48 protein-coding genes and 1 tRNA gene are annotated in these 43,123 nt (G+C 62.9%); 26 read left to right on the top strand and 23 right to left on the bottom strand.

Going from position 1 to position 43,123, the window contains the following annotated elements; genetic code table 11:
• Nucleotides 1–68: 68 nt before the first annotated feature.
• From B3605_RS21345 to phnG, 4 genes are read right to left on the bottom strand one after another with little or no spacing between them, the layout of a single operon-like run.
• Nucleotides 69–950, bottom strand: a complete 882-nt coding sequence (locus B3605_RS21345; RefSeq protein WP_018899231.1) for an alpha-D-ribose 1-methylphosphonate 5-phosphate C-P-lyase PhnJ — start codon at nt 948–950, stop codon at nt 69–71.
• Nucleotides 947–2,056: a carbon-phosphorus lyase complex subunit PhnI gene (locus B3605_RS21340; protein ID WP_112945184.1), complete on the bottom strand. Its 1,110-nt coding sequence runs from the start codon at nt 2,054–2,056 to the stop codon at nt 947–949. The genes B3605_RS21345 and B3605_RS21340 overlap by 4 nt, the downstream gene beginning before the upstream one ends.
• 3 nt (nt 2,057–2,059) lie before the next feature.
• On the bottom strand, nt 2,060–2,683 hold the full coding sequence (gene phnH, locus B3605_RS21335) for a phosphonate C-P lyase system protein PhnH (RefSeq protein ID WP_112945183.1): 624 nt from the start codon (nt 2,681–2,683) through the stop codon (nt 2,060–2,062).
• Complete coding sequence (phnG, locus tag B3605_RS21330) at nt 2,683–3,168, bottom strand: phosphonate C-P lyase system protein PhnG (RefSeq protein ID WP_112945182.1); 486 nt, start codon at nt 3,166–3,168, stop codon at nt 2,683–2,685. Before phnG ends, phnH begins: the two co-directional genes overlap by 1 nt.
• A gap of 116 nt (nt 3,169–3,284) precedes the next feature.
• On the opposite strand from phnG, the gene phnF reads away from it, so the two are divergent.
• Nucleotides 3,285–4,016, top strand: a complete 732-nt coding sequence (gene phnF / locus B3605_RS21325; protein WP_112945181.1) for a phosphonate metabolism transcriptional regulator PhnF — start codon at nt 3,285–3,287, stop codon at nt 4,014–4,016.
• A gap of 8 nt (nt 4,017–4,024) precedes the next feature.
• Here phnF and B3605_RS21320 read toward each other — a convergent pair whose 3' ends face one another.
• The 3 genes from B3605_RS21320 to B3605_RS21310 form a co-directional block, all read right to left on the bottom strand.
• Nucleotides 4,025–4,360, bottom strand: coding sequence for a type II toxin-antitoxin system RelE/ParE family toxin (locus B3605_RS21320; protein WP_296435937.1), 336 nt, complete (start codon nt 4,358–4,360; stop codon nt 4,025–4,027).
• Nucleotides 4,326–4,598: a CopG family ribbon-helix-helix protein gene (locus tag B3605_RS21315; RefSeq protein ID WP_296435935.1), complete on the bottom strand. Its 273-nt coding sequence runs from the start codon at nt 4,596–4,598 to the stop codon at nt 4,326–4,328. Before B3605_RS21315 ends, B3605_RS21320 begins: the two co-directional genes overlap by 35 nt.
• Before the next feature lie 122 nt (nt 4,599–4,720).
• Entirely contained in the window at nt 4,721–5,587 is an 867-nt protein-coding gene (locus B3605_RS21310; protein WP_112945179.1) for an oxidoreductase, read from the bottom strand.
• A gap of 87 nt (nt 5,588–5,674) precedes the next feature.
• Here B3605_RS21310 and B3605_RS21305 point away from each other — a divergent pair, with 87 nt between their 5' ends.
• Nucleotides 5,675–6,088 carry a winged helix-turn-helix transcriptional regulator gene (locus B3605_RS21305; protein WP_112945178.1) on the top strand — a complete coding sequence of 138 codons (414 nt, stop codon included), beginning with the start codon at nt 5,675–5,677 and terminating at the stop codon, nt 6,086–6,088.
• A 61-nt stretch (nt 6,089–6,149) separates the two neighbouring features.
• On the opposite strand, the gene B3605_RS21300 is transcribed toward B3605_RS21305, so the two are convergent.
• From B3605_RS21300 to B3605_RS21270, 7 genes are all read right to left on the bottom strand, one after another.
• Entirely contained in the window at nt 6,150–6,785 is a 636-nt protein-coding gene (locus B3605_RS21300) for a 2,3-bisphosphoglycerate-dependent phosphoglycerate mutase (RefSeq protein ID WP_018899221.1), read from the bottom strand.
• A 21-nt stretch (nt 6,786–6,806) separates the two neighbouring features.
• On the bottom strand, nt 6,807–7,631 hold the full coding sequence (gene dapB / locus B3605_RS21295; RefSeq protein WP_047506729.1) for a 4-hydroxy-tetrahydrodipicolinate reductase: 825 nt from the start codon (nt 7,629–7,631) through the stop codon (nt 6,807–6,809).
• A 23-nt stretch (nt 7,632–7,654) separates the two neighbouring features.
• Nucleotides 7,655–9,442, bottom strand: a complete 1,788-nt coding sequence (locus tag B3605_RS21290; RefSeq protein ID WP_112945177.1) for an ABC transporter ATP-binding protein — start codon at nt 9,440–9,442, stop codon at nt 7,655–7,657.
• 117 nt (nt 9,443–9,559) lie between these two features.
• Nucleotides 9,560–10,591: a glucokinase gene (locus B3605_RS21285; protein WP_018899218.1), complete on the bottom strand. Its 1,032-nt coding sequence runs from the start codon at nt 10,589–10,591 to the stop codon at nt 9,560–9,562.
• A 33-nt stretch (nt 10,592–10,624) separates the two neighbouring features.
• Nucleotides 10,625–11,008: a methylglyoxal synthase gene (locus B3605_RS21280; RefSeq protein ID WP_047506724.1), complete on the bottom strand. Its 384-nt coding sequence runs from the start codon at nt 11,006–11,008 to the stop codon at nt 10,625–10,627.
• 105 nt (nt 11,009–11,113) lie between these two features.
• The gene (mepA, locus tag B3605_RS21275) at nt 11,114–12,187 is read right to left on the bottom strand and encodes a penicillin-insensitive murein endopeptidase (RefSeq protein WP_112945175.1); all 1,074 of its coding nucleotides are present in this window, start codon (nt 12,185–12,187) and stop codon (nt 11,114–11,116) included.
• Nucleotides 12,188–12,316: 129 nt separating this feature from the next.
• On the bottom strand, nt 12,317–12,889 hold the full coding sequence (locus B3605_RS21270; protein WP_112945202.1) for a hydrolase: 573 nt from the start codon (nt 12,887–12,889) through the stop codon (nt 12,317–12,319).
• 51 nt (nt 12,890–12,940) lie between these two features.
• Here B3605_RS21270 and B3605_RS21265 point away from each other — a divergent pair, with 51 nt between their 5' ends.
• The 10 genes from B3605_RS21265 (at nt 12,941) to pncB (ending at nt 23,185) form a co-directional block, all read left to right on the top strand.
• On the top strand, nt 12,941–13,555 hold the full coding sequence (locus B3605_RS21265) for a TetR/AcrR family transcriptional regulator (protein WP_112945174.1): 615 nt from the start codon (nt 12,941–12,943) through the stop codon (nt 13,553–13,555).
• Between the two features lie 114 nt (nt 13,556–13,669).
• Nucleotides 13,670–15,508, top strand: a complete 1,839-nt coding sequence (locus tag B3605_RS21260) for an extracellular solute-binding protein (protein WP_112945173.1) — start codon at nt 13,670–13,672, stop codon at nt 15,506–15,508.
• Between the two features lie 158 nt (nt 15,509–15,666).
• Nucleotides 15,667–16,758, top strand: coding sequence for a microcin C ABC transporter permease YejB (locus B3605_RS21255; RefSeq protein ID WP_111563118.1), 1,092 nt, complete (start codon nt 15,667–15,669; stop codon nt 16,756–16,758).
• Nucleotides 16,758–17,906: an ABC transporter permease gene (locus B3605_RS21250; protein ID WP_112945172.1), complete on the top strand. Its 1,149-nt coding sequence runs from the start codon at nt 16,758–16,760 to the stop codon at nt 17,904–17,906. The genes B3605_RS21255 and B3605_RS21250 overlap by 1 nt, the downstream gene beginning before the upstream one ends.
• Nucleotides 17,907–17,967: 61 nt before the next feature.
• A complete protein-coding gene (locus B3605_RS21245; RefSeq protein ID WP_296435925.1) occupies nt 17,968–18,255 on the top strand; it encodes a hypothetical protein in 288 nt (95 codons plus the stop codon).
• Nucleotides 18,255–18,725, top strand: a complete 471-nt coding sequence (locus tag B3605_RS21240; RefSeq protein WP_112945170.1) for a type II toxin-antitoxin system VapC family toxin — start codon at nt 18,255–18,257, stop codon at nt 18,723–18,725. The genes B3605_RS21245 and B3605_RS21240 overlap by 1 nt, the downstream gene beginning before the upstream one ends.
• Nucleotides 18,725–20,353 carry an ABC transporter ATP-binding protein gene (locus B3605_RS21235; RefSeq protein WP_018899208.1) on the top strand — a complete coding sequence of 543 codons (1,629 nt, stop codon included), beginning with the start codon at nt 18,725–18,727 and terminating at the stop codon, nt 20,351–20,353. The genes B3605_RS21240 and B3605_RS21235 overlap by 1 nt, the downstream gene beginning before the upstream one ends.
• 22 nt (nt 20,354–20,375) lie before the next feature.
• Entirely contained in the window at nt 20,376–21,341 is a 966-nt protein-coding gene (locus B3605_RS21230; protein ID WP_112945169.1) for a 2-hydroxyacid dehydrogenase, read from the top strand.
• Nucleotides 21,342–21,426: 85 nt separating this feature from the next.
• Nucleotides 21,427–21,729, top strand: a complete 303-nt coding sequence (locus tag B3605_RS21225) for a hypothetical protein (protein ID WP_112945168.1) — start codon at nt 21,427–21,429, stop codon at nt 21,727–21,729.
• Nucleotides 21,730–21,880: 151 nt separating this feature from the next.
• The gene (gene pncB / locus B3605_RS21220; protein ID WP_112945167.1) at nt 21,881–23,185 is read left to right on the top strand and encodes a nicotinate phosphoribosyltransferase; all 1,305 of its coding nucleotides are present in this window, start codon (nt 21,881–21,883) and stop codon (nt 23,183–23,185) included.
• Nucleotides 23,186–23,416: 231 nt separating this feature from the next.
• Here the strand turns inward: pncB and B3605_RS21215 are convergent, their stop codons facing one another.
• The gene (locus B3605_RS21215; RefSeq protein WP_296435921.1) at nt 23,417–24,136 is read right to left on the bottom strand and encodes a L,D-transpeptidase; all 720 of its coding nucleotides are present in this window, start codon (nt 24,134–24,136) and stop codon (nt 23,417–23,419) included.
• A 237-nt stretch (nt 24,137–24,373) separates the two neighbouring features.
• Nucleotides 24,374–24,463, bottom strand: a tRNA-Ser gene (locus B3605_RS21210).
• 227 nt (nt 24,464–24,690) lie between these two features.
• Between B3605_RS21210 and B3605_RS21205 the strand changes: the two genes are divergently transcribed.
• The 9 genes from B3605_RS21205 (at nt 24,691) to deoA (ending at nt 33,328) form a co-directional block, all read left to right on the top strand.
• Nucleotides 24,691–25,008: a hypothetical protein gene (locus B3605_RS21205; protein ID WP_112945165.1), complete on the top strand. Its 318-nt coding sequence runs from the start codon at nt 24,691–24,693 to the stop codon at nt 25,006–25,008.
• A 371-nt stretch (nt 25,009–25,379) separates the two neighbouring features.
• On the top strand, nt 25,380–26,372 hold the full coding sequence (locus B3605_RS21200) for a BMP family lipoprotein (RefSeq protein WP_018899202.1): 993 nt from the start codon (nt 25,380–25,382) through the stop codon (nt 26,370–26,372).
• Between the two features lie 71 nt (nt 26,373–26,443).
• Nucleotides 26,444–27,955, top strand: coding sequence for an ABC transporter ATP-binding protein (locus tag B3605_RS21195; RefSeq protein WP_018899201.1), 1,512 nt, complete (start codon nt 26,444–26,446; stop codon nt 27,953–27,955).
• A 7-nt stretch (nt 27,956–27,962) separates the two neighbouring features.
• A complete protein-coding gene (locus B3605_RS21190) occupies nt 27,963–29,066 on the top strand; it encodes an ABC transporter permease (protein WP_112945164.1) in 1,104 nt (367 codons plus the stop codon).
• Nucleotides 29,067–29,077: 11 nt separating this feature from the next.
• A complete protein-coding gene (locus B3605_RS21185; protein WP_018899199.1) occupies nt 29,078–30,049 on the top strand; it encodes an ABC transporter permease in 972 nt (323 codons plus the stop codon).
• Between the two features lie 4 nt (nt 30,050–30,053).
• Nucleotides 30,054–30,440, top strand: coding sequence for a cytidine deaminase (locus B3605_RS21180; RefSeq protein WP_112945163.1), 387 nt, complete (start codon nt 30,054–30,056; stop codon nt 30,438–30,440).
• A complete protein-coding gene (locus B3605_RS21175) occupies nt 30,440–31,246 on the top strand; it encodes a purine-nucleoside phosphorylase (RefSeq protein ID WP_112945162.1) in 807 nt (268 codons plus the stop codon). Before B3605_RS21180 ends, B3605_RS21175 begins: the two co-directional genes overlap by 1 nt.
• Entirely contained in the window at nt 31,243–32,019 is a 777-nt protein-coding gene (gene deoC, locus B3605_RS21170; protein WP_112945161.1) for a deoxyribose-phosphate aldolase, read from the top strand. The genes B3605_RS21175 and deoC overlap by 4 nt, the downstream gene beginning before the upstream one ends.
• Before the next feature lies 1 nt (nt 32,020).
• Nucleotides 32,021–33,328, top strand: a complete 1,308-nt coding sequence (deoA, locus tag B3605_RS21165) for a thymidine phosphorylase (protein ID WP_112945160.1) — start codon at nt 32,021–32,023, stop codon at nt 33,326–33,328.
• Here deoA and B3605_RS21160 read toward each other — a convergent pair whose 3' ends face one another.
• From B3605_RS21160 to B3605_RS21130, 7 genes are all read right to left on the bottom strand, one after another.
• Nucleotides 33,329–33,862: a TIGR02281 family clan AA aspartic protease gene (locus B3605_RS21160; RefSeq protein ID WP_112973172.1), complete on the bottom strand. Its 534-nt coding sequence runs from the start codon at nt 33,860–33,862 to the stop codon at nt 33,329–33,331.
• Nucleotides 33,863–34,023: 161 nt separating this feature from the next.
• Nucleotides 34,024–34,653 carry a uracil phosphoribosyltransferase gene (upp, locus tag B3605_RS21155; RefSeq protein ID WP_047506686.1) on the bottom strand — a complete coding sequence of 210 codons (630 nt, stop codon included), beginning with the start codon at nt 34,651–34,653 and terminating at the stop codon, nt 34,024–34,026.
• A 133-nt stretch (nt 34,654–34,786) separates the two neighbouring features.
• A complete protein-coding gene (locus tag B3605_RS21150; protein WP_112945158.1) occupies nt 34,787–35,755 on the bottom strand; it encodes an adenosine deaminase in 969 nt (322 codons plus the stop codon).
• Nucleotides 35,752–36,972, bottom strand: a complete 1,221-nt coding sequence (locus tag B3605_RS21145) for a phosphopentomutase (RefSeq protein WP_112945157.1) — start codon at nt 36,970–36,972, stop codon at nt 35,752–35,754. Before B3605_RS21145 ends, B3605_RS21150 begins: the two co-directional genes overlap by 4 nt.
• Before the next feature lie 107 nt (nt 36,973–37,079).
• On the bottom strand, nt 37,080–37,658 hold the full coding sequence (locus B3605_RS21140; RefSeq protein ID WP_112945156.1) for a TadE/TadG family type IV pilus assembly protein: 579 nt from the start codon (nt 37,656–37,658) through the stop codon (nt 37,080–37,082).
• Nucleotides 37,658–38,275: a TadE/TadG family type IV pilus assembly protein gene (locus B3605_RS21135; RefSeq protein ID WP_112945201.1), complete on the bottom strand. Its 618-nt coding sequence runs from the start codon at nt 38,273–38,275 to the stop codon at nt 37,658–37,660. The genes B3605_RS21140 and B3605_RS21135 overlap by 1 nt, the downstream gene beginning before the upstream one ends.
• A 103-nt stretch (nt 38,276–38,378) precedes the next feature.
• On the bottom strand, nt 38,379–38,816 hold the full coding sequence (locus tag B3605_RS21130; protein ID WP_112945155.1) for a pilus assembly protein N-terminal domain-containing protein: 438 nt from the start codon (nt 38,814–38,816) through the stop codon (nt 38,379–38,381).
• A gap of 401 nt (nt 38,817–39,217) precedes the next feature.
• On the opposite strand from B3605_RS21130, the gene B3605_RS21125 reads away from it, so the two are divergent.
• The 5 genes from B3605_RS21125 to B3605_RS21105 all read left to right on the top strand — a co-directional run.
• Nucleotides 39,218–39,397, top strand: coding sequence for a Flp family type IVb pilin (locus B3605_RS21125; protein ID WP_112945154.1), 180 nt, complete (start codon nt 39,218–39,220; stop codon nt 39,395–39,397).
• Nucleotides 39,398–39,504: 107 nt separating this feature from the next.
• A complete protein-coding gene (locus B3605_RS21120; RefSeq protein ID WP_112945153.1) occupies nt 39,505–40,017 on the top strand; it encodes an A24 family peptidase in 513 nt (170 codons plus the stop codon).
• Between the two features lie 110 nt (nt 40,018–40,127).
• Nucleotides 40,128–40,940, top strand: coding sequence for a Flp pilus assembly protein CpaB (gene cpaB, locus B3605_RS21115; RefSeq protein ID WP_112945152.1), 813 nt, complete (start codon nt 40,128–40,130; stop codon nt 40,938–40,940).
• Between the two features lie 11 nt (nt 40,941–40,951).
• The gene (locus B3605_RS21110; protein WP_112945151.1) at nt 40,952–42,457 is read left to right on the top strand and encodes a type II and III secretion system protein family protein; all 1,506 of its coding nucleotides are present in this window, start codon (nt 40,952–40,954) and stop codon (nt 42,455–42,457) included.
• Between the two features lie 17 nt (nt 42,458–42,474).
• On the top strand, nt 42,475–43,123 hold a 649-nt coding region (locus B3605_RS21105; protein WP_296435911.1), incomplete at its 3' end, for a CpaD family pilus assembly protein.

Genomic DNA, 43,123 nt, shown 5'->3' with positions numbered 1-43,123 from the left:
CCTGTGGGGGAGATGCCCGGCAGGGCAGAGGGGGGTATCCCCGGCAGAACGCCGAACTTGAAGCGCCCTCATTCCGCCGCCTCCCGACCCTGCGCCAGCATCTCGCCGACATGGCCGTGCTCGCGGCGGTCCTCACAGTGATCCGTATCCGAGCAGACGAACATGCGGCCGCCCTTGTCGTCCAGGATCACCTCGTCGAGATAGACGTCTTCCGCGCCGCAGAGCGCGCAAGGCTTGCCGAAGCGCTGGATTTCGAAGGGGTGATCCTCGAAATCGAGGCTGACGACTTCGGTATAGGGCGGGACGGCGTAGATGCGTTTTTCGCGGCCGGCGCCGAAGAGCTGCAGGGCGTCCGACATGTGCATTTTCGGATTGTCGAATTTCGGCGTCGGCGACGGGTCCATGACGTAGCGGCCGGCGACCTTGACCGGGTAGGCGTAGGTCTTGGAGATGCGGCCGTTATGGGCGATGTCCTCGTAGAGCTTGACGTGCATGAGGCCGTATTCCTCGAGCGCGTGCATCTTGCGGGTCTCGGTCTCGCGCGGCTCGAGGAAGCGCAGCGGCTCGGGGATCGGCACCTGGTAGACCAGAACCTGGCCCGCCCCGAGTTTTTCTTCCGGGATGCGGTGGCGGGTCTGGATGATGGTGGCATCCTTGGTGTGGGTGGTGACCGCGACATTGGCGACCTTCTGGAAGAAGGCGCGGATGGAGACGGCATTCGTCGTGTCGTCGGCGCCCTGGTCGATGACCTTCAACACGTCATCGGGGCCGATGATCGAGGCTGTGACCTGCACGCCGCCGGTGCCCCAGCCATAGGGCATCGGCATTTCGCGCGAGGCGAAGGGCACCTGATAGCCGGGGATGGCGATCGCCTTCAGGATGGCGCGGCGGATCATCCGCTTGGTCTGTTCGTCGAGATAGGCGAAGTTGTACGTGGCGAGATCGCTCATTCGGCTGCCTCCTTGAGATCGTCATCGCCGCCGGTGCGGGCGGCGTCGAAGTCGTTGCGCATGCGGCGGACGAGATCGAGCTCGGCCTGGAAATCGACGTAGTGCGGCAGCTTCAGATGCTCGACGAAGCCGGTCGACTGGACGTTATCGGCATGCGAGATGACGAATTCCTCATCCTGCGCGGGCGCGGTGACATCCTCGCCGAGTTCGCCGGCGCGCAACGCACGATCGACCAGCGACATGGACATCGCCTTGCGCTCGCTCTGGCCGAAGACCAGCCCGTAACCACGGGTGAACTGCGGCGGCGCCTTGGACGAGCCCTTGAACTGGTTGACCATCTGGCATTCCGTAACCTGGATGGAACCGAGCGAGACCGCGAAGCCGAGCTCGGGCACATCGAACTCCACCTCGACTTCGCCGATGCGGATTTCGCCGGTGAAAGGGTGGTTGCGGCCATAGCCGCGCTGGGTGGAATAGCCGAGCGCAAGCAAGAAGCCCTCGTCGCCACGGGCGAGCGCCTGCAGGCGCAGATCGCGGCTCATCGGGAATTCCATCGGCTCGCGGGTGAGATCGCCGATCTCGTGATCCTCGGGCATTTCGCCATCGCCCTCGATCAGGCCTTCATGGGCGAGGATCTCGGAGACGCGCATGACGCGGCCGGTTTCGGCCTCGCGCAGCACCGGCTCCTCGACGGCGCCATCCTCGAGCAGCGAGGGGTCGAGCAGACGATGCGTATAGTCGAAAGTCGGGCCGAGCAGCTGGCCGCCGGGCAGATCCTTGTAGGTGGCGGACACACGGCGCTCGATCTTCATTTGAGCCGTGTCGATCGGCTGCGAATAGCCGAAGCGCGGCAGGGTCGTGCGGTAGGCGCGCAACAGGAAGATCGCCTCGATCATATCACCGCGCGACTGGCGCACGGCGAGTGCCGCCAGCGTGCGGTCGTAAAGCGAGGCTTCGGCCATGACGCGGTCGACGGCGAGCGTCAGCTGCGCGACGATCTGCTCGATGCCGATGGCGGGAAGCGCGCGATCACCGCGGCGGCGATCGGCGAGCAGACGGTGGGCATTCGAAATGGCGGCCTCGCCACCTTTGACGGCAACATACATGGGTCACATCTCCGTTGCGGTGATCTTGGTGGTGCGCGGCAGGCAGACGAAACGGCTGCCGGAGGTGAGCACGATGTCGACGCCGCGCGGGAAGAGCACGCGATTTTCCGTCCACAGATGCAGGAAGCGCTCGGGGAGCCCAAGCGGCGCGACGTCGGTGACGGTCTTGATGCCGGGGCCCATCAGCGCGAGGCGACGACCGCCTTCGAGATCGGGCAACTCGATGACGAGCGTCGTCGAACGATCGGGATATTCCTGGGTGCCGGAGGCAAACAAGCCGAAGGAGGAGAGCGTGGCGCCTTCATCGACAAAGGCGAAACGGGCTTCGGCCTTTTCCGGCGTCACCGGCGCACCGGTGTGGAAGCCGAGCCATTGCGGCGTGGCGGACTTGGCCAAGGCCGGCGAGAGCCAGACGGGGGTGTCGTGATCGCACAGCGTCAGCGCGATGGCACCGGCGGCGATGCCGAGCGGCGCCGGCGGCTCGGCATCGGGCGACACGGTCTGGATGGTGCCGGGGCGGGCCATGGCATCCATCATCAGCTTGAAGACGCTCTGGGCGTGGAACACCGGCTCGGCGAAACCGCCGGAGAGAGCATCAGCGTTATGCGTTTCGGTCTTGATTGGCATCAGTCGTCTCCGCGAACCATGGTGAAGAAGTCGACCCGGGTGGCCGCGGTCTCGTCGGCCTTCTTGTTATCGGCATCGGCGACGCGGGCGGTCATCGGCGCAAGCAGGGTGGTTTCGATGGTGTCGCGGGTGGCCGGCTCCTGCCAGAGCGCATCGAAGATCGCCGAGAGGCGGGCCTTTTCGCGATCGGTGCCGAGCGCCTGGGCGTGGCCAATGGTGCCGGAAGCGAGGCGGATGGTGGCGCGGGTGACGGTGACCTCGCCGAGATTGAAGGCGGCACCGCCACCGCCCATGCGGCCGCGCACCATGACGAGGCCGGTTTCGGGGCCGCGCACGGCTTGCGCCACCGGCTTTTCCACCAATGCCTGCCAGGCCGCTTCCAGCTCCTGCCGCTCGGCGCGGGCGAGGAGATCGACGGTGCGCTTGCGCGCCCGGTCGCCCTCACTCAGCTCGGTCTTGCCTACCTTCTTTTCCGCTAAGGTCATCGCCACATCCTTTAAATGTCTATTGATATAGACAACCATACAAGCTATACCTAGACCTAAATCGCCGAGGTGACAAGCGTGTGACATTTCGGGGGCGCATAAGATAAAGGGCTAAAATGGCTGGGCAGGTTCAGAGACAGACGGGCGTGGCGCTGTGGCGGCAGATCGCCGACCGGATTCGCCAGGCGATCAGCGCCGGCGCATACGACGAGACGGGCATGGTACCGCCGGAGATGACGCTGGCCACGCAGTTCGGCGTCAACCGGCACACGGTGCGCAGCGCGCTGGCGGCTCTGGCGCAGGAAGGGATCGTGCGCGCCGTGCAGGGTCGCGGTACGCTGATCGAGCGCAAGGAACGGCTGAACTTTCCGATCAGCAAGCGGACGCGCTTCAACAGCGGCATCGGCGAGCAGGCGCGCGAGACCCGCGGGCTGCTGCTCGGCCATGGCGAGGAAGCGGCCAGCGACGAGGTGGCGCGCTGGCTGAAGCTTGCGCCCGGTACAAACGTGATCCGGCTGGAGACGGTGCGCAAGGCGGATGGGCGGCCGGTCTCGAGCGCGACCTCGTGGTTTCCGGCGGCGCGCTTCGCGGGCATGCGAGATGCCTACGAGACGACGGAATCGATCACCCGCGCCTTCGCCGCACTCGGCCTATCCGACTATATCCGCGCCACCACCGAAATCACCGCCGCCCACGCCGAAGCCGCCGACCTCTCGGCGCTGGAGCTGACGCCGGGCGCGATCGTGCTGATCACCAAGGCGATGAACACCGATCTCGATGGCGTGCCGGTGCAATATTCGGTGACGCGCTTTGCCGCCGACAGGGTGCAGTTTACGATTGAGAATTGAGGGGAGGCTCACCGGCCAGAGGCGGAGGGCCATTGCTGCGCGGCGTGTAAGATACGGAGGATGCGGACGGTTTCGCCGCTGATGCTATAGATCAGGAGATAGTGCCGATGCACGACGAACTCCCGCATTCCCTTCACGCGCCCGGGCCGCCCCATCGACGGAAACAGTTCCAGCCGCACCGCGGCGCGGGAAAACACATGGTCCAGTGCAATTGCCGCATTGATATCGGCTGCCCCGACAAACTCAAAGATGGATTGTCGGTCGATCGTCGCCTGGCGCGTCCAATGAACGGCCACGATTGCTAACGCATCAGTTTTGGCGCGCCGCATAACGACGCCGGGCAAATTCCGCTTCCACCTCATCGTTGGATATCAGATCGCCGGCATTGGCGGCGTCCAGTCCGATTTGAACCTCGCGCCGGAACCACCGGTCATATTCGGCATCGTTCTGCTGGCTCTCCACATACTCACGCATCAACCCCAGAAGCAGTTGCTCCGCGCTCTGATCCTGCGCTCTGGCGGCCTCGCCAAACGCTGTTTTGAGATCTTCATCGATACGAAAGGTAAATACGGCGTCCGGCACGACGTGCTCCATCTGTCACAGAGACGATGCAGCGTAGCACACGGACATTTCGAACGCCAAATGCCGTCTTCGGATCGTTAAGCGCGGGATTGGAGATCCGGGCAAGATGAAGGGCAATCCCCTCACCTCGCCTCCCAGGGAAAGTGCCCTGCCCCGTTGCCGGCGTCGAAGTCGGTGGAGAGGCTGAGGTCGCGCCAGGTGGCGTGTTCGGTGGCTCTTCGCGCGTCGTTTTGCTCGATGGCGCGGATGGCGTCGCTGCCAAGCGGAAGGCGTAGCGGCGGGTTGTCGAGGCTGGCGAGGTGGAGGATGGCGGCGGCGGCTTTTGCTGGGTCGCCGGGCTGCCTGCCGTCGTAGTCGCGCTGGTAGCGGGCCATCTTGCCGACGGTTTCGTCATATTCGGGGCGGCCTTCGCGGAGCGTGGTGGAGGCGCCGGCGAAATCGGTGCGGAAACCGCCGGGCTCGACGATGCTGACCTTGACGCCGAGCGGGCCGACTTCACGGCTCAAGGCCTCGGAGAAGCCCTCGACGCCCCATTTGGCCGCCGCGTAGGGCGCGCGTCCGGCCGGGCCGATGCGGCCGCCGACGGAGGAGACCTGGATGATGTGGCCGGCGCCCTGTCCGCGCATCAGAGGCAATGCCGCCTTGGTGACGATGATGGTGCCGAAGAGATTGGTTTCGATCTGGGCGCGGAAATCTGTGAGGCTGGTATCCTCGACCGATCCGACATCGCCATAGCCGGCATTGTTGACGAGGACATCGAGGCGGCCGAAGCGTTCGACGGCGGCCTTGACGGCCTGCTCCGCCGATTGCTCGTCGGTCACATCAAGCGAAATCGTCAAGACACTGGCGGGATAGCGCTGCTTGATATCGTCGAGCTGGGCGGGGTTGCGCGCGGTGGCGACCAGATTGTGCCCCTCAGCTAAAACCGCTTCCGCAAGCGCCCTGCCGAGGCCGCGCGAACTGCCTGTAATCAACCAAACCTGTGACATCCGAAATCTCCTTGATCCGTCGAAAGACCATATAGGCCTGACGGTATCTTCTTGAAAGAAGGTACCGGATGGATCTATACATACCTTATGGTAACTGAACTAAACGATGGTACATTCGACTTCTGCGAGACGCTGACGGATGCCGAGGACGCGCTTGCCCGCGAGATGCTGGAGCGCGCCAGCGCCAAGTGGCCGCTGCGCGTCATGCATATCCTTGCCGAGGCCAAGGGGCCGCTGCGCTTCTCACGGGTTCTGGAACGGGTGGAGGGCATCAGCCAGAAGGTGCTGACGCAGACATTGCGGACGCTGGAGGCCGATGGTCTCGTGACGCGCACGCTCTACCCGCAGGTGCCGCCGCGCGTGGAATACGAGCTGACGCCGCTGGGCGGCGAGCTGCTTGTGGAAGTGGTCGGGCTCTGGCAATGGATCGCCAACCGGCTGCCGGATTTCGAGGCGGCGCGGAAGCCGAAGGGTCAGACGGAAAACGGACCCGAGAACTAAGTAACTTCCGGTCTATCCGGAGAGGCGCCGCGCATCGGAGAGACGCGCGGCGCGATGATATTTAGTGCGCGCCGGACATGTCGCCGAGGACTTCCTTGGAAGCGACGGTCGAATCGGCGTTGAGCTTGTAGACCATGGGAACACCGGTCGCGAGGTTGACGCCGAGGATCTGTTCCTTGGTGAGCTTGTCGAGCACCATGACCAGCGAGCGCAGCGAGTTGCCGTGAGCGGCGACCAGAACGGTTTCGCCGCGCAGCACGCGGGGCAGGATTTCCGTCAGGTAATAGGGCCAGACGCGGGCGCCGGTGTCACGCAGGCTTTCGCCACCCGGAGGGGGAACGTCGTAGGAGCGGCGCCAGATGTGGACCTGCTCTTCGCCCCACTTGGCGCGGGCATCGTCCTTGTTGAGGCCGGAGAGATCGCCGTAGTCGCGCTCGTTCAGCGCCTGATCCTTGATCGTCTCGAGGCCGGTCTGGCCGACGTTTTCAAGGATGATCTTCAGCGTGTCCTGGGCGCGCTTCAGGTCGGAGGTGAAGGCGATGTCGAACTTGATGCCGGTTTCGGCAAGCGCCTTGCCGCCGGTGTTGGCTTCCTGAACGCCGAGCTCTGTGAGCTCCGGGTTCTTCCAGCCGGTGAAAAGGTTCTTCAGGTTCCAGTCGCTCTGGCCGTGGCGAACGAGGACGAGGGTACCGCTCATTATAAATTCCTCCTGATGAGATCAGTGTTGGGAGAGCCCGAGAACATCGAGCATGGAATAGAGACCCGGCTTCTTGTCGCGCGCCCAGAGGGCCGCCTTGACGGCGCCGCGCGCGAAGATGGAGCGGTCGCCGGCGCTGTGGGCCATGGAGACACGCTCGCCCTCGCCGGCGAAGATGACGGAATGTTCGCCGATGACGGAGCCGCCGCGAAGCGTGGCAAAGCCGATCGTGCCCGCTTCGCGCGCGCCGGTGTGGCCATCGCGGACGCGCACGGAATGGGTGGCAAGATCGATGCCGCGGCCCTTGGCGGCGGCTTCGCCCAGCAGCAGCGCGGTGCCCGAGGGGGCGTCGACCTTGCGCTTGTGGTGCATTTCGAGGACTTCGATGTCCCAATCGGCGGGATCGAGCGCGCGCGCCGCCTGCTCGACCAGCACGCTCAAGAGATTGACGCCGAGGCCCATATTGCCGGACTTGACGATGCGGGCATGGCGGCTGGCGGCCGAGATCTTCTGTTCGTCCTCGACCGAGCAGCCCGTGGTGCCGATGATGTGGACGATGCGGGCCTGGGCGGCAAGTGCGGCGAATTCATTGGTGGTCGCGGGCGTGGTGAAATCGAGCACGCCATCGGCGTGCAGGAAGGCGGCCAGCGGATCGTCGGTGATCGCGACGCCGTTGGGGCCGAGACCCGCGATCTCGCCGGCATCCTTGCCGATGAAGGGCGAGCCCGGGCGGCCGACGGCTGCGTGCAGCACGACGCCTTCGATCTCGTGCACCATGCGGATGAGCGCCTGTCCCATGCGGCCCGCTGCACCAACCACCACCAGTTTCATCGCAGCATCGCTCATGTCAGGCGTCCATCATTCACGTATCAGAAAGTCTCGGAGGCCGCTGGCCTCTGAAGGTTGTTGAGGCGAGCGTAAAGACCGTCGCTGCGCTTCGCAAGCGTCTCGTGATTGCCCTCTTCGACGACGCGGCCCTGCTGCATGACGACGATCTTGTCGGCGCGCACGACCGTCGAGAGACGGTGGGCGATGACGACGACGGTGCGGCCGGTCATGGCCTCGTCGAGCGCCTTCTGGACAGCGGCTTCCGATTCTGTGTCGAGCGCGGAGGTCGCTTCGTCGAGCAGCAGGATCGGAGCATTGCGCACCAGCGCGCGTGCGATCGACAGGCGCTGGCGCTGGCCGCCCGAGAGCGTCACGCCGTTTTCACCGACCGGCGTGTCGTAGCCTTCCGGCTGGGCGAGAATGAAGTCGTGGGCGTAAGCGAGACGCGCTGCTTCCTCGACCTCGGCATCGCTGGCGTCGGGGCGACCATAGCGGATGTTGTCGCGGATCGAGCCTTCGAAGAGATAGGGCTGCTGCGAGACATAGGCCAGCTGCTCGCGCAGCGACTTCTTGGTCACATGGGCGATGTCCTGGCCGTCGATCAGGATCTCGCCGGCCTTCGGATCGTAGAAGCGCGGGATGAGATTGATGATGGTCGACTTGCCGGCGCCGGAGGGGCCGACGAGCGCGGTGGTCTTGCCACCTTCGGCAACCATGTTGACGCCATCGAGCACATTGTCGTTGCCATAGGCGAAGGCCACGTCCTTGAGTTCGATACGTGCTTCGGTGACGATCAGCGGTTTCGCATCCGGCAGGTCGCGCTGGCGCGGCTCCATGTCGAGCAGCTCGTAGATCATCCGCGCGTTGACGGCGGCGCGTTCCATCTGCACCTGCAGCTTGGCAAGGCGGCGGGCCGGATCATAGGCAAGCAAAAGCGCGGTGACGAAGGAGAAGAAGGCGCCGGGCGGCACGTTCTGATAGATCGAGCGGTAGGCGGCGTAGGCAAGAACGCTGGCGACGGCGAAACCGGCGAAGCTTTCGGTCATCGGCGCATTGCGCTCGGACAGCTTGGCGATCTTGTTGCCGCGCTCTTCGGCGGCGACGATGATCTTGTTGATCTTCTGCTCGAGCTGCCGCTCCATCGTGAACGCCTTGACGATGGAGATGCCCTGAATGGTCTCCTGCATGGCGCCGAGCACGTGGCTGTTGAGATCGATGGCTTCCTTGGTGGCCTGTCGCAGGCGCTTGGAGAGATAGCGCAGCGCCAGAAGCAGCGGCGGCGCGAGAATGAGGACAGCGACGCTCAAGAGCGGGTCCTGATAGACCATGACGCCGAGCAGGGCGACGAAGGTCAGCAGGTCGCGCGCGGTGGAGGTGATCGTCAGGTTGAGGACATCGCGGATGCCACCGACATTCTGGCTGACCTGGGCGGCGATGCGGGCCGAACGCGCCTCGTTGAAATAGCCGACCGACAGCGTCATCAGATGCACGTAAAGGCGGCTCTGGTAGCGGGCGACGATGTTGTTGCCGATCTTCGACAGCGCCACCGCCTGGCCGTAGCTCGCGAAACCGCGAATGACGAAGGCGATGAAGATGGAGAGGCAGATGACCCAGACGACATCGGCGCGCCGGTTGGCGAAGGCCTCGTCGATGATCGAGCGCATGATCCAGGCCGTGAAGGCCGTCGATAGCGCGACGAGGACAAGACAGCTGATGGCGACGACGTAGCCCCAGATGTGCTCGCGGCCGTTTTCAGCGATGATGCGCTTCAAGACGGCGGTGACCGTGCCGCTGTCGACGGGGCGCTGCTGGGGATCGGATGAACGCAATAAAGACTTCCTGTCTCGTGACCATGCGAGCCGCTGCTGCGGCCCGCGCTCGAGCGGCTCTATAAAGAGTTGGCGCCCGTTTGGCTAGGTCTGTCCGGGCGCCGGACGCTGGGGGGGCTATCGACCCCAGCGGCGGCCATCGGTCGACACGCCGAAGGTGTCGGGCCGGCGGGCGTAGGACGAGAGGCCGGAGAGTGCGGCCAGCGGGTGGGTGACGACATAGGTCGGGATGGTCGAGAGCAGTGCCGTGTGCGGCGCCTTGTCCTCGAAACCGGCGCGAAACTCGGGCTTGCGCAGAGCGGCCAGGATCTTCTGGCTGATGCCGCCGGAGAGGAACACGCCGCCGCGGGCCATGAAGATCATCGCCATGTCGCCGGCGACGCGGCCGAGATAGGTCGAAAACAGCGAGATGGTCTCGACCGCGACCGGGTCGCTTTCGGCCAGCGCATGCGAGGTGATGTCGGCCGGGTCGCTGTACTTGGGCGCGATGCCATCGGCGGTGCAGATGGCGCGGTAGAGATTGACGATGCCGCGGCCGGAGAGGATCTGCTCGGCCGAGACGCGGCCCTCGATGGTTTCGACATAGGGGAAGATTTCAAGATCGCGCTTGCTGCGCGGCCCGAGATCGACGTGGCCGCCTTCGCCCGGAACCGGGATCCAGACGCCGCGCGCATGCACGAGGCCGCCGACGCCGAGGCCGGTGCCCGGTCCGAGCACGACGCGGGAAGCGACCATGTCCTCATGGGCGTCTGCATTGCCGAGGCGTTCGCGGTGTTCCGGCGCCAGATCGGAGATTGCAAGCGCCTGGGCTTCGAAGTCATTAACGACCAAGACATCCTCGATGCCCAGATTTTCGATCATCGACTTTGGACGCACAACCCAATCGCAATTGGTCAGCGGGATTTCGTCGTCGCTGATCGGGCCGGCGACCGCGAGGATGGCGGAACGCGGCTTGATCGCGCTCTTTTCCAGGATGGTGGCGCGGATGGCGTCGTCGATGGTCTTGAAATCGGCGGTGCGCACGTTCGGGAAATTCACCTGTTCGGCGTCGGCCGTCTCGATGATGGCGAAACGGGCATTGGTTCCGCCGATATCGCCGATCAGGATCGGGAAGGGCATGGAGGCGTCGCTGGTATCGAGCTGGTGCATGGCAGGTTCCATTGTTGCGCGTTCGCGCGCCGCTTATGCGTGAAGATTGGCGATCAGCCTGTCGGCCGTGGCCTCGTTGAGTGCCATTGGGATATCATAGACGATCGCAAGGCGCATCAAGGCCTTGACGTCGACGTCGTGGGGCATGGGGGTCAGCGGATCGACGAAGAAGATCAGGGCATCGACCTCGCCGGTGGCAATCAGCGCGCCGATCTGTTGGTCGCCGCCGAGCGGGCCGCTTTTCAACCGGGTGACATCAAGCGAGGGAGCGGCATCGAGAACGCGGCCGCCGGTCGTGCCGGTCGCGAAGATCGTCCAGTTCGCCTTGAGCGTCTCCTCGTTGCGGCGGGCGAATTCCGCCATGTCGTCCTTCTTCTGGTCATGCGCGATGAGCGCAAGGCACTTGCGGCCGGCCATCAGAAGCTCCCCCTCTAAATTCACTGGCATAATTCAATCGATTTGACCGCTTCTATACGAAGCGATCAGGGTTTTAAAGAGCGGTGTCGCGGTGTTCAACCGGCATCATTGCGCTGCGGGCTTGTCGTCCGGGATCGGGCCGAGATCGGGCAGCTCGTCGTCATTTGCGGCGGGCGGCGCGTCGATGGGCTGAGCGCGGAGCACTTCGGCAGCCGATGGGCCGCCATAGGTCGCGGCGCGCACGGAGGAGACCGCGGGCGCATCGAGAACCGCCTGGCAAGCCTTGGGCAGATCCGACAACATGACCTCGCGCGGCTTGACCGGTTTGGCATCCGGCTTCGGCGGCTTGGGCTTGGCCCATGGTGCAGGGCTGAACCACCAGGCGAGCGACTTGTCGCAGCCGTCGCCGGCGACGACAGGTGCCTGCGGCTTGCAATTGACGGCGCCCGGCGGGCACTTGATGCGGATGTGGAAGTGGGAATCGTGGCCGTATTCCGGGCGCAGCTTGCCGAGATTGGTGCGATCGCCCGTCCAGGTGTCGCACATCTTCTTCTTGATCGCCGGATTGACGAAGATGCGCTCGACCTGCGGATAGCTCGCGGCGCGCATCAGCAGACGGGCATGGGCCGGCGTCCAGACATTCGGGTTGATCGTCAGGAAGGCGTTCTTCTGCAGCATGGTCGTGAAGGGCAGCGCCTCGCGCTGTTCCGCCGTCATGCGGAAGTTGGGCATCGGCGTCAGCCAGATATCGGCATCGAGGCCGATCTGGTGCGAGGCGTGGCCCGTGATCATCGGGCCGCCGCGCGGCTGGGCGATATCGCCGACCAGCAGGCCCGGCCAGCCATCATATTTGGCGGCATCGCGCGACAGCTGCTCGATGGTGGAGAGCATGGCCGGATTGCCCCAGCGGCGATTGCGCGACAGGCGCATGGCCTGCCAGTTCGGACCATCGGTCGGAAGCGCCTCGGCGCCGGCCATGCAGCCCTTGGCGTAGAAGCCATAGGGTTGCGGAGCGCCTTGTGTCGGAAGCTGAACGCCGCCGAAGATCGCCTTGGCGCTGCCGGGGCTCGGCTGTTTCTGCTGGGCGGCGACATCGCTGGCGATAAGGCTGGCGCCGATCGCAGTGGCCAATGCCAGTTTACCGATTGAAGAGAGCGCCTGCGCGATGCGGAAAGCCATGCCGTATCCTGAACTGCTGCCGACCAAGGTCGAGTGATTTGCACCCGTTTTACCGTGAAATGCGATTCTGGTGAATCGATGTTTTTCGCGGGCGATCACGAGACATCGCGTCGGCCGGCAGCGGTGCACTCAGGCGTTGGCGATGATGTCGGCGGTTTTGCGGATACGCGACAGGCGCGGGAAGATGCGCTCGCAGGCGAAGGCGTGCATCTCGGCGGTGAACGTCGTCATCGCATCCTCGGCGGCGATGACCGCGTAGTTGTGGGCGAACGCATCGCGGATCGTGGCCTCGACGCCAAAATTGGTGGCGATGCCGGTGAGAATGACCGTCCGGATGCCGCGACGGCGCAGCTGCAGATCGAGCTCGCTGCCGTAGAATGCGCTCCATTGATGCTTGGTGATGCGCACATCCGGCGTCAGGTCAGCGATCTCGGGCGGTTCGCGCAGCGCCTCGGCCGGCAAGCCACCTTGTGGGAAGGCGATCGGTTCGTCGGTCGGCTGGTTGACAGCATCGGCATAGTCCGCGGAAAATCCGATGGTGACGAAGACGGTCGTGCCGCCGGCCGCTTTCAGCGACTTGGCGATCGCGGCGGTATTTTCGATCACCTGCTGAGCGGAATGAGGCGCGACGGGCCTGGAAATGATAAAGCCCTGCAAATCGATGGAGATCAGGGCGGTGGTCTTGGGATCGTAGAGGGACATGAAAGGCTCCGGAATAAACATGAGGATATCCTCGCAATTGGAAATATGAGGATGCCCTCACAAAAATCAAGTGCCGATTCGATCGATCGCTCGCCGAAGCAGAAGCGCGGGCACGAGCGCGTTGCCATTCTGACCGAGGCGGCCGCCAAGGTTTTTCTTGAGAAGGGCTATGAGGCCGCGACGATGACGGAGATCGCTGCCGAGGCGAAATCCTCGATCGGCTCGCTCTACCAGTTCTTCCCGACCAAGCCGGTGCTGGCCGAAGCGCTGCACATCGAGCGGATGCGGCAGCTGAACGCCGCGCTGGTCGAGCTGCAGAACGAGGTCGACGGCAAGCGGGCGTCCGAGATTGGCGACGCGATCTTCGCGCGGCTTGGCAGCTTTCTGGAGGATTACCGCGAATTTCCGGTGCTGGCGGCGCGGCGCGACATCCCCAAGGAGCGCAAGGTGAAATCGCGGGCGAAGCTGCGCGGCAACATCAAGGCGCTGCTGCAGAAGGCGAGCCCTTCTGTTGGAGACGATCTCGACCTTCTCTCGGCGCTGGTGCTCGAACTGCTGAGGATCATCGTGACGGCGGCGCACGATCCCGATATCGGCGGCGATCCGCGCATGGTGGCGGAGTTGCGGGGGATGCTGCGCAAAAGGCTGGAGGAAGCGACGGCCTGAGCAGCCGGGCTTGCGCTCACATTTGCGCGAAGCCGGACAAAAAAGGTTGCGTCACCTGTTTTTCGCCAGCATTTCGCCTATCCTCGAAAAAAGCGAAACAATTGGGGCTGGCGAATGGCGCGTGCGTGGTCGAGACTTGGTTTGGTGTTTTCTCTGTTGGGCGCTGCCGCCCTGCCCCTGCAGGCCGTCGCCCAGGAGCCGGTCTTCCGGATTGGAACGTCCACCATCGGCGAGCTGAAATACAAGCCCGGTTTCAAGCATTTCGACTATGTGAACCCGGATGCACCGAAGGGCGGCAATCTGAGACTTTCGGCATCGGGGACCTACGACACGTTCAATCCGCTGCTTTCCAAGGGGCAGGCCGCCGTTGGCCTGACGCTGCCGTTCGAGACGCTTATGAAATCGGCGGATGACGAGTTGCTGGCCTCTTACGGACTGCTGGCGGAAGGGCTCTCCTATCCTGATGACGTCTCAAGCGCGACGTTCAGGCTGCGCGCCGAAGCGAAGTGGGCGGATGGCAAGCCTGTGACAGCAGAGGACGTGATCTTCAGCTTCGACAAGGTGAAGGAGCTCAACCCGCTCGCTTCCAACTATTACAAGCATGTCGTGAAGGCAGAGAAATCGGGCGATCGCGATGTGACCTTCACCTTCGACGAGAAGAACAACAAGGAACTGCCGAACATCCTGGGGCAGCTCGTGGTCGTGCCGAAGCATTGGTGGGAGGGCAACGGGCCTGACGGCAAGCCGCGCGATATCGCCAAGACCACGCTGGAACCAGTGATGGGCTCGGGCCCGTACAAGATCGCGGCGTTCTCGCCGGGGGCCACGATCCGCTACGAGCTGCGCGACGACTATTGGGGCAAGGACCTCAACGTGAATGTCGGGCAGAACAATTTCGGCTCGATCACCTACACCTATTATGGCGACCGGGACGTGGAGTTCGAGGCATTCCGCGCCGGCAACAGCGACTTCTGGCAGGAGACGCTCGCGGCGCGCTGGGCGACCGGCTATGACTTCCCGGCCGTCAAGGAAGGCCGCGTGAAGAAGGAGGACGTGCCGAATGCGCTGCGCGCCACCGGCATCATGCAGGCCATGGTGCTGAACACCCGCCGTGATGCATTCAAGGACGAGAAGGTGCGCGAGGCGCTGAACTATGCCTTCGACTTCGAGGAGCTGAACCGCACCGTCGCCTTCAACAGCTACAAGCGCATCGACAGCTATTTCTGGAACACCGAGCTCGCCTCCTCCGGCCTGCCTGAGGGGCGCGAGCTGGAGATCCTGAACGGCCTCAAGGACAAGCTTTCGCCTGAGGTGTTCACCACCGCCTATTCGAACCCTATCGGCGGCGACCCGCAGAAGAGCCGCGACAACCTGCGCACGGCGATCAAGCTGCTCAAGGAAGCGGGCTGGGAGATCAAGGGCAACCGCATGGTCAATACCGCGACCGGCAAGCCGATGAGCTTCGAGATCCTCCTCTCCAGCCCCGTCTTCGAACGCTGGGCCGTGCCATACGCCAACAATCTCAAGAAGATCGGCATCGATGCGCGGGTGCGCACGGTTGACGCCTCGCAATATACCAACCGCGTCCGCAGCTTCGACTATGACGTGATCTGGAACGTGTGGGCCGAAACGATGAACCCCGGCAACGAGCAGGCCGACTACTGGGGATCAGGCTCCGTCAACCAGCAGGGCTCGCGCAATTATTCCGGCATTTCCGACCCGGCGGTCGACGCGCTGATCCGCATGGTGATCTTCGCGCCCAATCGCGACGAGCAGGTGGCGTCGATCAAGGCGCTCGACCGCGTGCTGATGGCGGGCCACTATGTCGTGCCGCTCTTCTACCGCGACACGCAGTCGATCACCTACTGGAACACGATCACCCGGCCGGCCGAATACCCGACCTATGCGACCGGTTTCCCCGACGTCTGGTGGTCGTCTTCCGCCAAGAAATGAGCGGACTTGCATTGGCCTGACGGCTGGGCTCCAAATGGGCCCACCGAATCACCTCGGACCATGATCAGCGCCGGTACGGACCGGCAGAGGAAGGCTTGACGATTGAGCGGCGATAGACTGGACAGCCTACGACAGAACTCCCCGGAGGCCGCTCGCTGATGGGAGCCTATATCCTTCGCCGCCTGCTTTTGATGATCCCGACCATTATCGGCATCATGGCCATCTCGTTCACCGTCATCCAGTTCGCGCCCGGCGGGCCTGTCGAGCAGGTGATCGCGCAGCTGACGGGCGACGCTCAAGGGGCGGACGCCCGCCTTTCGGGCGGCGGCGGCGACCTGATGGGATCGGGCATGGACGAAGGCGGCTCGAAATATCGCGGCGCGCAGGGGCTCGATCCGGAGCTGATCAAGAAGCTTGAGAAGCAGTTCGGCTTCGACAAGCCGCCGCTGACGCGCTTCGGCGAGATGATGTGGAACTATATCCGCTTCGATTTCGGCGAGAGCTTCTTCCGCAACACGTCCGTTCTCGACCTGATCAAGGACAAGCTGCCGGTCTCGGCCTCGCTCGGGATCTGGATCATGATCTTCTCCTACGGCATCTCCATTCCGCTCGGCATCCGCAAGGCGGTGAAGGACGGCTCGACCTTCGACGTGTGGACCTCGGGCGTCATCATCATCGGCTATGCCGTTCCGAGCTTCCTGTTCGGCATCCTCTTGATCGTGCTTTTCGCCGGCGGATCCTTCTACGACTGGTTCCCGCTGCGCGGTCTCGTCTCCGACAATTTCGACCAGCTTGCGTGGTGGCAGAAGCCGCTCGACTATTTCTGGCACCTGGCGCTGCCGCTGATCTCGCTGTCGCTGGCAGCATTTGCCACAACGACGCTGCTCACCAAGAACTCCTTCATCGAAGAGATCAAGAAGCAGTATGTGGTGACGGCGCGGGCCAAGGGGCTGAACGAGCGCAAGGTGCTCTACGGCCACGTGTTCCGCAACGCCATGCTGATCATCATCGCCGGCTTCCCCGGTGCCTTCATCTCCGCCTTCTTCACCGGCTCGCTGCTGATCGAGAACATCTTCTCGCTCGATGGGCTGGGGCGGCTCGGCTATCTCTCGGTGGTCAACCGCGACTATCCGATCGTGTTCGCGACGCTCTACATCTTCTCGCTGCTAGGCCTGTTCGTCAGCCTGATCTCCGACCTGATCTACACCTGGATCGATCCGCGCATCGACTTCGAGCGGAGGGACGTGTGATGGACACCGCCGCAAAGCCCGCGACCGCCACGCCCGTCAAGCCGCCGCGCAAGGGGCTGCTTTCGCCGACCAACATCAGGCGCTGGAAGAATTTCAAGGCCAACCGGCGCGGCTACTGGTCGCTCTGGCTGTTCCTTCTCATCTTCGGGCTCAGCCTGTTTGCCGAATTCATCGCCAACGACCGGCCGATCATCGCCTCCTACAAGGGCGAGATCCTGTTTCCCGTTCTCGTCAATTATCCCGAGGAGAAGTTCGGTGGCTTCCTGGCCGAGACCGACTACCGCTCCGACGTGATCGCCGACGAGATCAAAGCTAATGGCTGGATGATCTGGCCGCCGATCCGCTATTCCTACCGCTCGGTGAACTCCAACATCCCGCACTCGGCGCCGACCGCGCCCTTCTGGATGATGAGCGAGCAGGAGCGCTGCTCGGGCTATCCGCAAGGGGTTAACGACCCCAACTGCACCTGGAGCAACCTCAACTGGCTGGGCACCGACGACCAGGCGCGCGACGTGCTCGCCCGCGTGATCTACGGTTTCCGCATATCGGTGCTGTTCGGGCTGGTGCTGACCATCTGCTCGGCCGTCGTCGGCGTCAGCGCCGGTGCGATCCAGGGCTATTTCGGCGGCTGGACCGACCTTTTGCTGCAGCGCTTCATCGAAATCTGGTCGTCGATGCCGGTGCTCTATATCCTGCTGATCATCGCCGCGATCCTGCCGCCGGGCTTCTTCGTGCTGCTCGGGATCATGCTGCTGTTCTCATGGGTCGGCTTCGTGGGCGTGGTGCGCGCGGAGTTCCTGAGAGCGCGCAATTTCGAATATGTTCGCGCAGCGCGCGCGCTCGGCGTCGGCAATCGCACGATCATGTGGCGGCATCTTTTGCCGAACGCGATGGTCGCGACGCTGACCTTCCTGCCTTTCATCCTCTCCGGCTCGATTACGACGCTGACCTCGCTCGACTTCCTCGGCTTCGGCATGCCACCGGGCTCACCTTCGCTCGGCGAGATGATCGCCCAGGGCAAGGCCAACCTGCAGGCGCCATGGCTGGGGCTGACGGCCTTTTTCGCGATGTCGATCATGCTGTCGCTGTTGATCTTCATCGGCGAGGCGGTGCGCGATGCGTTCGATCCGAGAAAGACGTTCGGATGAGGGCGGCCTCGTCATGGCAGGGGTTTGCGGGTAGAGTTGGTTTTTACGCAACTTTTGGAGCATGACCGCGATGAACAAGATTGTGCGTGATCATTATCCTGTCGCCAACCTTCCCGAGGATTTGAGGGAGGGTTTCGCCGACGATGCAACGGTGCGTGTCGTGCTTGAGGTCGAGACGTCGAAAAATGATACGGTAGAGAACGATGATCCGCTGCTGCGCGACGGACCGATCGAGGCGCATGAGCTGATGGCCATACGTGAACGCCTGCAAGCGGATGGCCGCAAGTCGGTTTCCGAGGAGGAGGCTGTCGCCCGTATTCGCGAATTGCGCGATGAGTGGGATTATTGATGGCAGGTGTAGGGCGCGTCTATCTCGACACCAATTTCATCATCATGGCCTTCGAGACCTTTGACGAGGTGTCAACGAAAGCCACGCGCCTTCTTTCCGATGCAAGAATTCTGACCCCGCCTCGTTTCGTTACGAGCGAGATCACGCTGGCTGAGCTTTTGGTGCTGCCCTACAGAAATGCCGACCGCTCACTGATTTCTTTCTACGAAAATCTGCTGCGCGGCAACATGACGATGGACGTCCAGCCGGTCACCCGCGACATTCTTCTATCGGCGGCTCAGCTCCGAGCCGCCAATCCAGCCCGCAAGCTGCCTGACGCCGTTCATGTCGCAACGGCGATTGCCAGCGGCTGCACGCACCTGCTTTCCTCCGACAAGCGGATCGGACCGGGGCCGAACGAGACCCTTCCCTTCGCCCTTGCCAAACCCGACGACGCCACCCTGACCTCCCTGATCGAGAGCCTGTCCTGATGTCCGAACCCTTGCTGTCCGTCCGCAATCTTTCCGTCGCCTTCCACCAGGGCGGCGCGACTTCAGTGGCTGTCGATGGCATTTCCTTCGACGTCAACAAGGGCGAGGTGGTGGCGCTGGTGGGAGAGTCCGGCTCGGGGAAATCGGTATCGGCCAATTCGATCCTGCGGCTGCTGCCCTACCCCTCGGCCAGTCATCCCTCCGGTGAAATCCTGTTCAAGGGCAAGGATCTCCTGAAGGCATCGGACAAGGTGCTGCGCGAGGTGCGCGGCAACGACATCACGATGATCTTCCAGGAGCCGATGACTTCGCTCAACCCGCTGCACAATATCGAGAAGCAGATCGCCGAGATCCTCGAACTGCACCAGGGGATCAAGGGACAGGCGGCGCGCACGCGGGTGCTGGAGCTGCTCAACCAGGTCGGCATCCGCGAGCCGGAGAAGCGGTTGAAGGCCTATCCTCACGAGCTCTCGGGCGGGCAGCGGCAGCGCGTGATGATCGCCATGGCGCTCGCCAATCGCCCGGAACTGCTGATCGCCGACGAACCGACGACGGCGCTCGACGTCACTGTGCAGGCGCAGATCCTCGAACTCTTGCGACAGCTCAAGGGCCAGCATGGGATGTCCATGCTGTTCATCACACACGACCTCGGCATTGTGCGCAAGTTCGCCGACCGGGTCTGCGTGATGACCAAGGGCAAGATCGTCGAGACCGGAACGGTCGAGGAAGTCTTCACCAATCCGCAGCATCAATATACCCGCCACCTGCTGGCGTCAGAGCCGCGCGGCGAGCCGCCGCTTGCCGACAGCTCCAAGCCGATCGTGATGCAGGGGTCGGACATCAAGGTCTGGTTCCCGATCAAGGCGGGGCTGATGCGCAAGGTGGTGGATCACGTCAAAGCCGTCGACGGAATCGATCTGTCGCTGCGCGCCGGGCAGACGCTGGGTGTGGTCGGCGAATCCGGATCGGGCAAGACGACGCTCGGGCTGGCGCTCACCCGGCTGATCTCCTCGCAGGGGCGGATCAGCTTCGTCGGCAAGGATATAGCCAGCTATTCATTCACCGAGATGCGGCCGCTGCGCAATCAGTTGCAGGTGGTGTTCCAGGACCCCTACGGCTCGCTCAGCCCGCGCATGTCGGTGGGCGACATCATCGCCGAAGGGCTGAAGGTGCACGAGCGCGGGCTCTCCTACGAGGAGCGCGACCGGCGCGTTTGCTGGGCGCTGGAGGAAGTGGGGCTCGATCCCACCACTCGTTGGCGCTATCCGCACGAATTTTCCGGCGGCCAGCGGCAGCGTATCGCCATTGCCCGCGCCATGGTGCTGAAGCCGCGCTTCGTGATGCTCGACGAGCCGACATCGGCGCTCGACATGAGCGTTCAGGCGCAAGTGGTCGATCTCCTGCGCGACCTGCAGCAGAAGCACGACCTCGCCTATCTCTTCATCAGCCACGATCTGAAGGTGGTGAAGGCGCTCGCCAACGAGGTGATCGTGATGCGCTTCGGCAAGGTGGTGGAACAGGGGCCATCGGCCGATATCTTCCGCGCGCCGAAGGACGACTATACCAAGGCGCTAATGGCGGCGGCCTTCAACATCGAGGCGCGGCCGACGCCTGCAGTGCAACACTAACGATATCAGAGCCCCAGACACCATGTCAGCTTCTAAGCCAGCCCCCATTCTCGTCGATCTAAAGTTCAATCCCGATACCGTCGCGCGCATCCTGAAGACCGCCTTTCTCGATCGCGGCAGCATCAATATCGCCGATCCCGAGACGAAGGGCCGGGATCTATCCGATCTCGACTACGCGCTGCTTTGGAAGCCGGATGCGGATCTGTTCGAACGGGCGCCGAACCTGAAGGTGATCTTTTCGGGCGGTGCTGGCGTCGACAGCTTCATGAACCTGCCCGGGCTTCCCGATGTGCCGATCGTGCGCTTCGTCGACCACAGCCTGACGACGCGGATGAGCGAATGGGTGGTGATGCAGTGCCTGATGCACCAGCGTGGACAGGCGGAGCACGACCGATTGCAGCGCCGGCGCGAATGGGGCCACGACGTAGCGCCGGAGGCATCGGAGCTTACCGTCGGCGTCATGGGCCTCGGCGTGCTCGGCCAGGATGCGGTCAAGAAGCTGACGGTGATGGGCTTCAACGTCATCGGCTGGTCGCGCTCGGCCAAAGAGATCGATGGCATCGAGACCTTCGACGCGAGCGGGCTCGACGCCTTCCTTTCGAAGACCGACATCCTTGTCGGCCTGCTGCCGCTGACGCCGGAGACGACGAAATTCTACAATGCCGCGCTGTTTTCCAAGCTCCGCCAGGGCGGTGCGCTTGGAAAGCCGGTGTTCATCAATGCCGGGCGCGGCAAGAGCCAGGTCGAGGCCGATATCGTCTCGGCGATCGAAACCAGCGTGCTTGGCGGCGCGTCGCTCGATGTCTTCGAGGTCGAGCCTCTACCTTCGGACAGCCCGCTCTGGGACCTGCCTGGTGTCTTCATCACGCCGCATGATGCGGCAAGCTCGGAGGAGAACGCGCTGTTTCGCCATGTCGAGCGGCAGATCGCCCGCTTCGAGCAGGGCGAACCACTGCAATATGTGGTCGATCGCGATCGCGGTTACTGAGGCGGGAACCATCGTTGCCGATGGCCGTTTCTTTCCCTGATGTTTTGAGGGCGGCCGATACCGCCCGGTTTGGGAAGGGGCAAACATGGTCGAACGGATCGAGAGACCGTGGAGCGAAGGCGCTCAGGCGCAAAAAGACACGACGGCCGGAAGGACCAAGCGAAAGTCGCCGACCAGCGTCCGCATCTTACGCATGCTGATCGCGGCGCTACTTCTGGCGTTCGCCGTCTGGATTCCGGTGGAAATTTGGAGCCGCTATCACCTACCGCAGCCGGACGAACCGGCACATGCTACGACCGCTCCGGCTCAAGGCGGTGGCGGACAGTCCGGCACGGAAGCGCCGACGCCTGCCGGGCGGGCAAACGCGCCGCAGACAAACGCGCAGTAGGCGGGCGCGACGCTTGACCCGGCTTTCGGGGAAATCGCGGGGTCTTATTTGTTCTGGACATTACCGGCACAGTTTTCGATAAGAAAGCGCACAGGCCGGTTGTCGTGCGCCGTTCGCGGCGCCTGCACCCGGATTGGATAGGGTGGAATCGATGGCGAAGACAGATATTGCACGGCGCGTTTACAACCACGCTTGGAAACTCGACCCAATCGTCCGCAGCCTGATCGACACGGACTTCTACAAGCTGTTGATGCTGCAGATGATCTGGAAGCTCTATCCGGATGTCAACGCCACCTTCACCGTCATCAACCGCACCAAGCGGGTGCTGCTTGCCGAGGAAATCGACGAGGGGGAATTGCGCGCGCAGCTCGACCATGCGCGCACGCTTAGGCTCTCCAAGAAGGAGATGATCTGGCTGGCGGGTAACAGTTTCTATGGCCGCGCGCAGATCTTCGAGCCCGAATTCCTGGCCTGGCTGTCGCATTTCCAGCTGCCGGAATACGAGCTTTCGAAGCGCGACGGGCAGTACAGGCTGGATTTCCACGGCTCGTGGAAAGAGACCACGATGTGGGAAATTCCGGCACTCGCAATCATCAACGAGCTGCGCTCTCGCTCAGCGCTACGCGCGCTCGGGCCGTTTACGCTCGATGTGCTCTATGCCCGCGCCAAGGCGCGCATGTGGGAGAAGGTCGAGCGGCTGCGCGAACTGCCGGGCCTGCGCATCTCCGACTTCGGCACGCGGCGCCGCCACAGCTTCCTGTGGCAGCGCTGGTGCGTCGAGGCCCTGAAGGAAGGCATCGGTGCGGGCTTTACCGGCACCAGCAACGTGCTGCTCGCCATGGACAACGATCTCGAGGCTGTCGGCACCAACGCGCATGAACTGCCGATGGTGGCGGCCGCCCTTGCCGAGACAGACGACGAGCTGCGCAACGCGCCCTACAAGGTGCTGCGCGACTGGAACAAGCTTTACGGCGGCAACCTTCTGATCGTGCTGCCCGATGCCTTCGGCACGGCGGCCTTCCTGCGCGACGCGCCGGAATGGGTGGCGGACTGGACGGGCTTCCGCCCCGACAGCGCTCCCCCGATCGAAGGCGGCGAGAAGATCATCGAATGGTGGAAGAAGATGGGACGCGATCCGCGGCAGAAGATGCTGATCTTCTCCGACGGGATGGATGTCGACGCGATCATCGACACCTACAAGCATTTCGAGGGACGCGTACGCATGAGCTTCGGCTGGGGCACCAACCTCACCAACGACTTCGCCGGCTGCGCGCCGACCGAAATCTCCGGCCTCAACCCGATCTCGATCGTCTGCAAGGTCAGCGACGCCAACGGCCGTCCGGCCGTCAAGCTCTCCGACAACCCGCAGAAGGCGACGGGCGAGCCTCAGGAGGTGCAGCGCTATCTGAAGTTCTTCGGCACCGAGGATCTGGTCGATCAGGCCGTTCTGGTCTAAGGCGCTTACCAACGCATGTGCTTTGGGGATGAGGGAACGGCCACGTGATCTCGTGACAGCGACGTGACGTCAATCTGCCGCCCGACCCCGTTCTTAAGTTAACGGCAGTCGCGTTCCGAAGCTGCGTTTACAGCATATTGGCGGGGATGCAAGGCGGCAGGTCGTGCTTGCCTCGTCATGTCAATCAATCAGGCGAGACGGGCGCCTCGCTTTTGGGCGCCCGTAGCCCGCTTACTTGACGACGAGGATCGCCTTGCCGCGAACCCTGTCGTAGAGGTCGATGATGTCCTGATTGAACATGCGCACGCAGCCGGAAGAGGCGTTCTTGCCGATCGAGCGCCATTCCGGCGAGCCGTGGATGCGGTAGAGCGTGTCCTGGCCATCCTGGAAGATATAGAGCGCGCGGGCGCCGAGCGGATTGCTGAGCCCCGGCGGCATGCCCTCTTTCCACTCGCTGAGCTTCGGATTGCGGCCGATCATCGACGGCGTCGGTGTCCAGGTCGGCCATTTGCGCTTCCACTGGATCACCGCCCGCCCCTTCCAGGCGCGGCCCTGGGCACCGAGGCTGACGCCATAGCGGATCGCCCGGTCGTTCTTCAGAATGAAATAGAGGAACTTGGTCTCGGTATCGACGACGATCGAGCCCGGTGGTTCGTCGCTATGATAATCGACCTCCTGGCGAAGATAGCGCGGATCGACCTCGGCATAGCTGATCGCCGGCAGACGATAGCTGCTGTCGTCGAGATCGGCGTAGATCAGCGGATAATCCGGCTTGTCGACCGGGCGCTCCGGCTGCGACACGGCGGCCTTGGCGACGGGTGCTGCAGCCTCGACGGCCGGCGGCTTGGGCATGGCGACGTCGACCGGTTGGGAGGGAAGCTGCGTGCAGGCCGCAAGCAGCGAAACGCCGGCCGCCGCGACAAGCGGCCGAAGAATGGAGAGGCTATGCAATTTCAGGGTATCCAATGCGAGAGGTAAGCTGTGATCCACCTCCCTGGCCGGGCATCGGTGACCAAATTGTGTTCGCGGACGGAAATACAGAAGGGCCCGGGAGCTTCGGCGCGGGGTTGTTGGCGGAATGCAACACGGGGCGTGAAACGCATGACATAGGGCGCAAAAAGCCGGCGTTGGCTAACGGATCGCACGTCAATGGGGAGACGGAGATAGCAGCATCGATTTCCGAGGAAATGGCGGACAAGGTGGGATTCGAACCCACGGTACGCTTTCACGTACACACGCGTTCCAGGCGTGCGCCTTAAACCACTCGGCCACCTGTCCTGCTGCTTGATTTGGCACCCTTCGGCGCAAATCGTTGGAACGGCGCGATATATACCGAGGAATTTTCAGGGATCAACCTAAATCTAACAGTTTTTTGACTTCTTCCAGCAAAAGTGCCGGAATGCGGTCCATTGCGGTTCCGGCGGCAGGGCACTAGTGTCTTGATGTCTTGGAGAATGGGCGCAACTGGCCGGGCCAAATCCGGCGGATCGGTGGCGGAGAGTGTAATGCGTTTCCTTTTGCGTTTGGCGAGCCTGATCGCGCTGGTGGTTGCGGTGATTGCCGGAACGATCGACAGCATCCAGTCCGTGGCGGCATCCTCCGTCGTCATCACGCCGATGGGCGACGCCTGGCAGGACATGAGCGCATCCTCCTTCGAGGCGCTGCAATCGACCATCGCCTACTATATCCATCCCCGCTTCTACACGATCGCCTTCCAGTGGCTGATGATGCAGCCGGCTTTCGCGGTGTTTCTCGTGCTTTCGCTGTTGCTGTGGATGGCGGGGTATAAGAAGCCGCCGGTGGCTGGCCGTTTCGCGGCTTAGGCGAGACGCCGGTCTCAGGCATGCTTGTCCACATTTATGCTACCTGACGTGGCGGTGAACGCCCTTTGGCGGCCATGCGCGCATGATGCGGACACGAGGCGCGTCGCGGCTGGAGGTGCATGGCGGCGTCTCAAATGGCTAGAAAAATCGCATTTTAGCGGTGCTTTTGCGTAAAAAACGATTGCGCTGGCCGGTTTTTACGCAAAGTCGGTGATTTTTTACCAGCCGAAAAATTTCTCGTGAATTTTCATTGGAGCCATGCAAGGATGCGGCAAGCCAGGCCTCCGGGGGGAGGTCGGTGGTTCCGCAGACATGCCTGAAAACGGGCTTGCGGGAGGACCCCTAACAAATAGCAACAACAGGGCTGCACAATGAAAAAATCCCTTCTGACCGTCCTTGCCGTGGCTGCCATGTCCACGACGGCGCTCGCTGCCGACGTCAAGCCGGCACTGGTCTACGGCACCGGCGGAAAGTTCGACAAGTCCTTCAACGAAGCCGCCTACAATGGCGCCGAGAAGTTCAAGAAGGAAACCGGTATCGCCTACCGCGACTTCGAGCCGACCGGCGACACCCAGGGCGAACAGGCCATCCGCAACTTCGCCAGCCGCGGCTTCAACCCGGTTGTTGCCGTCTCCTTCGCCTGGACCTCGGCGATCGAAAAGGTTGCCGCCGAATTCCCGGACACCAAGTTCATCATCGTTGACGCCGTTGTCGACAAGCCGAACGTCCGCTCGGTCGTCTACAAGGAAGAAGAAGGTTCGTACCTCGTCGGCGTTCTCGCCGGCATGGCATCCAAGACCGGCAAGGTCGGCTTCGTCGGCGGCATGGACATTCCGCTGATCCGCAAGTTCGAGTGCGGCTACGAGCAGGGCGCACGCGCTGCCAACGCCAAGATGGAAGTGTTCCAGAACATGACCGGCACGACGGGTGCTGCATGGAACGACCCGGTTCGCGGCGGTGAGCTCACCAAGAACCAGATCGACCAGGGCGCCGACGTGATCTACGCGGCAGCCGGCGCAACCGGTCTCGGCGTTCTGCAGACCGCCGCCGACAACAAGAAGTTCTCGATCGGCGTCGATTCGAACCAGAACCACCTGCATCCGGGCTCGGTCCTGACCTCGATGGTCAAGCGCGTCGACCTCGCGGTCTACAACGCCTACACCGACACCAAGGCCGACAAGTTCACCGGCGGCGTACAGTCGCTCGGCGTCAAGGAAGACGGCGTTGCTGCTGCCATCGACGACAACAACAAGGCGCTAATCACGCCTGAAATGCTGGCCGCCGTCGAAAAGGCCAAGGCAGACATCATCGCGGGCACCGTCAAGGTTCACGATTACACCTCGGACAACGCCTGCCCGAAGTGATCCGCGCCTGAAATTGGGCGTATGGCGGAATTGATTTTCGCCATACGCCCTTTTCGTATCTGGAGCCTGCTGTGACTGACACGCCCGCTATCGAACTTGTGGGCATCGACAAGAAATTCGGTGCCGTCCACGCCAACAAAGACATCAACCTCACTGTCGCCAAGGGATCCATCCACGGCATCATCGGGGAAAACGGAGCCGGAAAATCGACGCTGATGTCGATCATCTACGGCTTTTACCATGCCGATCAGGGCGAGATCCGGGTCAACGGCCAGGCCGTGACGATCAAGGACAGCCAGACGGCGATCGCAACCGGTATCGGCATGGTGCACCAGCACTTCATGCTGGTCGACAATTTCACGGTGCTCGAGAACATTATGCTCGGCGCCGAGGGCGGAGCGCTGCTCGCAAGGGGCGTGGCATCGGCCCGCGCCGAGCTGAAGCGGCTGGAGAAGGAATACGGCCTCGAGGTCAACCCGGATGCGCTGATCGAGCAGCTCCCCGTCGGCCTGCAGCAGCGCGTCGAAATCCTGAAAGCCATGTATCGCGGCGCCGAGATCCTGATCCTCGACGAGCCCACGGGCGTTCTGACGCCGGCCGAGGCCGACCACCTGTTCCGCATCCTCAAGGTGCTGCGCGACCAGGGCAAGACGGTCATTCTCATCACCCACAAGCTGCGCGAGATCATGGCGATCACCGATACGGTGTCGGTCATGCGCCGCGGCGAGATGGTGGCCACACGCAAGACCGCGGAGACGACGGTCGAGGAGCTGGCCGAGCTGATGGTCGGCCGCCGCGTGCTATTGCGCGTGCAGAAGGGCGAGGCCAATCCCGGCAAGGTCATCCTGTCGGTGCGCAATCTGACGGTGAAGGACGACCGCGGCGTCGTGATGGTCGACAACGTGTCGTTCGACGTGCGGGCCGGCGAGATCGTCGGCGTGGCGGGCGTGGCCGGTAACGGGCAGTCCGAGTTGCTGGAAGCCATCGCCGGCATCCGCAAGCCGCATTCGGGCGAGATCCTGCTCGACGGACAGCCGATCGACAAGGCCGATCCGGCGCGGCTGCGCGAACTTGGCCTGGCGCACATCCCCGAGGACCGCCATCACATGGGCCTCGTACTGAAGTTCGAGGAATACGAGAATTCGGTGCTCGGCTATCACCGCAAGCCTGAATACAGCAAGGGCCCGCTGCTCGATCTCGAAGCGATCCGCAAGGACGCAATGGAGAAGATCGAGAAATACGACATCCGGCCGCCGAACCCACGACTGAAGACCGCAAACTTCTCCGGCGGCAACCAGCAGAAGATCGTCGTCGCCCGCGAAATCGAGCGCGATCCGACGGCGCTCATCATCGGCCAGCCGACGCGCGGCGTCGACATCGGCGCCATCGAATTCATTCACCGCCGGATCATCGAGATGCGCGACGCGGGCAAGGCGATCCTGCTCGTCTCCGTCGAGCTCGACGAAATCCGCGCCCTTTCAGACCGTATCCTTGTCATGTTCGCCGGCCATGTCGTCGGCGAGAAGACGCCCGATGCCGGTGAACAGACCCTCGGCCTGATGATGGCCGGCATTGCCGCGTGAGGCCTTGATGAGCACTGCTTCCACTCCCCTACCCCGCTGGATCAACTACGGCCTCATCCCGATCCTGAACCTTCTCACCGCCTTCCTGATATCAGGCTTCGTCGTCTGGCTGATCGGCGAAAGCCCGCTCGGCGCGCTGCAGCTTCTGATCGAAGGTGCGCTCGGGAGCGGCGAAGGCATCGGCTTTACGCTCTACTACGCCACCAGCTTCATCTTCACCGGGCTTTCGGTGGCGGTCGCCATCCATGCCGGGCTGTTCAACATCGGTTCCGAGGGACAGGCCTATCTCGGCGGTCTCGGCTGCGCGCTGGTGGCGCTGGCGCTCGACAAGTTCGTGCCGTGGTACGTGACCATGCCCGTGGCCATCATCGGCGCCGGCCTGTTCGGCGCGGCCTGGGCCTTCATTCCGGCCTGGCTGCAGGCCAAGCGCGGCAGCCATATCGTCATCACCACGATCATGTTCAACTATATCGGCGCGGCGCTGATGGTGTACCTCTTGGTGCACGTGCTGATCGTGCCGGGCAAGATGGCGCCTGAGACCCGCACCTTTCTTGAGGGCGGCCAGCTGCCGAAGCTCGGCTGGATCATGGACATGTTCGGCGCCAAGCTGGGCGCGGCACCCTTCAACGTCTCCTTCATCATCGCGCTGGTGGCGGCTTATTTCGTCTGGCTGCTGATCTGGCGCACCAAGCTCGGCTTCGAGATGCGCACGCTCGGCGTCAGCCCGAGTGCGGCTGCTTACGCCGGCATTCCCTATGCGCGCATCGTCATCATCGCCATGCTGCTTTCGGGCGCGCTGGCGGGGATGATGGCGCTCAATCCCGTCATGGGCTCGTCGGCCCGCCTGCAGGTCGAGTTCGTCGGCGGCGCCGGCTTCGTCGGAATCGCGGTGTCGCTGATGGGGCGCAACCATCCCGTCGGCATCGTGCTCTCGGCCATCCTGTTCGGCATCCTCTACCAGGGCGGCGACTGGATCTCGTTCGAGATGCCCAACATCACCCGCGAGATGATCCTCGTGATCCAGGGTCTGGTGATCCTGTTTGCCGGCGCGCTTGAATACATGTACCGGCCGGCGATGGTGCGTCTCTACCAACAGTTCAAGCGGGCGTAAGGAGCGCGACGATGGAATATTACGACATCTTCATCAGCGTTCTGAGCTCCACCATCCGCCTGTCGATCCCACTGATCTTCACGGCGCTGGCTGGCCTGTTTTCCGAACGCGCCGGCGTCTTCGACATCGGGCTCGAGGGCAAGATGCTGGGCTCGGCCTTCGCCGCAGCCTGCGTCGCCTATCTCACCGATTCCGCCTGGGCGGGGCTCTGCGCCGGTATCGTCTGCTCGGTGGCACTGAGCTTCGTGCATGGCTTCGCCTCGATCACCAACCGCGGCAACCAGATCATCTCCGGCGTCGCGATCAACTTCTTCGTGGCCGGGATCACCATCGTGCTCGGCCAGGCCTGGTTCGGCCAGGGCGGACGCACGCCGCAGCTGGCCGGCGACGCGCGCTTCACGCCGATCACGCTTCCGGGCGCCGATGCGGTGCGCGAGGTGCCGATCCTCGGGCCGCTTTATGCCAACGTCATCTCCGGCAACAATATTCTGACCTACCTCGCCTTCCTGGCGGTGCCTCTCTCCTGGTGGATCCTCTACCGCACGCGCTTCGGTCTTCGTCTGCGCGCCGTCGGTGAAAATCCGGGTGCTGTCGATACCGCAGGCATCTCGGTCAGCTGGCTGCGCTACCGCGCCGTCATCTGCGCCGGCATTCTTTGCGGCTTCTCCGGCACCTATCTGGCGATCGCGCAGTCGGCCGCCTTCATCAAGGACATGTCGGCCGGCAAGGGCTACATCGCGCTGGCAGCACTCGTTTTCGCCAAGTGGAAGCCTGTGCCTGTCATGTTCGCCTGCCTGCTGTTCGGCTTCCTCGATGCGCTCGGGAATTTCATGCAGGGCAAGCCTATCCCCGGTATCGGCGAAGTGCCGGTGCAGATCTTCCAGGCCCTGCCCTATATCCTCACCTGCGTGCTGCTCGCGGGCTTCATCGGCAAAGCCATCCCGCCGAAGGCCGGCGGCGCACCCTATGTCAAGGAACGCTAAGACCATGTCCCACGACCTCTTCGAAGCCGCCCGCGGCGCCATGGCATTCGCCCACGCGCCCTATTCCAAGTTCCCCGTCGGCGCGGCCATCCGCGCCGAAGACGGCAAGGTCTATACCGGCGCCAACATCGAGAACCTCTCCTTCCCACAGGGCTGGTGTGCCGAGCCGACGGCGATCAGCGCCATGATCATGGGCGGGGCGAAGAAGATCGTCGAGATGGCCGTGATCGCCGAGAAGCTGCCGCTCTGCCCGCCCTGCGGCGGCTGCCGGCAGAAGATCTCGGAATTCGCCTCCAAGGAGACGAGGATCTATCTTTGCGACGAAACAGGCGTGCAGAAGACCATGACCATGGACGAGCTGCTTCCCTTCAGCTTCGAGACCGAACTCTGATGCAGGCGGCGCTCGACCTGCTGAAATCGCGGCTCGGCGGGCTTTCGCCGCGCTACGGCGTGATCCTCGGCTCCGGGCTCGGCTCGCTGGTGGCGGAGCTCAAGGATGCGGTTCGGATACCCTATCAGGATGTCCCGGGCTTTCCCGTCAGTGCCGTCTCCGGCCATGCCGGCGAGGTGGTGGCCGGCACGCTTGGCGGCGTGGCTGTGATCATGCTGTCGGGGCGCGTGCATTTCTACGAGACGGGCGACGCCAACGCCATGCGGCGGCCGATCGAGGTGTTGAAGGCGCTCGGCGTGGAGGCATTGATCCTGACGAACTCGGCGGGATCGCTGCGCGAGGATCTGGCGCCGGGATCGGTGATGCAGATCACCGACCACATCAACTATTCCGGCATCAACCCGCTGATAGGCGAGGAAAGCGACCGCCGCTTCGTGGGCATGACCAATGCCTATGATACCGGGCTTGCTGACGCGATGCGGCGGGCGGCGGCGACGACGGGGACGGCGCTTTCTGAGGGCGTCTACATGTGGTTCTCCGGCCCGAGCTTCGAGACGCCGGCGGAAATCCGCATGGCGCGCATTCTCGGCGCAGATGCCGTGGGCATGTCGACCGTGCCTGAAGTCATCATTGCCCGAATGCTCGACATGAGGGTTGCGGCTGCTTCCGTTATCACCAACTATGGGGCCGGAATGACCGGTTCGGAACTGAGCCACGACGAAACCAAGGAGATGGCGCCCATCGGCGGTGCCCGTCTTGCCGCCATCCTGAAAGAGATGATCGCGGCTGGAGGAAATGACGCATGAGCAATCACTCGCTGAAGGAAACGGCGGCCGTGGCGCTGTCGTTGCTTGATCTCACCAACCTCAAGGACGACTGCACGGAAGCGCAGATCGAAGCCTTGTGCGCACGCGCGCAGACGCCCTACGGCAATAGCGCCGCTATCTGCATCTGGCCGCGCTTCGTGGCGCATGCGCGCTCGATCCTCGGCAGCGGCCATCCCGTGAAGATCGCAACCGTCGTCAATTTTCCCTCCGGCGAGATGGAGGTCGCCGACGTGGCGGCGGAAACGCGCGAGGCGATCGCCGACGGCGCCGACGAGATCGATCTCGTCATCCCCTATCGCAAGTTCATCGCCGGCAGCGGCCGGGCGGTTACCGACATGGTTGCCGCCGTGCGCGCCGAATGCGGCGATGCGGTGCTGTTGAAGGTCATTCTTGAGACGGGCGAGATCAAGGATGCGGCGATGATCCGCCGTGCTTCGGAACTGGCGATCGAGGCAGGCGCCGACTTCATCAAGACCTCGACGGGCAAGGTGTCCGTCAACGCAACGCTGGAGGCCGCCGACATCATGCTGCGGGCCATTCGCCAGAGCGGTCGCAAGGTCGGCTTCAAGCCGGCGGGCGGCATTGCCTCGGTGGCCGATGCAGCGCTCTATCTGAGCCTTGCCGAAACGATCATGGCGCCCGACTGGCCGATGCCCTCGACCTTCCGCTTCGGCGCTTCGGGCGTGCTCGACGATATACTGGCGGTTCTTTCCGGCACGCAATCGGCACCGGCGACCGCCGCGAGCTACTGAGATGATCCCGCAGGAGATCATTCGCCGCAAGCGCGACGGCGCGGTGCTGTCCGATGACGATATCCAGGCGTTTATCGCAGCACTTGCGGCGGGCAAGCTCTCCGAAGGGCAGATCGGCGCCTTTGCCATGGCCGTATGGTTCAAGGGGATGCGCCGCGAGGAAACCGTTTCGCTGACCATGGCGATGGCGCGCTCCGGCGACATGCTCGACTGGAGCGATCTCGACCGGCCGATCGCCGACAAGCATTCGACCGGCGGCGTCGGCGACAATGTCTCGCTGATGCTGGCGCCGATCGCGGCGGCCTGCGGGCTGGCGGTGCCGATGATATCAGGGCGCGGGCTCGGCCACACCGGCGGGACGTTGGACAAGCTGGAATCCATACCAGGCTATACGGTTACGCCCGACGCCGCGCTGTTCCGCAAGGTGGTGCGCGAGGCGGGCTGCGCCATCATCGGCCAGACGGCCGCGCTGGCGCCGGCAGACGGCAAGCTCTACGCGGTGCGCGACGTGACGGCGACAGTGGATTCCGTTCCGCTGATCACCGCCTCGATCCTGTCGAAGAAGCTGGCCGCCGGGCTGCAGACACTGGTGCTCGACGTGAAGGTCGGCAGCGGCGCCTTCATGGCCTCGGCGGATGAGGCCGAGCAGCTGGCGAAATCGCTGGTCGAGGTCGCGAATGGCGCCGGGCTGAAGACCTCGGCTGTCATCACCGACATGAACCAGCCGCTGGCAGATGCCGTTGGCAACGCGCTGGAGATCCGCAACGCGATTGCGTTCCTCGCGGGCGAGAAGAGCGGCACGAGGCTGGAGACGGTGGTGCTTGCCTTCGTGGCAGAGATGCTTGTCCAGTCAGGCGTCGCATCCTCGCGGGAGGATGGCGAGGCGCGGGCGGCTGCGGCGCTGTCGTCGGGCAAGGCGGCGGAGATATTCGGGCGCATGGCGCATATGCTGGGCGGGCCGTCGGACCTTCTGGAGAAGCCCGACGCCTATCTGCCGGCTGCCCCAGCCATCCGGCCTGTCGTGGCCGCGCGAAGCGGCTGGCTTGCTGCCTGTAACAGCAGGGATATCGGGATGGGCCTGATCGATCTCGGCGGCGGGCGGCGACACCCCGATGACCGGATCGACCATAGGGTGGGGTTCAGCGATATCCTCCCGCTCGGCACGCGCGTCGAGCGCGGCGAGCCGATCGCCTTCGTGCATGCGGCGAACGATGATGCGGCGGAACTAGCGGCTGCGGCACTTCAGGCGAACTACACGATCAGCGACAGCGCGCCCGCGCTGCCACCGGTCATTTCATCGCGCTTCTGATTACTGCTTCATGCTGAGCGAGCCGTCGGCGACCGCATAGGAGGCGAGCTTCTTCAGGAAGCTCATGCCGACGAGCGTCGAGGACAGCGCCTCGTCCTTCAAGACGAAAGCCTCGACATCGCGCACCCGGATGCCGCCGATCTCGACGCGGTCGAGCATGATATGCGCGGCCTTGGTCTGGCCGTTGGCCGTATTTACCGAATAGCGGAAATCGAGCTGGTTGGCGGTATAGCCGAGACGGCGGGCCATGGTCTCGTTGAGCGCGACATAGGTGGCGCCGGTATCGATCAGGCCGGAGACGGACTTGCCGTTGATGCGGAAATCACCGGTGTAGTGGCCCTGTTGATCGGCCTGCAGGCGCATGCTGGTGCCATTGCCAGAGATTGCAGTCGTCGGGTTGGGATCGATCGCGCCGGAGACGAAATTGGCGGAGATCGGGCCTTCCGGCCGTGCGGGCGTGCTTCCGATGAAGGAAGGAACCTGTGTGGCAAGCACCGCGGCGATGCTTGCGAATATGACTGTACGCAAGAGCATGGAAACAGAAATCCTTCCTGTATAAACCGTGCATCATGCGCGGCCGTATCTTTAGCAGCTAAGCCACAATTGCTGAAAAGTTGCTAACGGCGGAAGGAGATAAGGCCTGGAAACATAGTCCAGGCCCCATGTAACATTTCAAATGGTAAACGGCTCGTTAATTACTTCGTGCCGTACATGCGGTCGCCGGCATCGCCGAGGCCGGGCATGATGTAGCCCTTTTCGTTGAGATGGCTGTCGATCGAAGCCGTGTAGATCTTCACGTCGGGATGGGCTTCCTGGAAGTTCTTGATGCCCTCGGGGGCAGCGAGCAGGCAGAGGAAGCGGATGTTGGTCGCGCCGCGCTCCTTCAGCTTGTGAATGGCGGCGATCGAGGAGTTACCGGTAGCCAGCATCGGATCGACAACGATCATCAGGCGTTCGTCGAGCGCTTCGGGCGCCTTGAAATAGTATTCCACCGGCTGCAGCGTATCGTGATCGCGGTACATGCCGATATGCGAGACGCGGGCTGAGGGCACCAGCTCCAGCATGCCTTCGAGCAGGCCGTTGCCGGCGCGCAGGATCGACACGAAAACCAGCTTCTTGCCTTCGAGGATCGGCGATTCCATCGTCTGCATCGGCGTTTCGATTGTTGCCATCGTCAGCTCGAGATCGCGCGTCACCTCGTAACACAGCAAGGTGGAGATTTCGCGCAACAGCCGGCGGAAGCTGCCCGTCGACGTTTCCTTGCGCCGCATGATGGTGAGTTTGTGCTGCACGAGCGGATGATCGATGACCGTTACGCCGTTCATGGCCGAGCCCTTTCTTTGGCTGTTCTTATAGCATGTTTCTTCCACGGAATTTGTCTCCGCCGCAAGAGCGGAGGGCAAATTGACCCTATGATCCCCAATCTGGGATCCCCAATCTGGCCCGGATCGGGACGGATCAGAGCCTGGCCAGAAGCTTGCTACGCGTCGCCTCGTCGACGAAGGCGGCCTCGATGCCGGTGCGGGTGATGGCATTGATCTCGGCGTCACTGAAGCCGAAGACGGAGGAAGCGAGCTCGTATTCCCGTTCGAGCGAAGTGTGAAAGAAGGGCGGATCGTCGGAGCTGATGGTGACGCGCACGCCGGCATCCTTCAGCGCCCGCAGCGGGTGCGACTGGAAATCCGGGAAGACCTTGAGCGAGATGTTCGAGCCCGGGCAGACTTCCAGCACCGTGCCGAGATCGGCCAGCCGCTTGACGAGATCGGCATCCTCGATGGCACGCACGCCATGGCCGATGCGGGCCGGGCGAACCGCATCCAGCGCATCTGCAACGCTGAAGGCGCCGCAGACTTCGCCGGCGTGGATGGTGAGGCCGAGGCCGGCGTCGCGGGCGATGTCGAAGGCGCGCGCATAATCCGCCACGCGGCCCATGCGCTCCTCGCCCGCGAGGTTGAAGCCGGTGATAAGCGGGTTGCGGGCGCTTGCGGCATATTCGGCGGCGCCGATGACGCTCTCGGGGCCGAAGTGGCGCTCGCCGGTGACGATCAGCCGGGCCTCGATGCCCGATGCCGCCTTGGCGCGGCGGATGCCCTCGCACACGCCTTCGATATAGGCATCGGCGCCGAGGCCGATGCGCTTGCCGTGATCGGGCGAGACGATGAGCTCGCTGTAGATCGTGCCGATCGCGGCGAGCTCGGCCAGATAGGTTTCGGTCAGCAGCGCATAGTCCTCGTCGGTCTTGTAGACCTCGGAGATCTTGTCGTAGCACTCGAGGAAGCTTGCGAAATCATGCCAGACATAGGCGCCGTCCTTCAGATAGGCGCTGATGTCGATGTTGTACCTGCGGGCCTGCGCCAAAGTGAGCGCCGGGGGCGCGGCACCCTCCAGATGACAGTGCAGCTCGACTTTCTTCAGATGCGACGTCACAGAAAACTCCTCCCGTGCGGGCCGGCGGGGATGCGCAGATGCTGGGCAATGGTCTCGCCAATATCGGCATAGCTCGAACGGATGCCGAGATTGCGCGGGCGATGGCCGGGGCCGTAGGCGATGATGGGAACCCGCTCGCGGGTGTGATCGGTGCCACGCCAGGTCGGGTCGCAACCGTGATCGGCGGTGATGATCACGAGATCGCCGGGCTTCAGCTTGCCGCCGACTTCCGACAAGCGCACGTCGAAAGCTTCAAGGGCCGCGGCATAGCCCGGCACGTCGCGGCGATGACCATAAAGCATGTCGAAATCGACGAAATTGGTGAAGACGAGATCGCCATCCTCGGCCACATCCATGGCGTCAAGCGTCGCATCCATCAGCGCCGCATTGCCGTTGGCCTTGACGACCCGCGAGACGCCCTGGTGGGCGAAGATATCGCCGACCTTGCCGACGGCATGGACGGTGCGGCCTTCCTTCACCAATCTGTCGAGCAGCGTCGGCTCGGGCGGCGGCACGGAGAAATCGCGGCGATTGCCGGTGCGCTCGAACGTCGCCCTGGTTTCGCCGACGAAGGGGCGGGCGATGACGCGGCCGATGTTTTCACGATCGAGAAGGGCGCGGGCGATGGCGCAGAAGGTCATCAGCCGCTCGAGGCCGAAATGCTTCTCGTGGGCGGCGACCTGGAAGACCGAATCTGACGAGGTGTAGCAGATCGGCTTGCCGGTGCGGATGTGTTCCTCGCCGTAGCGGGCGATGATGTCGGTGCCGGACGCGTGGCAATTGCCGAGGATGCCGGGCACTTCGGCGGCGCGGCACAAGGCTTCCACGAATTCGGGCGTGAAGGCGTCGCCCTCGGTCGGGAAATAGCCCCAGTCGAAATTGACGGGCGTGCCAGCGATCTCCCAATGGCCGGATGGCGTGTCCTTGCCGCGCGAGACCTCGTTGGCCGAGCCGAAGCTGGCGTAGACCTTCTCGGCCATCGGCATGCCCACGGGGATCTTTCCGGATGCGGCCTTGGCGAGATGCAGGAGGCCGAGCGCAGAGAGGTTCGGCAGCTTCAGCGGTCCTGATCGCAAACCCTCGCGGTCGCCCAAGCCGGCGGCGCAGAATTCGGCGATATGGCCGAGCGTATCCGCCCCCTCGTCGCCATAGGCGGCCGCATCCGGCGCGCCACCGACGCCGAAGGAATCCATCACGAATAGAAAGGCACGCGGCATGTTTCACCCGACACTGAAAAGCTAGCGCGCCGGATTGCCGGCCGCAGTGTCACAAGCCTTATAACGGAGGCGTGAGGATGGCAAATGCGGGCGCCGAAACGTATCGCTCAGCAGTCGCTGCAGAGGACGTTGTCGCCCTGGCGCTGCCGGTAGTAATAGGTACGGCTGATGGTCAGCGTGCTGTTATTCGGCATCAGATTGGGCGCGAAGAGGAACAGCTTGTAGGGAATGGACAGCTCCGAGCGGACAAGGAAGCTGCTTGCCTTCCTGAGATCGGCAGGCACCGTTACCGCTGAATTGACCGCGTAGGGACGGCTGTTGTCCTGCGCCCAGGACCATTTGACGGTGGGATTTGCAGCGGCGTCGATCTGGATGCCCGTGATCTTCAGGCTGAGCGTGGTTCCGGCATTGTAAGGCACGAAGATCGCGGCTGCTGCATTGGGCATGTCCGCGAGCCAGGATTTCGTCACCGTCTGCTGCTGGGTGACGACATCCGCCACGGTGGCTGCGGCACGCGAGGCGCGCTTGCTGACACTGAGACCGATGGTGATCTCGAAGGCTCCGACATAGAGCATGACGAGGATCGGAAAGAGGATGGCGAACTCGATCGCACCCATGCCGTCGCGGTCACCGGCAAAGCGGCGGGACAGGGTCTTCAGCCTGGCGATTGCGCTGCGGATCCTCATCACGGGTATTGCTCATTCTGGAACGCGGCGGTCGCGACAATAAGGAAGTAGGCCGAGGAGCCGTCGGATGGCCGGACGTTGGAAATGTAGGGGCGAATGAGATCGCCGATCACCTGCCACTTGTAATAGGCCCGGACCATGTTGATGGTGCCGGCGCCGCCTGGCGCGTATTGAAGCGCCGAGGTGTCGAGGTCCGAAAAGTTTGCGGTCGACTTTTTCGGGATGGTCGTCGGGATGGCCGCGAAGGTCGCGAACTTCTGGACATCGACGAACAGCTTGCTTGGCGTTGCCGCCTCCGTCGACGAGCAGGTGATCAGGATGGAGATCTCCTTGCAGAAGGCAGTGCGAAAGGCGGTGCGGTCGGTATTGGTGGCCGTGATCTGGCCGGTGCGGATCTTGCGGCCCAGCGTATCGACTGCGTTGGACACGAGCTCCTCGCCGGCAAAGGCGATGAATGTCTCGATGATCGCGAAGACCACCATGAAATAAGGAATGGCAAGAAGCGCGAACTCGATCGCGGCGGCTCCATCACGCGAGCGCCTGAAAGCGGCAATGGACCACCGCCGCCTGCATTGGCGCCGATCCGTCCGTTCCGCTGTTTGATCCAATTCCGTCATGGCCTGCATCCGACACAGCTTCGATCATGCACTTTTAGGTGCCGAACGTTGATTTTCCGTTTCAAGCCGGTTCAGAAATTTAACAACAAGTAAAAGGGGTCGATTACGGGCCCGTCGCGCCGGCGGCTGCACCCGCGGCAGCCGTCGTGTCGCTGTGCTGTTCGCAGTTCGGCGTGCAGGATAAAACCGTGCGCTCCGTCTGGCGGAACACGCGCACCGTGTTGGCTTCGTCGATGGATACGAGGATGCTCTGATCGAGGATGGCGTTACCGTCGGCATCGAGCAGGACGAGATTGGTGCTGCCGAAGCTGCGGCCTGTCAGCACGATGGTCTTGGCGTCGGCGACCGTCGCATCCGCCACCTTTGCATTGCCGACGATGACCTTGGAGACGGGACGATCGAGCTTCAATACGCGCGCCTGGTCCATATAGACCCTGAGCATCTGCTGCTGTTGGGCGAAGGCCGGGGCGTAGACAGTTGCGCAAGCCGCAACGGCGGCAAGTACACTGGCAAGGACTAGCCTTATGCCGCTCGATGACATCTGGATTCTCTCACGATCACGACGCTAACTTGCCGCGAGCATAGAAAAAAATGGTGCATGAAACCTTAATATTGCAACCGGCTCGTCCATAATGAGACGTTAACGCGCCGAGAGTAGTAGCGTAACGAGACAGACGGCTCTCACGATCGCGGATGAGGTAACGGCACCGCACCCCGCCCCATCAGAAATCCCTTATTCAGCAGTAACTTCCACATGATATTTAAATTTCTACAGATCTACTGAGGCAGTTACTTACCATAGCCGCCGACTGCTTCTTCTTTACACATTGGTAACCCATTTTTTTAAGCCGATCGAAAGAGCGGTACGTTAGGTTGTGCTCATCCGATCAACGGCAAACAGTTGGCGGACGTGCTGAACATCAACTGGAGTTAGGAGTTATCATGACCAAGCTTGTAAGCCGTTTTCTGAAAGACGAATCCGGCGCGACCGCAATTGAATACGGCCTGATCGCAGCGCTCATTTCCGTAGCGCTCATCACCGGCGCTACCGCACTCGGCAACAAACTGAACGTCATGTTCAACAACCTGTCGAACACGATCTCGTCCAAGACGCCGACCTGATATCGCCTTCGGCGACACGATATACGCCAGACCTTAACAGGTCTGGCGCTAAACATAGGCTCACGCGAACACGCGGTGGGCCTTTTGTCTTAAGGATCGATAGCAGAATGATCGCAGCTTCCGTCTTTGTGATATTCCCGCTCTGCCTCGCAATCGCGGCATTTTCCGATCTGTTCACGATGACGATCCCGAACAGGATCTCCATCATCCTCATCGCGTCTTTCTTCGCCATCGCGCTTTTCACCGGCATGCCGCTTGCCGCGATCGGCAATCATGCCGCCGGCGCGCTTGCCGTGTTTGTCGTCTGCTTCGTTTTGTTCGCAACCAACACCATGGGTGGCGGCGACGCCAAGCTTCTGACGGCCACAGCACTTTGGTTCGGCCTTAACCCTGCTATCGTCGAGTTTCTTGGCTATGTCGGTATTATTGGCGGCCTGCTGACGTTGGCCATCATGATGATCCGCACGCAGGCAGACACCATCCTGGCGATCGGCCTTCCGGTTCCGAACTCGATCCTTATGGCCAAGAAGATCCCTTACGGTATCGCCATCGCGATCGGCGGTTTTCTGGCATTTCCGTCCTCGCCGCTGTTCATGACCGCGCTGCAGGGCCTGAAATAAAGGCGCTTAAGCGCTCGTTAACCTAAGATCGAAGTCTTTCGTTAACTATAATTACACCAATTGGAGCCAATTCTCCGGAACGAATATTTCGATTCCTTGGGGAACGCCTGATGAAACCCGCCCGCATATTGATCCTTGGAGTGGCTGTCGTCGCCGCCGGTCTGGCCGGCGTTCTAGCGATGAGCCTTGCCGGCCGCGGATCGGTCGTGACCCAGGTGCAGCAGGTGGTCGAGAAGGAGCCGACGGTCAACGTGCTGGTATCGGGCGCCAATCTGCCCGTCGGTGCGCGGCTCGACGACAAGTCTGCACACTGGATGGCATGGCCGACAGGCGGGGTCGTCCAGGGCTTCATTACCGAAACCGACAAGCCCGACGCAATCAAGGACCTGCAGGGCGCCGTTGTGCGCATGCCGATCTTCGAGGGCGAGCCGATCCGGGCCGAAAAGATCGCCGATTCCAACAGCCGCATCATGTCGTCGCTGCTGCCTTCGGGCAAACGCGCGGTCGCCACCGAAATCTCGGTCGCAACCGGTGCCGGTGGCTTCATCCTGCCGAACGACCGCGTCGACCTGATCATGGTGCGCAAGGAAAAGAGCGGCGACAAGTATCTGACCGAGACCGTGCTCAACAACGTGCGCGTGCTCGCGATCGACCAGCAGGTTCAGGAAAAGGACGATGGCTCCAAGGCGGTGGTCGGCACGACCGCGACGCTGGAGCTGACGCCTGACCAGACCAAGGTTCTGGCGGTCGCGCAACAGATGGCCGACCGCCTGTCGCTGGCGCTGCGCTCGGTTGCCGATGCCCGCGAGCCGGACACCAAGGCCGCCGACTACCTGCTCAGCGGCGATAACGGCAGCTCCATCGTTCAGGTCATCAAGTCAGGCGCCATCGTCACAGACAGTGCGCCTTCGAAAGCCGAGTAGAGGAAACGGACATGGGCAACTCAACACGGCACATGAAACACCTGATGGCAGGCTGCCTGTCGCTGACGGTCGGCTTTACCGGCATCGCACCCGCCTTCCTCGATCCGATCGTCGGCGTCAGCGCGGCTGAGGCCGCCGCCGATGGCATGGTCAACATCACCCAAACCGGCCCGGGCGCTCATCGCGCCCTCAAGCTCGGCCTGAAAAAGGCTATCGTCATCGACCTTCCCGTCGATGCGCACGACATTCTCGTTTCCGATCCGAGCATGGCCGACGCGGTGACGCGCTCCTCGCGGCGCATCTACCTGTTCGGCAAGACGGTCGGGCAGACCAACATCTTCATCTTCGGCGCCGATGGTCAGCAGATCGTGAGCCTCGACATCGCGATCGAACGCGACGTCAGCGGGTTGCAGAACAACCTGCGCCGCTTCATTCCCGATTCCAACATCAACGTCGAGATCGTCTCCGACAACATCGTGCTGACAGGCACCGTTCGCACGCCGCAGGACGCAGCGCAGGCGGCTGATCTTGCCGGCGTCTTCCTCAAGGGCGGCGAGGCGACGACGCGCACGGAAACGGCCAGCAGCCAGGGTGGCGGTGACGGCTCGGTGGCGCTTTTCGCGGAAAACCGCCAGCAGTCGCAGGTGATCAACCTGCTGCAGATCGAAGGTGAGGACCAGGTTACGCTGAAGGTGACCATCGCCGAAGTTCGCCGCGAGATCCTGAAGCAGATCGGCTTCGACAATCTGGTCTCCAATTCCGGTGGCCTCAGCGTCGCTCAGCTTGGCGCGCCCAATTCCAGTGCCGCAACCGCGACGCTGGGTGGCGGTCTGGCTGCATTGTTCAAGAGCTCGATCGGCAAATACGATATCTCGACCTATCTGAGCGCGCTGGAGCAGGCAAAGGTCGTGAAGACGCTTGCCGAGCCGACGCTGACCGCTATTTCCGGCCAGGCCGCGACGTTCAATTCCGGCGGCCAGGTGCTCTATTCGACGACCGACAACGACGGCAACGTGACCGTCGTGCCCTATAATTACGGTATCAACCTGGCCTTCAAGCCTGTCGTCCTGTCCTCGGGCCGCATCAGCCTGGAGATCAAGACCAACGTGTCGGAACCGGCACCTTCGGTCAGCGGTTCGCAGCCGACCTACCAGCGCCGTTCGGCAGAGACATCCGTCGAACTTCCGTCCGGCGGTTCGATCGCGCTGGCTGGCCTCATCCGCGACAACGTTTCGCAGACATCGAACGGAACGCCTGGTGCCAACAAGATCCCGTTGCTGGGCACACTGTTTCGCCAGCGCACGGTCGAGCGCGACGAGACAGAGCTTGTCATCATCGCGACGCCCTATCTCGTGCGTCCCGTCGCCCGCAATCAGCTGAACCGTCCCGACGACAATTTCAGCCCGGAGAACGACGGCGCGGCATTCTTCATGAACCGCGTCAACAAGGTCTACGGCGGCAAGACGCCGGTCGCCGACGCCCAGTTCCACGGTTCAATCGGGTTCATCTACAAATGAGCGAAGCGGGATCAGCAATGGCACAACACAGAGACACGCCGATGGCCAAGATCAAGACCAGCGCCCGCCACCGCGGCTTTTCGACACCGCTTATCGCGGCCGCCGCAATCGCGGCCGCCTTGCTTTCGGGCTGCGCCTCGCGCGACGACCTGACGACGGGCGGCATCCCCGACGATTATCGCCAGCGCCATCCGATCGTGGTGACGGAAGCCGAGCAATCGGTCGATATTCCGGTTGCCTCGACCGACCGCCGGCTCAACACCGCGCAACGCGACATGATCCGCGGCTTCGCGCAGAACTACGGTTCGCGCGCCACCGGCCCGATCTACCTGCTCACACCAGAGGGATCGCCAAACTCCAACGCCGCACGCCAGCTGCGCGGCCAGGTGCGCGCCGAACTCTCCGCACGCGGGATCGCGAGCTCGAAGATCGTCAACAGCTCCTACGTGACGCTCGATGCCAAGGATGCGGCGCCGATCCGCCTCACCTTTGTCGGTACCACGGCGATGACCTCGCAGTGCGGCCAGTGGCCCAAGGACATGATCAACGACTTCAGCAACCAGAACTACTACAATTTCGGCTGCGCGACGCAGAACAACCTCGCGGCACAGATCGCCAACCCCGAAGATCTCGTTGCGCCACGCGGCATGACGCCGATCGACGCGA

It is taken from the genome of Rhizobium sp. UBA1881, assembly GCF_002338015.1.
In the GTDB taxonomy this organism is placed as follows: domain Bacteria; phylum Pseudomonadota; class Alphaproteobacteria; order Rhizobiales; family Rhizobiaceae; genus Rhizobium.
The sequence above is the reverse complement of the archived record's forward strand: the minus strand, read 5'-3'. Positions and strand labels throughout refer to the sequence as shown.

Coding starts and splice junctions, on each gene's coding strand:
- B3605_RS21345 (WP_018899231.1), bottom strand. CDS start 950: ATGAGCGATCTCGCCACGTACAACTTCGCCTATCTCGACGAACAGACC.
- B3605_RS21340 (WP_112945184.1), bottom strand. CDS start 2,056: ATGTATGTTGCCGTCAAAGGTGGCGAGGCCGCCATTTCGAATGCCCAC.
- phnH (WP_112945183.1), bottom strand. CDS start 2,683: ATGCCAATCAAGACCGAAACGCATAACGCTGATGCTCTCTCCGGCGGT.
- phnG (WP_112945182.1), bottom strand. CDS start 3,168: ATGACCTTAGCGGAAAAGAAGGTAGGCAAGACCGAGCTGAGTGAGGGC.
- phnF (WP_112945181.1), top strand. CDS start 3,285: ATGGCTGGGCAGGTTCAGAGACAGACGGGCGTGGCGCTGTGGCGGCAG.
- B3605_RS21310 (WP_112945179.1), bottom strand. CDS start 5,587: ATGTCACAGGTTTGGTTGATTACAGGCAGTTCGCGCGGCCTCGGCAGG.
- B3605_RS21305 (WP_112945178.1), top strand. CDS start 5,675: ATGGTAACTGAACTAAACGATGGTACATTCGACTTCTGCGAGACGCTG.
- B3605_RS21300 (WP_018899221.1), bottom strand. CDS start 6,785: ATGAGCGGTACCCTCGTCCTCGTTCGCCACGGCCAGAGCGACTGGAAC.
- dapB (WP_047506729.1), bottom strand. CDS start 7,631: ATGAGCGATGCTGCGATGAAACTGGTGGTGGTTGGTGCAGCGGGCCGC.
- B3605_RS21285 (WP_018899218.1), bottom strand. CDS start 10,591: ATGCACCAGCTCGATACCAGCGACGCCTCCATGCCCTTCCCGATCCTG.
- B3605_RS21280 (WP_047506724.1), bottom strand. CDS start 11,008: ATGGCCGGCCGCAAGTGCCTTGCGCTCATCGCGCATGACCAGAAGAAG.
- mepA (WP_112945175.1), bottom strand. CDS start 12,187: ATGGCTTTCCGCATCGCGCAGGCGCTCTCTTCAATCGGTAAACTGGCA.
- B3605_RS21270 (WP_112945202.1), bottom strand. CDS start 12,889: ATGTCCCTCTACGATCCCAAGACCACCGCCCTGATCTCCATCGATTTG.
- B3605_RS21265 (WP_112945174.1), top strand. CDS start 12,941: ATGCCCTCACAAAAATCAAGTGCCGATTCGATCGATCGCTCGCCGAAG.
- B3605_RS21260 (WP_112945173.1), top strand. CDS start 13,670: ATGGCGCGTGCGTGGTCGAGACTTGGTTTGGTGTTTTCTCTGTTGGGC.
- B3605_RS21255 (WP_111563118.1), top strand. CDS start 15,667: ATGGGAGCCTATATCCTTCGCCGCCTGCTTTTGATGATCCCGACCATT.
- B3605_RS21250 (WP_112945172.1), top strand. CDS start 16,758: ATGGACACCGCCGCAAAGCCCGCGACCGCCACGCCCGTCAAGCCGCCG.
- B3605_RS21245 (WP_296435925.1), top strand. CDS start 17,968: ATGACCGCGATGAACAAGATTGTGCGTGATCATTATCCTGTCGCCAAC.
- B3605_RS21240 (WP_112945170.1), top strand. CDS start 18,255: ATGGCAGGTGTAGGGCGCGTCTATCTCGACACCAATTTCATCATCATG.
- B3605_RS21235 (WP_018899208.1), top strand. CDS start 18,725: ATGTCCGAACCCTTGCTGTCCGTCCGCAATCTTTCCGTCGCCTTCCAC.
- B3605_RS21230 (WP_112945169.1), top strand. CDS start 20,376: ATGTCAGCTTCTAAGCCAGCCCCCATTCTCGTCGATCTAAAGTTCAAT.
- B3605_RS21225 (WP_112945168.1), top strand. CDS start 21,427: ATGGTCGAACGGATCGAGAGACCGTGGAGCGAAGGCGCTCAGGCGCAA.
- pncB (WP_112945167.1), top strand. CDS start 21,881: ATGGCGAAGACAGATATTGCACGGCGCGTTTACAACCACGCTTGGAAA.
- B3605_RS21205 (WP_112945165.1), top strand. CDS start 24,691: ATGCGTTTCCTTTTGCGTTTGGCGAGCCTGATCGCGCTGGTGGTTGCG.
- B3605_RS21200 (WP_018899202.1), top strand. CDS start 25,380: ATGAAAAAATCCCTTCTGACCGTCCTTGCCGTGGCTGCCATGTCCACG.
- B3605_RS21190 (WP_112945164.1), top strand. CDS start 27,963: ATGAGCACTGCTTCCACTCCCCTACCCCGCTGGATCAACTACGGCCTC.
- B3605_RS21185 (WP_018899199.1), top strand. CDS start 29,078: ATGGAATATTACGACATCTTCATCAGCGTTCTGAGCTCCACCATCCGC.
- B3605_RS21180 (WP_112945163.1), top strand. CDS start 30,054: ATGTCCCACGACCTCTTCGAAGCCGCCCGCGGCGCCATGGCATTCGCC.
- B3605_RS21175 (WP_112945162.1), top strand. CDS start 30,440: ATGCAGGCGGCGCTCGACCTGCTGAAATCGCGGCTCGGCGGGCTTTCG.
- deoC (WP_112945161.1), top strand. CDS start 31,243: ATGAGCAATCACTCGCTGAAGGAAACGGCGGCCGTGGCGCTGTCGTTG.
- deoA (WP_112945160.1), top strand. CDS start 32,021: ATGATCCCGCAGGAGATCATTCGCCGCAAGCGCGACGGCGCGGTGCTG.
- B3605_RS21160 (WP_112973172.1), bottom strand. CDS start 33,862: ATGCTCTTGCGTACAGTCATATTCGCAAGCATCGCCGCGGTGCTTGCC.
- upp (WP_047506686.1), bottom strand. CDS start 34,653: ATGAACGGCGTAACGGTCATCGATCATCCGCTCGTGCAGCACAAACTC.
- B3605_RS21145 (WP_112945157.1), bottom strand. CDS start 36,972: ATGCCGCGTGCCTTTCTATTCGTGATGGATTCCTTCGGCGTCGGTGGC.
- B3605_RS21140 (WP_112945156.1), bottom strand. CDS start 37,658: ATGAGGATCCGCAGCGCAATCGCCAGGCTGAAGACCCTGTCCCGCCGC.
- B3605_RS21135 (WP_112945201.1), bottom strand. CDS start 38,275: ATGACGGAATTGGATCAAACAGCGGAACGGACGGATCGGCGCCAATGC.
- B3605_RS21130 (WP_112945155.1), bottom strand. CDS start 38,816: ATGTCATCGAGCGGCATAAGGCTAGTCCTTGCCAGTGTACTTGCCGCC.
- B3605_RS21125 (WP_112945154.1), top strand. CDS start 39,218: ATGACCAAGCTTGTAAGCCGTTTTCTGAAAGACGAATCCGGCGCGACC.
- B3605_RS21120 (WP_112945153.1), top strand. CDS start 39,505: ATGATCGCAGCTTCCGTCTTTGTGATATTCCCGCTCTGCCTCGCAATC.
- cpaB (WP_112945152.1), top strand. CDS start 40,128: ATGAAACCCGCCCGCATATTGATCCTTGGAGTGGCTGTCGTCGCCGCC.
- B3605_RS21110 (WP_112945151.1), top strand. CDS start 40,952: ATGGGCAACTCAACACGGCACATGAAACACCTGATGGCAGGCTGCCTG.